Annotated in this window: 46 protein-coding genes (1 of these 46 running past the window's edge); 23 read left to right on the plus strand and 23 right to left on the minus strand. The window is 61.6% G+C overall.

Going from position 1 to position 57,671, the window contains the following annotated elements; translation table 11 throughout:
• Window positions 1-800 (plus strand): PQQ-binding-like beta-propeller repeat protein (locus VJ464_09470; protein ID HKQ05349.1); only part of this gene is annotated, 800 nt, incomplete at its 5' end.
• A 199-nt stretch (window positions 801-999) separates the two neighbouring features.
• Window positions 1,000-2,634: a tannase/feruloyl esterase family alpha/beta hydrolase gene (locus VJ464_09475; protein HKQ05350.1), complete on the plus strand. Its 1,635-nt coding sequence runs from the start codon at window positions 1,000-1,002 to the stop codon at window positions 2,632-2,634.
• Between the two features lie 28 nt (window positions 2,635-2,662).
• Here the strand turns inward: VJ464_09475 and VJ464_09480 are convergent, their stop codons facing one another.
• The 4 genes from VJ464_09480 to VJ464_09495 all read right to left on the minus strand — a co-directional run bounded on the left by VJ464_09480 (window position 2,663) and on the right by VJ464_09495 (window position 10,183).
• Window positions 2,663-5,848, minus strand: coding sequence for an efflux RND transporter permease subunit (locus VJ464_09480; protein ID HKQ05351.1), 3,186 nt, complete (start codon window positions 5,846-5,848; stop codon window positions 2,663-2,665).
• 27 nt (window positions 5,849-5,875) lie between these two features.
• Window positions 5,876-7,132: an efflux RND transporter periplasmic adaptor subunit gene (locus tag VJ464_09485; protein HKQ05352.1), complete on the minus strand. Its 1,257-nt coding sequence runs from the start codon at window positions 7,130-7,132 to the stop codon at window positions 5,876-5,878.
• A gap of 323 nt (window positions 7,133-7,455) precedes the next feature.
• The gene (locus tag VJ464_09490; GenBank protein HKQ05353.1) at window positions 7,456-8,373 is read right to left on the minus strand and encodes a GNAT family N-acetyltransferase; all 918 of its coding nucleotides are present in this window, start codon (window positions 8,371-8,373) and stop codon (window positions 7,456-7,458) included.
• A gap of 61 nt (window positions 8,374-8,434) precedes the next feature.
• On the minus strand, window positions 8,435-10,183 hold the full coding sequence (locus tag VJ464_09495) for a S8 family peptidase (protein HKQ05354.1): 1,749 nt from the start codon (window positions 10,181-10,183) through the stop codon (window positions 8,435-8,437).
• 708 nt (window positions 10,184-10,891) lie between these two features.
• On the opposite strand from VJ464_09495, the gene VJ464_09500 reads away from it, so the two are divergent.
• Together VJ464_09500 and VJ464_09505 are read left to right on the plus strand one after the other, a co-directional pair.
• Window positions 10,892-11,593: a dienelactone hydrolase family protein gene (locus VJ464_09500; GenBank protein HKQ05355.1), complete on the plus strand. Its 702-nt coding sequence runs from the start codon at window positions 10,892-10,894 to the stop codon at window positions 11,591-11,593.
• Entirely contained in the window at window positions 11,590-12,114 is a 525-nt protein-coding gene (locus VJ464_09505; GenBank protein HKQ05356.1) for an ester cyclase, read from the plus strand. The genes VJ464_09500 and VJ464_09505 overlap by 4 nt, the downstream gene beginning before the upstream one ends.
• A gap of 70 nt (window positions 12,115-12,184) precedes the next feature.
• Here the strand turns inward: VJ464_09505 and VJ464_09510 are convergent, their stop codons facing one another.
• On the minus strand, window positions 12,185-12,721 hold the full coding sequence (locus VJ464_09510; protein ID HKQ05357.1) for a Uma2 family endonuclease: 537 nt from the start codon (window positions 12,719-12,721) through the stop codon (window positions 12,185-12,187).
• Window positions 12,722-13,009: 288 nt separating this feature from the next.
• Here VJ464_09510 and VJ464_09515 point away from each other — a divergent pair, with 288 nt between their 5' ends.
• The 7 genes from VJ464_09515 to VJ464_09545 all read left to right on the plus strand — a co-directional run bounded on the left by VJ464_09515 (window position 13,010) and on the right by VJ464_09545 (window position 19,237).
• Window positions 13,010-13,204, plus strand: a complete 195-nt coding sequence (locus tag VJ464_09515; protein HKQ05358.1) for a hypothetical protein — start codon at window positions 13,010-13,012, stop codon at window positions 13,202-13,204.
• Window positions 13,201-14,181 (plus strand): quinolinate synthase NadA, encoded by a 981-nt coding sequence (gene nadA / locus VJ464_09520; protein HKQ05359.1) that lies wholly within the window; start codon window positions 13,201-13,203, stop codon window positions 14,179-14,181. Before VJ464_09515 ends, nadA begins: the two co-directional genes overlap by 4 nt.
• 253 nt (window positions 14,182-14,434) lie before the next feature.
• Window positions 14,435-15,130 carry a Spy/CpxP family protein refolding chaperone gene (locus VJ464_09525; GenBank protein ID HKQ05360.1) on the plus strand — a complete coding sequence of 232 codons (696 nt, stop codon included), beginning with the start codon at window positions 14,435-14,437 and terminating at the stop codon, window positions 15,128-15,130.
• Window positions 15,131-15,282: 152 nt separating this feature from the next.
• Window positions 15,283-15,477 (plus strand): hypothetical protein, encoded by a 195-nt coding sequence (locus VJ464_09530; GenBank protein HKQ05361.1) that lies wholly within the window; start codon window positions 15,283-15,285, stop codon window positions 15,475-15,477.
• 69 nt (window positions 15,478-15,546) lie between these two features.
• Window positions 15,547-17,547 (plus strand): ATP-binding cassette domain-containing protein, encoded by a 2,001-nt coding sequence (locus VJ464_09535; protein ID HKQ05362.1) that lies wholly within the window; start codon window positions 15,547-15,549, stop codon window positions 17,545-17,547.
• Between the two features lie 127 nt (window positions 17,548-17,674).
• Window positions 17,675-18,322: an endonuclease III gene (gene nth / locus VJ464_09540; protein HKQ05363.1), complete on the plus strand. Its 648-nt coding sequence runs from the start codon at window positions 17,675-17,677 to the stop codon at window positions 18,320-18,322.
• 192 nt (window positions 18,323-18,514) lie between these two features.
• Window positions 18,515-19,237 (plus strand): hypothetical protein, encoded by a 723-nt coding sequence (locus VJ464_09545; GenBank protein HKQ05364.1) that lies wholly within the window; start codon window positions 18,515-18,517, stop codon window positions 19,235-19,237.
• 30 nt (window positions 19,238-19,267) lie between these two features.
• On the opposite strand, the gene VJ464_09550 is transcribed toward VJ464_09545, so the two are convergent.
• The 3 genes from VJ464_09550 to VJ464_09560 form a co-directional block, all read right to left on the minus strand.
• Window positions 19,268-19,672: a RidA family protein gene (locus VJ464_09550; GenBank protein ID HKQ05365.1), complete on the minus strand. Its 405-nt coding sequence runs from the start codon at window positions 19,670-19,672 to the stop codon at window positions 19,268-19,270.
• A gap of 79 nt (window positions 19,673-19,751) precedes the next feature.
• A complete protein-coding gene (locus tag VJ464_09555) occupies window positions 19,752-19,958 on the minus strand; it encodes a cold shock domain-containing protein (GenBank protein HKQ05366.1) in 207 nt (68 codons plus the stop codon).
• A gap of 472 nt (window positions 19,959-20,430) precedes the next feature.
• The gene (locus VJ464_09560) at window positions 20,431-20,904 is read right to left on the minus strand and encodes a hypothetical protein (protein HKQ05367.1); all 474 of its coding nucleotides are present in this window, start codon (window positions 20,902-20,904) and stop codon (window positions 20,431-20,433) included.
• A 220-nt stretch (window positions 20,905-21,124) separates the two neighbouring features.
• On the opposite strand from VJ464_09560, the gene VJ464_09565 reads away from it, so the two are divergent.
• The 4 genes from VJ464_09565 (at window position 21,125) to VJ464_09580 (ending at window position 26,673) form a co-directional block, all read left to right on the plus strand.
• Window positions 21,125-24,409, plus strand: a complete 3,285-nt coding sequence (locus VJ464_09565; GenBank protein HKQ05368.1) for a TonB-dependent receptor — start codon at window positions 21,125-21,127, stop codon at window positions 24,407-24,409.
• A gap of 74 nt (window positions 24,410-24,483) precedes the next feature.
• On the plus strand, window positions 24,484-24,609 hold the full coding sequence (locus VJ464_09570) for a hypothetical protein (GenBank protein HKQ05369.1): 126 nt from the start codon (window positions 24,484-24,486) through the stop codon (window positions 24,607-24,609).
• Between the two features lie 71 nt (window positions 24,610-24,680).
• Window positions 24,681-25,439 carry an FAD-binding oxidoreductase gene (locus tag VJ464_09575; GenBank protein HKQ05370.1) on the plus strand — a complete coding sequence of 253 codons (759 nt, stop codon included), beginning with the start codon at window positions 24,681-24,683 and terminating at the stop codon, window positions 25,437-25,439.
• 472 nt (window positions 25,440-25,911) lie between these two features.
• Complete coding sequence (locus VJ464_09580; GenBank protein ID HKQ05371.1) at window positions 25,912-26,673, plus strand: peptidoglycan-binding protein; 762 nt, start codon at window positions 25,912-25,914, stop codon at window positions 26,671-26,673.
• Between the two features lie 30 nt (window positions 26,674-26,703).
• Here VJ464_09580 and VJ464_09585 read toward each other — a convergent pair whose 3' ends face one another.
• Window positions 26,704-30,045 carry a BTAD domain-containing putative transcriptional regulator gene (locus VJ464_09585; protein HKQ05372.1) on the minus strand — a complete coding sequence of 1,114 codons (3,342 nt, stop codon included), beginning with the start codon at window positions 30,043-30,045 and terminating at the stop codon, window positions 26,704-26,706.
• Between the two features lie 281 nt (window positions 30,046-30,326).
• Between VJ464_09585 and VJ464_09590 the strand changes: the two genes are divergently transcribed.
• Entirely contained in the window at window positions 30,327-30,611 is a 285-nt protein-coding gene (locus tag VJ464_09590; protein HKQ05373.1) for a hypothetical protein, read from the plus strand.
• A gap of 136 nt (window positions 30,612-30,747) precedes the next feature.
• On the opposite strand, the gene VJ464_09595 is transcribed toward VJ464_09590, so the two are convergent.
• The 3 genes from VJ464_09595 to VJ464_09605 form a co-directional block, all read right to left on the minus strand.
• On the minus strand, window positions 30,748-31,308 hold the full coding sequence (locus VJ464_09595; protein HKQ05374.1) for a DinB family protein: 561 nt from the start codon (window positions 31,306-31,308) through the stop codon (window positions 30,748-30,750).
• A gap of 54 nt (window positions 31,309-31,362) precedes the next feature.
• Window positions 31,363-32,292 carry a malate dehydrogenase gene (gene mdh, locus VJ464_09600; GenBank protein HKQ05375.1) on the minus strand — a complete coding sequence of 310 codons (930 nt, stop codon included), beginning with the start codon at window positions 32,290-32,292 and terminating at the stop codon, window positions 31,363-31,365.
• A gap of 271 nt (window positions 32,293-32,563) precedes the next feature.
• Window positions 32,564-34,366 carry an amino acid transporter gene (locus VJ464_09605; GenBank protein HKQ05376.1) on the minus strand — a complete coding sequence of 601 codons (1,803 nt, stop codon included), beginning with the start codon at window positions 34,364-34,366 and terminating at the stop codon, window positions 32,564-32,566.
• Window positions 34,367-34,724: 358 nt separating this feature from the next.
• Here VJ464_09605 and VJ464_09610 point away from each other — a divergent pair, with 358 nt between their 5' ends.
• Together VJ464_09610 and VJ464_09615 are read left to right on the plus strand one after the other, a co-directional pair.
• Window positions 34,725-36,380, plus strand: a complete 1,656-nt coding sequence (locus VJ464_09610) for an AarF/UbiB family protein (protein ID HKQ05377.1) — start codon at window positions 34,725-34,727, stop codon at window positions 36,378-36,380.
• 207 nt (window positions 36,381-36,587) lie between these two features.
• Window positions 36,588-38,528: a hypothetical protein gene (locus tag VJ464_09615; protein HKQ05378.1), complete on the plus strand. Its 1,941-nt coding sequence runs from the start codon at window positions 36,588-36,590 to the stop codon at window positions 38,526-38,528.
• Between the two features lie 11 nt (window positions 38,529-38,539).
• Here the strand turns inward: VJ464_09615 and VJ464_09620 are convergent, their stop codons facing one another.
• From VJ464_09620 to ppc, 4 genes are all read right to left on the minus strand, one after another.
• A complete protein-coding gene (locus VJ464_09620; protein ID HKQ05379.1) occupies window positions 38,540-40,192 on the minus strand; it encodes a tetratricopeptide repeat protein in 1,653 nt (550 codons plus the stop codon).
• Window positions 40,193-40,260: 68 nt separating this feature from the next.
• A complete protein-coding gene (pfp, locus tag VJ464_09625; GenBank protein ID HKQ05380.1) occupies window positions 40,261-41,505 on the minus strand; it encodes a diphosphate--fructose-6-phosphate 1-phosphotransferase in 1,245 nt (414 codons plus the stop codon).
• Window positions 41,506-41,626: 121 nt separating this feature from the next.
• Entirely contained in the window at window positions 41,627-42,865 is a 1,239-nt protein-coding gene (gene pfp / locus VJ464_09630; GenBank protein ID HKQ05381.1) for a diphosphate--fructose-6-phosphate 1-phosphotransferase, read from the minus strand.
• A 168-nt stretch (window positions 42,866-43,033) separates the two neighbouring features.
• Complete coding sequence (gene ppc / locus VJ464_09635) at window positions 43,034-45,811, minus strand: phosphoenolpyruvate carboxylase (GenBank protein HKQ05382.1); 2,778 nt, start codon at window positions 45,809-45,811, stop codon at window positions 43,034-43,036.
• Between the two features lie 167 nt (window positions 45,812-45,978).
• Between ppc and VJ464_09640 the strand changes: the two genes are divergently transcribed.
• Window positions 45,979-46,368: a lysozyme inhibitor LprI family protein gene (locus VJ464_09640; protein HKQ05383.1), complete on the plus strand. Its 390-nt coding sequence runs from the start codon at window positions 45,979-45,981 to the stop codon at window positions 46,366-46,368.
• A 21-nt stretch (window positions 46,369-46,389) separates the two neighbouring features.
• On the opposite strand, the gene VJ464_09645 is transcribed toward VJ464_09640, so the two are convergent.
• The 6 genes from VJ464_09645 to VJ464_09670 form a co-directional block, all read right to left on the minus strand.
• Window positions 46,390-47,052 (minus strand): YceH family protein, encoded by a 663-nt coding sequence (locus VJ464_09645; protein ID HKQ05384.1) that lies wholly within the window; start codon window positions 47,050-47,052, stop codon window positions 46,390-46,392.
• 37 nt (window positions 47,053-47,089) lie between these two features.
• Window positions 47,090-47,938, minus strand: coding sequence for a DUF3881 family protein (locus VJ464_09650; GenBank protein HKQ05385.1), 849 nt, complete (start codon window positions 47,936-47,938; stop codon window positions 47,090-47,092).
• Between the two features lie 220 nt (window positions 47,939-48,158).
• Complete coding sequence (locus tag VJ464_09655; protein ID HKQ05386.1) at window positions 48,159-49,265, minus strand: trypsin-like peptidase domain-containing protein; 1,107 nt, start codon at window positions 49,263-49,265, stop codon at window positions 48,159-48,161.
• Entirely contained in the window at window positions 49,258-49,476 is a 219-nt protein-coding gene (locus VJ464_09660) for a hypothetical protein (protein ID HKQ05387.1), read from the minus strand. The genes VJ464_09655 and VJ464_09660 overlap by 8 nt, the downstream gene beginning before the upstream one ends.
• A gap of 116 nt (window positions 49,477-49,592) precedes the next feature.
• Entirely contained in the window at window positions 49,593-50,057 is a 465-nt protein-coding gene (locus tag VJ464_09665) for a hypothetical protein (protein HKQ05388.1), read from the minus strand.
• 189 nt (window positions 50,058-50,246) lie between these two features.
• Window positions 50,247-51,794: an aspartyl protease family protein gene (locus VJ464_09670; protein ID HKQ05389.1), complete on the minus strand. Its 1,548-nt coding sequence runs from the start codon at window positions 51,792-51,794 to the stop codon at window positions 50,247-50,249.
• Between the two features lie 1,073 nt (window positions 51,795-52,867).
• On the opposite strand from VJ464_09670, the gene VJ464_09675 reads away from it, so the two are divergent.
• From VJ464_09675 to VJ464_09690, 4 genes are all read left to right on the plus strand, one after another.
• Window positions 52,868-54,226, plus strand: coding sequence for an MFS transporter (locus VJ464_09675; protein HKQ05390.1), 1,359 nt, complete (start codon window positions 52,868-52,870; stop codon window positions 54,224-54,226).
• A gap of 51 nt (window positions 54,227-54,277) precedes the next feature.
• Entirely contained in the window at window positions 54,278-54,439 is a 162-nt protein-coding gene (locus tag VJ464_09680) for a hypothetical protein (protein ID HKQ05391.1), read from the plus strand.
• A gap of 163 nt (window positions 54,440-54,602) precedes the next feature.
• On the plus strand, window positions 54,603-55,820 hold the full coding sequence (locus VJ464_09685) for a LeuA family protein (protein HKQ05392.1): 1,218 nt from the start codon (window positions 54,603-54,605) through the stop codon (window positions 55,818-55,820).
• 62 nt (window positions 55,821-55,882) lie between these two features.
• Entirely contained in the window at window positions 55,883-57,118 is a 1,236-nt protein-coding gene (locus tag VJ464_09690; protein HKQ05393.1) for a M20/M25/M40 family metallo-hydrolase, read from the plus strand.
• 17 nt (window positions 57,119-57,135) lie between these two features.
• Here VJ464_09690 and VJ464_09695 read toward each other — a convergent pair whose 3' ends face one another.
• Window positions 57,136-57,671, minus strand: the 3' portion of a protein-coding gene (locus VJ464_09695) for a hypothetical protein (protein HKQ05394.1). 19 nt of this gene lie beyond the right edge of the window; only the last 536 of its 555 coding nucleotides appear in the window; the start codon falls outside the window, past its right edge; the stop codon is at window positions 57,136-57,138.

Below are 57,671 nucleotides of genomic sequence, written 5' to 3' on the forward strand. Positions count from 1 at the left end.
TCTACACCAGCTCGATGGTCGTGCTCGACGTGCGCACCGGAAAACGGCAGTGGCATTATCAGCTGGTGCCGCACGACACGCATGACTGGGACGCCACGCAAGCCAGCCCGCTCTTTACGACGAAGGTCAATGGCAAGACGCGCAACCTCGTCGCCACCGGCGGCAAAGACGGCCTCCTGCATGTGCTCGACCGCGACACCCGCGAGCACCTTTACGAGACTGCCGTGACGACGCGCCAGAACACCGACGCGCCGCTCACCGTCGAAGGCACGCACGCCTGCCCCGGCGTCCTCGGCGGCATGCAGTGGAACGGCCCGGCGTTCAACCCGCAGACCAACATGCTCTACGTCCCGGCGGTCGATTGGTGCGGCACGTTCAAGAAGGGCGAAAACGTGCGGCACGTGGCCGGTCAAACCTACATGGGCGGCAGCTACGTCGAAGACCCTGTCGAGACGGCGCACGGCTGGCTGACCGCCATTGACGCCTCGACCGGCAAGGTGGCGTGGCAGTACCGCTCGCCGAAGCCGATGCTGGCGGCGGTGACGACGACCTCAACCGGCCTGGTCTTCGCGGGCGAGTTGACCGGCGACCTGCTGGCGCTCGATGCGCGGACGGGGAAAGTTCTTTATCGTTTCAACCTCGGCGGGCCGATGAATGGCGGATTGATCAGCTATGCGATCAACGGCAAGCAGTATGTGGCGGCGGTGACGGGCAGTGCCTCGGGATTTTGGAAGGCCGCGCCCGGCGCTTCGACGGTGGTGATCTTTGCTCTGCCCGATGGCAGGGATTTGGGGAGATAGTCAAAGCGTGTCTGAAGAGTCCCGTAGGAACGTGATGTTTATAGTTGCAGGCATGAAAAAGAAGCAAGCCCCGTAGAGGCGCAATGTTGACATACCGCTCCTCCGGAGCTTGCGGATCAAATTAACCGGTTGACTATAAACATCGCGCTCCTGACGGAGCTGCCCTTTCAGGCACCTTCTCATTACGTTGAGGATGAATATGAAAAGTACGCGTGTCTCACGACGGCAAGCCTTCTGGCGCACCTTGCCATTCCTGCTGCTCGCCGCTTGCAGCTTCAGCGCCAGGCCGGCGGCGGCGCAAACCTGCGAGCGCCTGTCTGATCTCAAGCTCGCCAACACGACGATCACCGCGGCGCAGTCCGTGGCCGCCGGGTCGTTCGGCGGCGGGGCGGCCTTCAAAGACTTGCCGGCCTTCTGCCGTGTGACCGGCGTCATCAAGCCGACGAGTGATTCGGAGATCAAGTTTGAAGTCTGGATGCCCGCCGCTGGCTGGAACGGCAGGTTTCAAGGCGTCGGCAATGGCGGCTTCGCCGGCTCGATCTCGCAGGCGGCGCTGGCCGGCCCGCTGATGCGTGGTTACGCGGTCGCTTCGACGGATACGGGACACAGCGGCGGCGATGCGAGCTGGGCGCTGGGACACCCGGAGAAGATCATCGACTACGGCCACCGCGGGGTTCATGAAATGACCGAGAAGGCCAAAGCCATCATCAGCGCCTTCTACGGTGCTGGCCCGAAACACTCGTACTTTGCCAGTTGCTCGAACGGCGGGCGACAGGCGCTGATGGAAGCCCAGCGCTACCCGAACGACTATGATGGCTTGATCGCCGGCGCCCCGGCCAATTACTTCACGCAGACGCTCACAGGCTTTGCCTGGAACATGCAAGCGATGCTGGTTGACCCGGCCAGCTACATCCCCGCGAGTAAATTGAAAGCCATCGAGGCGGCGGCGCTCACGGCCTGTGACGCGAGCGACGGGGTGACCGACGGCGTCATTGATGACCCCGTCGGCTGCCGCTTCGAGCCCGCGGTCTTGCTCTGCAAAGGGGCCGAGTCGGATGCCTGTCTGACGGAGAAGCAGGTCGCGGCGTTGAAGAAAATTTACAGCGGGCCGCGCAACTCGAAGGGCGAGCAGATTGTTCCAGGCTTCCTGCCCGGCGGCGAGACCGGGCCGGCCGGCTGGACAATCTGGGTTACCGGCGCGGCGCCGACTCGCGCGGCGCAGTTCTTCTTCGCCTCGCAGACCGCGCGCAACATGATCCACAACGACCCGGCCTGGGACATTAAATCGTTCAACATCGACCAGGACAGCAAGCTCGCGGACGACAAGCTGGCGCCGATCCTGAACGCCACCGATACCAATCTGAAAGCCTTCAAAGCCCGCGGCGGCAAGCTGATTCTCTATCACGGCTGGAGCGACGCGGCGCTGCCGCCGACCAACACGATTCATTATTTCCACGATGTCGTTGCGACGATGGGCCGGCGCGAGGTGGATTCGTTCATGCGGCTCTACATGGTGCCGGGCATGCAACATTGCGGCGGCGGCCCCGGCACCGACAGCTTCGGCGCGTTCGTCAACGCCGTGCCTGCGGACGCGCAACACGACCTGACGGTGGCCATCGAGCGATGGGTTGAAGCCGGCGTCGCCCCCAACCAGATCATCGCCGCAAAGCGGCAGAGCAATGACCCGAAAAGCGCCATCACGCGCACGCGCCCGCTCTGCCCTTACCCGCTCGTCGCCCGTTACAAGGGCAGCGGCAGCACAGACGACGCGGCCAACTTCGTCTGTGCGAAAGAGCAACTGATGGCCAGTCCCGCGAAAGGGACGATGAAGTAATCTTTTTCAAACGGCTCAGCAAAACAACTCAGCGAATCAGGAAGGTGAACAAGCGCGTCGCCGCTACCTTGACGCGCGACAATCGGGCGCGGGCGCTGCGAAAGACCTTACGCTCTTCCATCTCACCAAAAATCGAGTAAGCCACCGGCGTCACCAGCAACGTCAGCAGCAAACATAAGCTCTGCCCGCCGATGATCGTTACCGCAATCGCTGAACGCTGCGCCGAGCCTGCGCCGATGCCGATGGCTGTCGGGATCAAGCCCGCGACAATCGAAAACGTCGTCATCAGGATGGGCCGCAAGCGCACGTGATTCGCTCGCAGGATCGCCTCACGCAGCTCAACGCCTTCCGAGCGCAGCTTGTTGGTGTAATCCACTTGAAGGATGCCGTTCTTTTTGACGATGCCTAACAACAGCAAGACGCCGAGCGCGCTCCACAGGTTCAAGGTGCGCCCCGTCAGCCACAGCGAAAGGAGCGCGAACGGAATCGATAGCGGCAGGCTCAACATGATGGTGAACGGATGCAGGAAGCTCTCGAACTGCGCCGCCAGCACCATGTACATGAAGATGGATGCCAGCAGAAAAGCGATGATCAGGTTCGTCGTCGTCTCGTCCAACACCTTCACCGAGCCGAGAAAGCGGTACGAGAAACCCGGCGGCAGGCCGACGCCTTTGATGATCTCTGTGGTCGCGCGCGCCGCCTGGTCAAGCGGAAAGTCGGGCGCGTTGTTGGCGTTCACCGTCACCTGAAACTGGCGGTTGAAGCGTTCGATGCGCGACGGGCCGAGCCCTTTCTCAATCGTTGCGAGACTGTCTAAGCGAACCTGCCCGACCTTCGTCGAGGGAATCATCAAGCGCGCCAGCACCTCGCGGTCGCGCTGCTGTTCGGGCAGTAGCTGCATGGTCACGTCGTACTGTTCGTCGCCTTCTTTGTAGACTGAGATTTGATCTTCGCCCGAAATCATCAAGCGCACGGCGCTCGCCACGTCCGAGGCGCGCACCCCTAAGTCCGAGGCGCGCTGGCGGTCAATCTTCACCTGTAGCTCAGGGTTGTTGAGGCTCAAGGTCGGCTCGACGTCGAGCAGCCCAGGCACCTGGTGCATGCGGTCGGCGATCTGCTTCGACAGGTCGGCGGCTTTTTGAAAGTCGGGGCCGAGAATCAGCGCGCGAATCGGGAAGAAGGTCTCGCCGCCGCCGAGCGCCGACGGGATGACGACCTTGTAACGCAGGTTGCGGTACTCCGCGCAAATCTTGCGGAGCCTGGCCGCCACATCCAGGTTGGTCGCCTTGCGTTTGGACACATCAACCAGGCGCACGTAGATGTGATTGTGGCTCGACAGCCCTTCGTGGATGAACGGGTTGACGAACTCGACTTCGGGTATCTCGGCTTTGAAGCGGTCGCTGATCTCGACGGCCATCTTCGAGGTGCCTTCAATCGAAGTGCCTTCGGGCCAGTTCATCGAAACCGTCAACTCGCCCTGGTCATCGGGCGGAATCCAATCGCGCCCGACCATCGCATTGAGCGGGAAGGTCAAGGCGAAAGTCGCAAGCGCCACCGTGATGACGACCATGCGGTGATTGAGCGACCACACCAGCATGCGCCCGTAGACGCGGTCTACCCAGGCGAAGAAGCGTGAATCCTTCGAGGTGTGGCCAGGCGCTTCGGCTTCAGGGGACGCGGCTACGGTTTCGGCGGCGGCAACCGGCGCGTCGCTCGCGGCTTCATCGCGCTTGCCCTGCAAACGGCGCAGCATGCGCGAGCTGAGCATCGGCGTCAGCGTGAACGACACCAGCATCGACACCATAATCGAGAAGGCCATCGTCCAGCCGAACTGATTGACGTAGCGCCGCGCGTAGCCGTTCATAAAGGCGATGGGCACAAAGATGATGACCAGCGAGATGGTCGTCGCAATCACCGCCAGGGTAATCTCTTTGGTCGCCACGATGGCCGCCTCTTTCGGCTCAAAGCGTTTTTCTTCGATGTAGCGGACGATGTTTTCCAGCACGACGATGGCGTCATCAATCACGATGCCGACGGCCAGGGTCAGCGCCAGCAACGTCATGTTGTTCAGCGTGAAGTCCATCGCCTTGAGCAGCGTGAAGGTCGCAATGATCGAAGTCGGGATCGCCACCGCCGCAATCAACACCGAGCGGAAGCTACGGATGAAAAACAGCACGACCAGAGAGGCCAGCAACGAGCCGAACAGCAGATGCTCTTCGAGCGAAGCGACCGAGGCGTTGATGAATTCGGACTGGTCGCGGATGATGCGGATGGTGACGCCCGTGGGGAGTGACTTCTGAATGTCTGCGAGCTTGCGCTTAACGGCGCTGATGATCTTGACGGTGTTGGTGCCCGACTGGCGGCGCACGTCGAGGGTGACGGCCTGCTTGCCTTCGATCTGGTTCCAGGTGCGCGGCTCGGCAAAGCTGTCTTCGACGCGGCCCACGTCGTTCACCCGAATCGGCGCGCCGTCGACGTTGGCAACGATGACATCGCCGAACTGCGAGATGGCGTCAATGCGCCCGAGGGTGCGGATGCCCATCTCGGATTCGCCGCGGATAATGCGCCCGCCGGGAATCTCGATGTTCTCGTTCTGCACGGCGCGCTGCACCTGATTGATCGTCAGGCCGTGGGCGTTCAGCTTTTCAGCGTCGAGATAAAGCCGGATCTGCCGCTCGCGCGCGCCGGTGAGACTGACTTCGCCGACGCCGTCTACGGTTTCGAGCACGCGCTTGATCTGCTTGTCGGCAATTTCGCTGGTCTCGCGCAGGCTGCGGTCGCCGGCAACAACCAGTGAGATGACCGGATCGGCGTCGGGGTCGGCTTTTTGAATGATGGGCGGCAGGATGTTAGGCGGCAGTTGACGCAGCGCCCCTGCAACCTTTTCGCGGACGTCCTGCGCGGCGCTTTCGATCTCGCGTTCGAGAACGAACTTGCATTGAATGCGGGCGCTGCCTTCGGTCGCCGTCGAACTCAGCTCGTCGAGGCCGCTGATCGTGCTGACCGCTTCTTCAAGCGGCAAGACGACCTGCGTGGTGACCTCTTCGCTGGTCGCGCCGGGCAAGCGCATGTTGACGGTGACGGTCGCCGGGTCGGCTTTCGGGAACAGGTCAACCCCGAGGTCGCGGAACGAGAAGACGCCAAGCACGACCAGAAAGGTAATCAACATCACGGCGAAGACCGGACGCTTGACGCACAATTCAGCAAGTGACATCGTTCGACCCCATTTAAGACAGGCAGGCTACGGGACGATTTCGACGGTGGCGCCGTCTTTCAGCTCCTGGCCCTTCGCCGGCAGCGCAATCCGCTCGCCTTCGCTCAATCCCTCGGTGATCTCAACCTCATCGCCGGCGCGCTCGCCGAGCTTCACCTCTTTCTCTTTGAGCGTGTTGCCTTCGATGACGAAGAGCTTGTAAACGCCGTAGACGTACAGCAGCGCATCCTGCGGCACGAACAGCGAGTTGGCGACGTAGCTCGACGGGATCGTCGCCTTGACGAAGAAGCCCGGCTTCAGCGCGTTGTCGTGGTTCTCGATCAAGGCTTCGACTTCAAAGGCGCGCGTCTGTTGATCCACCGAAGGATTGATGCGGGTGATCTTCCCCTTGAAGGCGCGGTCGGCGTAGGCCTCGACGGTGACCGTCACCTCCTGGCCTTCGTGAACCCAGGCGGCCATCTTTTCGGGAACTTTCAAACGCACGCGCAGCGGGTCGATGTTGACGATGACCATCACCGGCGTCTGCACTTTCAGGTACTGGCCCTGTGTGACGCTACGCTCTTTGACCTGGCCGGCGAACGGCGCGCGGATCGTCGAATCGCTCAGCTTCTTCTGCGCCAAGCGCGTCGAGGCGCGCGAGCCTGCGAGCTGCGCACGCATATTCTCGACGCCCTGAACCGCCAGGTCGTAAGCGGCGCGCGCCGCGTTGTAGCGGGATTCGGCTTCGTCATAATTCTGGCGCGGCAGCACGCCCTGTTCATAGAGCGCCTTGGCGCGGCGGTATTTCTGTTCGGCGTCGGCCAGGTCGGCGGCAGCGCGCTTGACTTCAGCGGCGGCGCGCATATCTTTCAGATCGTCGTTCTCGTCGTTGATGCCGAGACGCGCCCGCGCCTGCCGCAAAGCGGCGCGTTGCTGTTCTAAAGCCAGCTCCAACTCGGCGGGCGCGACCTTGACGATGGGCTGGCCTGCGCCGACGCGGTCGCCGACGTCTGCGAGAACGCGCTCGACCCGGCCTTCGACTTCCGAGCTGACCGTGACCTCTTCATAAGCGAACAGCGAACCGACCGACTCGATATTGCGGCGAATCGGCTTCATCGCGATGGCGAGGGCGCGGACGCTGACCAGGCGCGCGGCGCTGGCGCTTTCGATGGTCTTGCCTGACGACGACTTTGAGCAGGCGGCGGAGGCGACGGCCGCCATCGTAATGAAGATGACGATCAGCGCGCGGCGGGCGCTGCCGCGGGGCAGTCGCGTAGCGGCGGTCTGAAATCCACGACCGGGCATAAGCTTCCTTTCCAAATGGCTGCGAGTGCTAAGAACCGAATCGGCAAAGATCATACATCAACCGGCCATAGATTGCGAAGCCTGCGCCTTCACCGCCAACCATTATATGTTTGCGCGGTTGCAGCCGCCTGGCCGAATGGCCTCAAAGCGTCTGCGCCGCGCACGTGGCGAGGGTTGTAGAGTCTCGCTATGCCACTAAATGACGGTCCGGGTTACGGGCGCTGATCGGCGCGGGCGAGGAAGGTTCTTAATGGGTAGTCGGATGCGGAGCAATCGGTTCATCTGCCGCTACTACAAATCAGCTTTGATTTCTCACGGCCTCATCAACACTTCTTGGTTCTGTCGCAGAATACCACCCCAAAACGCTCAATCGTCACATACCCGGCGTTTCTATAAAGCGACTGTTCCCAACCCTTGTTTTTGTCGGCAAGGAAGCAGACGTTGGCCGAGTCCTTGCGCAGGCGCTCGCTCACCTGGCTGAGGAATCTTACGCCGTACCCTTTGCGGCGCTCTTCGGGGCGTACCCACAGGCTCTCCAGATAAGCCACCTCGGGCGTTAACGTGATGACGTCGAGCTTCACGATCAGCCTGCCCCGCTCGACCCATACCCAGGTGCGACCGCGCCCGATGCGCCGCGCACAACGGCTTGTAAAGCCTGCGGCGTCCAGCGCCAGACTGTCGACGCCGATCTCCTCGATGCCACACTGATTATTTGCCCACACGACTTCATCCAGGTCACCGGGTGTGGCTGGGCGCACGTCGGGCAGAGGCGCAAGGGCGGGGTTGGCGGGCGCGCCGCGGAAGTCGAATAAGTTGTAGCAGTCCATCGCCTTGTGATTGTCAAGCGAGTCCGCGTAACACTCGACGAAACGTAACATCTGCGGCTCAGGAGCAAGCAGGAGGAAAGGATTTGCCGTCGCCTTCGCCAACTCGCTGAAGGACGCGATGGCCCCGTCGCTGCGGGCGTCGAGCACGGTGTTATGGCCGATCAAGGCGACGCCTTCGATCTGATTCCGAGCGCCGCGGTAGGCGTGAAAGTCGCCCCGGTTGTGCGGGCTGACCAATCCGTTATCCGTGATCATTCCGAGCAGCCCGAAGGTCTGTAGCGGGCGCTGGGCGAGGAAGCGGCGCACTTCCGGCTCGTCCCGCCCGGTCAGGCGCTGGGCGCAGGGTCGCGGGGCGGGCCGGCAGCAGCTCTTGGCGACTTCCATATAGGTTTGGGCTGGGGCTAACGTATGCACAGTTTCTCCTGTTACATTGGCGTCGGTTTCGGCAGCCGGGCACGTGACGGGCACGGCCGCGCTACTGCATACACGACGTATCATCGCCATTTACCATCACGAAAGCCTGGTAAGAGTTGCTCAGCAGAAAACCGTTGCTCAACAAAAAGCCATTGCTAAGCAGGAAGCCGTCGCTATAGATCGTGCCGTTGCTGAGCAGGAAGCCGTCCGGCAGCATCGTGCCGTTGCTGAGTAGGAAACCGTTGCTGAGGAAGATATTGCCATTGCCCAGCGGGTAGCCGTTGCTGGTCAGGATCGAATCGCCGACCGCACAGCCATTTGTCACCTGTGTGGCGTTCGACAGCAGGAATCCATTACTGAGCAGAAAGCCGTTGCTCAGCAAGAAGCCCTGCCCGTACATGAGCTGGTACCGGGTAATCAGCTCGGTGCCGGTCATGTAGCTGTAGTTGCCGATGATCCCCTGCGCCCAGGTGAAGGTCGAGCCGGCAATCGTCGTCTGTGGCACGGGCGGCGTCGCAACGGTCAGCAGCGGGTCGCCGAGCGGCGTCTGCGCCGTCAGGTCGGTACGCACCAGCTTGGCCAGTCTGACAGCCCCTTCGATGTTGAGCTCGCCGGCGCCCTGCTCAAGCATGTTGAAGCCGGCCAGCGGCTGTGCCGTGTACATGAGGATGGCTTTGACCAGGCTGGGCGTCAGCTTCGGGTTGGCTTGCAGCATCAGGGCGACCGCGCCGGTGACGCTCGGGGCGGACATCGAGGTGCCGCTCATGTACATCACCCGCTTATGCTCGTCGGTGAAGGCATGGGTATCGAGTTGCGGGTAGTGTACGACGATAGAGTTCGCCTTCGCCTCCGCCTGGACGACTTTGTTGCCGGGCGCGACGAGGTCCGGTTTGATCAGGTTGTCATAGTGGTTGACGCCGCTTGCGTCCGTCCAGTAGCCGCGCGTCGGCCCACGCGAGCTGAAGCTCGTCACCACGTCATCGGCGCGCGAGTCTGTGCCCATGCTGTTGGCGCAGCCGACCGTAATCGCCGAGGGCTCGATGCCGGGCGAGTGAATCGCGCCGTAGATCGCTTGCCCGTTTTCATCCTTACCATTGTTGCCGGCGGCGGCGACGACGACGATGCCGGCGTCAACCATCCGGCGGACGGCCCGGCAAATGGGATCGTCCTGGTAGGAGGCCACTGCCGGCGTCCCAAGGCTCATGTTGACGACGCGGATCCGATACTTTGTCTGGTTAATCAGCACCCAGTTGATGGCGTTCAGGACGCCTGAAACCGTCCCGACCCCATTCGAGTCAAGGACGCGCAGGTTAATCAGGTCGGCGCCGGGCGCGATGCCAGAGTAAGCGCCGTTAGAGAAGTTACCGACGCCCATCGCCAGCCCGGCCACGTGCGTGCCATGTCCGTAAGGGTCAGAATCTGTCACCGCTTCGCCGGTGAAATCAGCCGCGGCCTTTATCCCGCCGCCATCCGCCACCGTCTTGTGATCTCTGTATATGCCCGAATCGAGGATGGCGATGCCGATGCCTGTGCCGTTCAGCGTGTAGGTCTTGCCCTCCGACTTGAGCTGTGTGCGCACGGCGTCGGCGCCAGTGGTCGCCGTCAGGTGACCGAGCGCCTTCACATCGTTGTCGGCGGAAATGAACTGCACGTCATCGCTCTCAGCCAATCCTTGTAGCGCGCCGACAGGTAACTCGGCGGCCAGCATTTGAAGCTCGCTCAACTGGTTGTGGACGTGAACGCCATAGCGATTGAGCGACTGCGCGAGGCCAGGGCTTTGCGCATCTTTGACCTGCACGATGGTGCGCATGGAGTCTCCGTTGGCCGCGTGCGCCAGGACATCCTTCAGTTCATGCGACAGTTTGCTGTCCCGTGACCTGCCATGGTCGCCGCTGCCTGCCCCCTTCCCGCCTGGACCTGTGCCTGGTGAGCCGGCCTGATCTGCACGGGAGACGTAAGCGCCACCGAGTAGCTGCGACGCAATAAGAGCGAATAGAGCTAAGAATACGGTCGTTCGCGTAAGACGATTCTTTTTCATGAGCATTCGCTGACTGGACGGCATAGTTTCAGAACCCCCGGATGCGTAGGGCAATCAGCAAGCCATGAGGAAACATAATCGAAGAGTGCAAAACTGACGGTAGTTTTCCCTACTTAGGCCGGTTGAAGGCGCTTCTGCCTTCCATCATTCTGACAGCGCCAGTTCTGTCAAATTGATCGAAAGTCATCGCTCGCTGCGCCAGTTCTCAGGTGGTCAAATCCAAAGCCATCGTGTTTGGCGCTTTTAGCCTAGACAGTTCAAATCCGCACCCGGCAACCCGCTGCCACGTCGAGAGCGCCCGCGCGCCGATCAAACAACGGGAATTTCAGTCTAGGACAACTGCCAGAGATGCGCGCCGCCGTCGCTCGCTCGCATCGCGGCTAGGGAAACGGCTCCGGCTTTGGTATATTTCTGAGCCGGACGCGCAATCGCTTTAACCGGATTGTCGGTGGCAAAAACGTTTAGCGGAGGGGCAAGCTGATGATTACGATCCAGGCATTCGATGGCGGCGAGTTCGAAGCTTATCTGGCCGAGCCGGCGAGCGGCAAAGGGCCGGGCATCGTCTTGATCCAGGAGATTTTCGGAGTGAACGATGTCATGCGCGACATCGCCGATCACTATGCCGGGCTGGGCTTCGTCGTGATGTGCCCGGACCTCTTCTGGCGACAGCAGCCGGGCATTCAGTTGACCGATAAGACCGACGCCGAGTGGGCGCGCGCCTTCGAGCTTTATAAGGGACTGGACGAAGCCAAAGCCGTAGACGATGCGGCGGCGACGATGAAGGCGTTGCGCGCGCACACGGCCTGCACGGGGCATGTCGGGGCCGTCGGCTACTGTCTCGGCGGCAAGCTCACCTATCTGCTCGCCGTGCGCCACGACCCGGATTGCGCCGTCGGTTACTACGGCGTCGGCATCGAAAACGCGCTCGATGAAGCCAAGAACCTGCGCGGCCCGCTAACCCTGCACATCGCCGGCAAAGATCAGTTCTGCCCGCCCGAAGCGCAGGCAAAGATTCACGCGGCGCTCGATTCGCACCCGCTGGTGACGCTCTACGATTACCCCGAACAGGATCACGCTTTTGCCCGCGTCGGCGGTGCGCACTACGACCCTGCGTCAGCAGAACTGGCGAACCTGAGAACGCTCGAATCGTTCGTGCGCCGCCTGATCGGGAGACAGTCATGAGCGTGTCTTTATCTGACCTCTGGGACGAGCACCTCAAGCATGAATTCGCCACCCGCGACACCGAAGCGACGCTTCAGACGATGGTCGAAGATGCGTACGTCAACCATGTGCCGGTGATGACGGGCGGCGTCGGGCGCGAGCAGTTGCGCCAGTTTTACTCTGTGCGCTTTATCCCGCAGATGCCGCCCGACACGCGCACGACGTTGGTTTCGCGCACCGTCGGCGATGATCGCCTGGTCGAAGAGATGGTCTTCGAGTTCACGCATACGATCAAGATGGATTGGATGCTGCCGGGCATTGAGCCGACCGGCAAGAGCGTCCGTGTGCCGCTGGTCGCCATCGTCCATTTCCGCGACGATAAACTGGCGCACGAGCACATCTACTGGGATCAGGCATCGGTGCTGGCGCAGATCGGCCTGCTCGACACCGAACGGCTGCCGGTGGTCGGCGCTGAGTCGGCGGAGAAAGTGCTTGATCCGAGCCTGCCTTCTAACCGCCTGATGGATCGCGCTGACGTCTGATTCGAAGAAAGCGGTGGGACTGCGGGGATTTTGATTCTCTGCATGTTTGTGCTGAAGGTTCGGTCGCTGATTACCAAAGACCTTTCAGGCTCAACACAAAGCCTGGAAGGATGGTGTCGCCTGGCACCGCTTCTGGCTGCTGCAAACATTCGACGGAATGTCCGGGGCGATAGACATAAACCCGCTTGTCTTTTGGGTCAATCAGCCATCCCAACTGCGCGCCATTATCAAGGTATTCAGTCAGCTTGTCTTGCAACGCAGACAAGCTGTCGTCCGCCGAGCGCAACTCCAGCACAAAGTCAGGGCAGATGGGCGCGAAGCCTTCTTTTTCCTGGTCAGTAAGCGCATCCCAACGGTCGCGCCTGATCCACGCCGCATCAGGAGAGCGTTTGGCCCCGTTGGGCAGTTTAAAACCGGTTGACGAATCGAAGGTCAGCCCGCTGCCATCGCGTTTCGCCCATGCCGTGAGTTGATAATTGATGTCGGCATTGCGCCAGCCAGTGATCGAGCCTGTCGGCGGCATAATGATGAGTTCTCCCCCGGCGGTGAGTTCAAACCGCAAGTCTCGATTGTCCCGACACAATTGCAGAAACTGCTCATCGGTCAACTGTAGGGAATGCACGTCAACCGCGACGGGTAAGGCGTTGGGCGAGACTTGCTCGAAAACATCTGTCGTCATCGGGTGCTCATTCCTTCAAAGTCGTTAAACCTTTGCTCTATGATCTATGATTCCTGGCCAGCTTGCAATGATTTAGGAGCGACTAATGCGGCCTGCCAATGTTAAGCTGGCCAGGGAAAGTGGCTCGAAAACATTTCCGTCCCGCCTTGACAATCATCAATCTAAGCTATATAAATTTTATATAAGATTTATACGTTTGAGCGGATGAGAGAAGCGATGCAGAAGACGAGAGTGAGAACCTTTTCAGCGACCGAGCGCGATCTGGCGATGCTCGATGCCGTCGCCCGTTATCACGGCTTGAACAAGAGCGCGACGATTGCCAGCCTCGTGCGCAAGGAGTTTTGGAGAGTCTTCCCCGCCGGCACCGGCTCGATCAAGCCGGATCGCGGGGCCAAAGTGGAGGGCAAATGAGCACAGCATTCATCAATCTGCATTCGAGCGCCGCGGCGCAGGCCGATTATTCGGCGCTCATCCGGGAAATCCGCGAGCTGGCCCGGCAACGCAACGCCATCATTCTGGCGCACAACTACCAGGCCCCCGAAGTTCAGGACGTCGCCGATGTCACAGGCGACAGCCTGGGCCTCGCGCTCGAAGCACAGCAGACCGACGCCGAATTGATCGTTTTCTGCGGCGTTCACTTCATGGCGGAATCGGCGAAGATTCTCAACCCTGAAAAGAAAGTCCTGCTGCCGAACCTATCCGCCGGCTGCTCGCTTGCCGATTCGATCACCCCTGAAAGCCTTCAGGAGTGGAAAGACCGCTACCCCGGCCACACGGTTGTCACCTACGTGAATTCGACCGCCGAGGTCAAAGCCATGAGCGACATCTGTTGCACCTCGGCCAACGCGGTGTCGGTGATTCGCAGCCTGCAAACAGATAAAATCCTGTTCACGCCTGACCGCAATCTCGGCAACTGGGTCAAGCGACAGGTGCCCGAAAAAGATATCGTCGTCTACGACGGCGCTTGCCCGACGCACGACGTGCTGCGCGGCGCCAACGTCAGCCGCGTGCGCTCGGCCTTCCCCGATGCCGTCGTCATTGCCCATCCCGAATGCCGCGAAGACATCATCGCGCTGGCCGACGAAGTCTGCTCGACGACAGCGATGGTCGGGCGCATCGCCAACTACCCGAACACCAAGACCTTCATCGTCGCGACTGAAAGCGGCATCGTCCACCAGATGAAGAAGCGCTACCCCGACCGCGAGTTCGTCATGGCCGATGGCTGCATCGGTTGCCGCCTGCATTGCCCTTACATGAAGATGATCACGCTCGCCAACGTCAAGCGCTCGCTCGTCGAAGACAAGTTCGAGATCGCCGTCGAGCCGGACGTGATGGAAGGGGCGCGGCGCGCCCTTGAGCGCATGCTCGCCGTGCCGCGTGATAACTGAGACGCGGGGACACGGCGACGCGGCGACACGGCGAGGGAAAGCAACAGAGACTGACCGCTCATCTTTCCCCGCGTCGCCGCGTCGCCGTGTCGCCGCATCGCCCCTCGTCTTCTCTCCGCGTCGCCGTGTCGCCGCGTCCCCGCGTCACTCTTCCCGCGTCCCCGCGACTGCTCACTCTGTGCTAGAATAATTCAAACTTTCGCGCCGCCCGCGCGGTCTAAGGTTCTGGATAATTAGCAGGCCGAGGTTCGCAATGATAAAGAAGCTATCCATCGCCCCGATTTTACTGGTGATCGTCGCCGGGTTTGCCGCCTTAAGCGTCAGCGCGCAGGTGCGGCCGCGCGCGAATCCTCTACTGAGGGAGCCGCGCGGCGACAGCCCAGACGCCGGCGACCCGCAATTTGGCCGTCGCCGCCCCTTTCCGCCCGGCGGCGTTAATCGTCCGCCGCTCAACAATCCGCAAGCGAACCGCCAGCCGGGAGCCAATCAAGCGAGAAAGCAGCGGCTACAGCAGATGCTCATGCAGCGTCTCGACCTCAGGCCGGAACAGCGCATGCGGATGCAGGAGATTCGCCGCAGCCACGACGATGAAGTGATCAGCGCGGGCCGGCGTTTGCGGCAGGCGCGGGCCGCGCTTGACCGCGCCATCATGAGCGAGAGCTATAACGAAGACGCCGTGCGCCGCGCCACCGAAGAACTGGCCGCCGCGCAGGCTGACAAGATTCGTCTGGAATCGCGCATCCGCTCGCAGGTGCGCGGCGTGCTGACCAGCGAACAGGTGCTGGAATTCAACCGCCTTCAGCGCGAGCTGCGGCGCGAGATGCAACAGCAGAAGCGCGGCATGCAGCAGGATCGCACGGGGCCGGCAGAGCCATTAGTCCCGCCCTCGCGACCGCCGCTCGATGACGACGATTTTGATCTGCTCAGCCTGCTCACGTTCGAGAATTGATTCCTTCTCCATCCCTCTACAGGCGCGGCGAATGGCTGATCGATCAGTCATTGGCCGCGCCTTTTGATTTTCGCTGACTGGACAGAGCCGAATGGCGGCCATTAGAATTCAAGGCTGTACTTTTCACGAAATTCATATTTGAGGGAGGAAGGATGGAAGAGCAGGAGATTACCTACCACGCGGTCGAGAAAGACGGCGTTGTCACAGCGATCTGGGAGATGCAGGGCCGCAAGCACCTGCGCACGATTGACCCGCGCAGCGAAGAGGGCCGCCGCATCCTCGGCGCTTACACGATAGACGAGCACGAGCATGCGCACGCCGCCGAACAGAGCGAAGCGGTGCAGTAAGCCCGCATTCTTTATCGTCAGTCACTGGCGCTGACCGGTTGATGCGTTATCGATTGAGGGGCAGGCGCGTTGTCTGCCCCTCAACTATCCACCGTCTGCGCCGGGCCGCTGACCTGTACCCGCCCGACAAGCACCACTCACCGCACCGATCATCGAAAGGACGTGCCCGTGTCTATCGTGCTTGAGCAGATCACCAAGCGGTACGGCAACCAGTGGGTCGTCGATAACGTCGCGCTCGAAGTCGCCGACAAAGAGCTGTTCGTGCTGCTCGGCTCGTCGGGCAGCGGCAAGAGCACGATCCTGCGCATGATCGCCGGCCTGACGGACCCCACCAGCGGGCGCATTCTGCTGCATGGCCGCGACGTGACTCGCCTGACGCCGCAGAAGCGCGGCACCGGTTTCGTCTTTCAAAACTACTCGATCTTTCGCCACATGACGGTCGCCGAGAATATCGAGTTCGGCCTGAAGATTCGCAAGGCAGCAAAAGAGGAACGGGCGCGGCGGCGCGATGAGTTGCTTGAGTTAGTCGGGCTGGCGGGCCTCGGCAGCCGTTACGCGCACCAACTGTCGGGCGGTCAGCAACAGCGCGTCGCGCTGGCGCGGGCGCTCTGTTACGAGCCGGGCGTCTTGCTGCTGGACGAGCCGTTCGGCGCGCTCGATGTCAAGATTCGCGCCCAACTGCGGCGCAGCCTGAAAGAGATTCAGCGGCGGCTCGGCGTCGCGACCATCCTGGTGACACACGACCAAGAGGAAGCCTTCGAGCTGGCCGACCGCATCGGCGTGCTGGAGCATGGGCGGCTGCTGGAAGTCGGCGACGGCGAAGAGTTGTATGCCAGACCGCGCTCGCTCTTTGCGGCGACCTTTCTCGGCGCTGGCACGGTGTTGGTCGGGCGCGCCGAAGCGGGTCGCGCGCGCTTTGGCTCGCTGGCGCTGCCCATTCCCGAAGACACGCCCCACGAAGACGGGGCGCGCGTTCAGTTGCTCTTTCGTCCCGAGCAGGTCGCGCTGGCGGCCGACGCCCCGGCGGCTGAGCTGCCCTTGCTCGGCCGGGGCGAGATCATCGAGCAGAACTTCACAGGCCCGCTGCGCCGTGTGCGATTGCGCCTGCCGCGACTCGAAGCGGCACGCCAACTAGCGCCGCCCTTGCCGTTCGGCGAAGAAGGCATGTTGATCGATGCGGCGCTGCCGTCGGAAGTCGAGCTTGACGGCGAGCAGCTATGGGTAGCGCTGCGCGGCTGGACGATCCTCAAACAACCGGAGCCGCGCCTGCTGGTTTATGACATCGGGCAGGGCTCGGTCTCGCCATTACAGTTGACGCGCTTGCTGGCCGACAAGCTGCAAGCGGCCGCCACCGTGCTTACCGTTGCCGAAAATCTTGAGGCCGCTGAAAGCTTACGCTCGACACTCGGCGCGCGGCAGCAGAGCGCCGGGCTGACGGACGCAGCTTTACAGATTCGTTATGGAAACACGACCGAGCAGATCGCCGCGGCGCATGCCGAAGCGATTTACGAAATGCTGGTGATGTCGCCGCAGCCGCGCACCGGGCGATTGCGAGCGCGGGCGGCGCATCGGCAGTTACGCGAAGCGCGGGCGGCGCGACAACTGGGTGATGCGCTATTGACGGCGCTTGAGCGCACGGACGTGCCGGTGCTGGTCGTCAAAGGGGAGCGCGCGAAACTGGAGCGCCTGTTGATCTGCACGGCGGCGGGCGAGCCTGGCAAGAGCGACGTGAAGGCCGGCGGGCGGCTGGCGCGGCGGCTGGGCGCGCAGACGACGCTGCTCTTTGTGACAGGGGACACGGACGATGTCAACGCCTTGACGCGCCGCCATCTGAATCAGGGCGCGGCGACGCTGCGGGCGATGGACGTCCCCTGCGACGTGCGCGTGCGCATGGCCGGAACGCCGGTCGAAGGCATTCTCGCCGAAGCCGCGGCGGGCGACTATGACCTGATCGTCATCGGCTTTCACGGCCCACGCTCGCATGCCTTCTACAAATTCAACGACGTCATGCTCCGCGTGCTCGAACAGGCCGACCGCCCGGTGCTGGTCGTGCCGACCGATAGAATGTAAGAGTCATGAGTAAAGAAAGTGATGCGTGATGAGTTGAAAGTGATGAGACAGTCGTGATGTTCACTGTGACTCCTTCCTACGCATCACGCGTCACGCATCACGCATCACTTTCTTCGTGAGGTAGGAATTGACAAGCAGCGAAGAGAAGCAACGCACACGACAGATCATCGCGCGACTCAGGCGCGCCTATCCCGACGCGCATTGCAGTCTGAATTACAGTAACCCGCTTGAGCTGCTGGTCGCCACCATCCTGTCGGCGCAATGCACGGATGAGCGCGTCAACCTGGTCACTGCCGACCTCTTCAGGAAATACCGCAAGGCCGAAGATTACATCAACGTCGAGCCGGCGGAGCTGGAGCAAGACGTTCGCTCGACCGGCTTTTACCGCAACAAGGCGAAAGCCATTCAAGGCGCGTGTCGTTTGCTCATCGAGCGCCACAACGGGCGCGTGCCGGCGACCTTTGATGAGCTGCTTGAGCTGCCGGGCGTGGCGCGCAAGACGGCGAACGTCGTCATGGGCAACGCCTTCGGCACGGCGGCAGGCGTCGTCGTTGACACGCACGTCGGGCGTCTGTCGCAACGGCTCGGGCTGACGGCCAACGAGCAGCCGGAAAAGATCGAGCGCGATCTGATGGCGCTCGTGCCTCAGAAAGATTGGGTTGATTTCGCGCACCTGTTGATCTATCACGGGCGCGCGGTCTGCAAAGCGCGCAAGCCCGAATGCGCCAGTTGCACGCTCGAAGACCTCTGCCCGTCGTCGCTGCTCAAGACCTAGAGCGGTTTTCAAATAGATGTAGCGCAATCTGTTAGATTGCGCAGTGGCTCGCGCAAGCTGTCAGCTTGCGCTACTTGGCAAACGCAATCGAAATCCGCTATAGAAGCCTTCCGCAAACAACTTCGACACGGTGGTGCGGCTATGCGATAATGCCGCGCATGTGCTGAATCTCATCTCTCAGGAGAAATCCGAATGGCGAAGAAACAGACGCAGATCACCGTACGTGTGATTGCCAAGGATGGTAAGTTTCTGGGCGACGACATCGGCGGCTCGCTCATCACCATTTACAATGTACAGACCGGCGAGCTGCTGGCTAAGGGCTACACCAGAGGCGGCTCAGGCAATACCACAGAGATCATGCAGACGCCGCGATTGTGGAGCCAGGCGATTCCGACCGATGGCGCTTCTGATTACACCGCTCGCCTCGATCTCGATGAGCCGTGCCTGATCGAAGTCACCGCTTATGGCCCGCTCGGCGGCTTGCAATCAACTCATAAAGTATCGGCGACGCAGTGGGTGATTCCCGGCAAAGACATCACCGGCGGCGACGGCTTTTTGCTGGTGATGCCCGGACTGCTAGTGCAGGTCGTCGAGCCGATCACCCACTTGAATCTCGCCAGCCTGCCGGCGCAGATTAATTTTGCCGCCAACGTGACGATGATGTGCGGCTGCCCCATCAGCCCCGGCGGCGTCTGGGACAGCAAGGATTTTGAAGTCGGCGCGCAGATCAGAAAAGAGGGCCGCATCATCGATGAAATCAAGCTTGCCTACGCCGGCGAGGTCAGCCAGTTCAAGGGCAGCTATACACTCAAGCGCAAGGGCTACTACGAAGCCGATGTCTATGCGTACCAGCCCGGCACGGGCAACACCGGCACAGGCCGCGTGACCTTTTTCTACGAGCCGCCGGCGAAATAGCCGGGCGCTCGACCGGTCGGGCCTGACCGGTTAGCTTGACTCAGCGATGACCGCGTCAGCTTCGATCTCAACGAGCCAGTCGGGATCGATGAAGCGCACGACCTGCATCACGGTGTTTGCCGGGCGAATGTCTTTGAAGAACTCGCCGTGAACCGCTGCGACGGCTTGCCAATCTTCGATGCGCGTCAGCAGAATGCGCGTGCGCGTGACATCGGCCAGGCTGGCGCCGAGCTGTTCGAGCGCCGCCCGGACAATCTCGAAACAGCGACGCGCCTGCGCCGCCGCATCACCCGGGGCGACGGTTTTGCCGTCCGCGCCAATGGGCGCGGTGCCGGCAATGGCGATGACCTGGCCGGCGCGCACGCCGCGCGAGATGCCGATACGCGCCTCGTAAGGCGAGCCGGATGAGGCGCGCTGTCGCGGCAGGTGGTTCATGAATTCTCACTCCGCATCGCTGAACGAAGCAGCCCCGTTACGACCGAGCAGGACCATTGACGACGGTGAGCGCGGCACGCTAGAGCCTGCGGACGGTCTCTGCCTGCGGCCCCTTCGGGCCATCGATCATAGTGAACTCCACAACCTCTCCCTGCTTCAGCGTCTTGTAGCCATCCGACTGGATGGCTGAGTAGTGAACAAAAACGTCCGGGCTGCCCGGCTGCTCGATAAACCCATAGCCCTTGGTGTTGCTGAACCATTTGACCTTGCCTTGTGCTGTGACCATGGATGTGTCTCCTCCAAATGCGATTCAAGTTATAGCGCCTGCAATCTTTTCCAGCCCGTCCGGTGGCCGCCCGGAAGCGAAGATTGAACGCCCCGGCGCACAGACGCGTCCGGACTGCAACCGAAGCCGAATCGGTTATCCCCTTTGTGCCCGGAACGGCCAGTGGCCGCCCGCTCCCATGGTTAACGGTCGTGTTGAGAGGCGCGAAGGCGAGGGGCCAACGCCCGCCCGTCACGCTTGGCTCAAACAAAGAAAGCCGCGAAGCGACACCCGTTAATGACGAGTCTCGCTTGCGGCTTTGCTCTCACTGTTCTGAGTCTTTAGCCAAAAAGTGCAATTCGCTCAAGCAAATTTCACCCGAATCGGGCCGCATACTAACGCAACGCCCGGATGGAGTCAAGCGAAATGCTTTGAGATTACGGTTACTTCTAAGCCATCGCGGCATGCCCGCCGCGTCGGCCCCGGCAATCAATCAGTCGCCGGTGACCTTCAACATCATCAGCGCTTTGCAGGTGCCGCAATAGGCCGCGATGCCGCGCGTCTCTTTACGGACGGCCTTGGGGTTCAAGACCTCTGAGTGAATCGTCTGCGCCTCTGGCTTGTCGTTGTTCGCCCGCGTCACGATGAAGCCATCGCCATACTGGAAATGATTGTCCAGGCCGGTAGTGTTGTCCTTGAGGTTGACGAAATCGCAGCCGCAACAGATTTCAGTCACGCGTGAGAAAAATATGCCGCGCGCGCGGCGCGCGCTTGCGGATACGGCCACGAGGCGGCGCGGAAGGCGCGTATTCGCGCTGGCATATTCCTTGCTCAAATAGCTTTGCTCAAACACTACCGCGCCAGTGGGTAAGAAGTAAGGGTAGCTGTTCGGTTGAACAATAGGCATTAAACATGATGTGCGTCCCAAACTCATAAGAGTTACCACCCAGATACAGAACAGAATCATTCCGCAGAGGTAGAGCGCGCCGGCGCTGAACTGCCGTACCCGTGCGCGTCCGCCGCTCTACCTGAACATTGAAGGAGGTACGACGATGAATCTTCCGCAAAGAAGATTGACAGCGAATCGGAGAACAGTGCAGCGCGTCCTATCGCTGATGCTAGCGGTGCTGCTCTCTTCCCTCTCTGCGTTCCCAGTATTCGCGCAAACCGAAACCGGTCAGATTACAGTGAAAGTAACGGACCCGCAGGGCGCGGTCATCCCCGGCGCGACCGTGACCGTGCGCTCGGTTGACCGCGGCACCACGCTGCCGGCAGTGACGAGCAGTGAAGAAGGCACGGCGACGATCACTAACCTGCAACCCGGCCTTTATGAAGTCACCGTCACCACCGCGGGCTTCGCCAATTTCACACAGCAAGCGCAGGTGACCGTCGGCGCGCGCCTGTCCATCGAAGCCGCGATGTCGGCGACCGCCCGCGGCGAAGTCATCAATGTTGTCGCCGGCGAGGGCGGCGTCGAGGTCAACACCCAGACGCAAGAGCTGTCGGATGTCGTCTCGCAAGCACAGGTCACCGAGCTGCCGACGATTACCCGCAACCCTTATGACCTGGTCGGGCTATCGGGCAATGTTTCGGGGGCCGACCCGTCAGGTCGCGGCACCGGCTTTGCCATCAACGGCCAGCGGGCGTCGAGCACCAACATCCTGCTCGACGGCGGCGAGAACGTTGACCTGTTCAGCGCCACCGTCGGCCAGAGCGTGCCGCTCGACTCGGTGCAGGAGTTCCGCGTCATCACCAGCAACTTCTCGGCTGAATACGGGCGCGCTTCGGGCGGCATCGTCAACGTCGCCACGCGCGCCGGGACGAATGACTTCCACGGCTCGCTCTACGAGTTCAACCGCATCTCGGCGCTGGCCTCCAACAGCTTCGAGAACAACGCCCAGGGCATTCCGAAGGGCGTCTTCACGCGCAACCAGTTCGGCTACTCGGTCGGCGGTCGCGTCATCAGAGACAAGCTCTTCTTCTTCAGCTCGACCGAGTGGACACGCATCCGTTCGACCGGCGAAGTCATTAGCCTCGTGCCGACGCCGCAACTGCTCGCAGCTTCAGGCGCGGCGACGCAAGCCTTTTTTAACAACTTCCAACTGGTGACGCCGATCAATGGCACCATCTTCACGGCGGGTCAATTGGGCATTACGAGTCTGCCGGCGGGCCTGCCGGCCTTCGGCCAGGTGCGGCTGCCGCGGGCGGTTGATGTCGGCGGCGGCACGCCGGGCAACGACTGGCAGACCGTTGGGCGCTTCGACTACAACTGGAGCGAGCGCACACAGGTCTACTTCCGCGGCGCTTTCCAGCAGGGCGACAACCCTGCGGGCACCGTCAGCTTCAGCCCTTACCAGGGCTTCAACACCGGGTTTGATTACCGTAATCAGAACTACCTGACTTCGGTGACTCACTCTTTCTCGCCGACCCTGGTGTCGCAGACCAAGGTCATCTTCAACCGCCTGAACCAGAATCAAGGGCTGAACGCCGACCAGCCGCCGGTGCCGACGCTCTACTTCTTCAGCAACGCGGTGGGGACGATTGGCGGCTTCCCGATTCGCCTGCCGGGCTATCTGCCGACCAGTCCGGGCAGCGCCATTCCGTTCGGCGGCCCGCAGAACTTCTATCAGGCGTATGAAGACATGAACTGGACGCGCGGCAACCACACATGGCGGTTCGGCGGCCAGTACATTCACATTCGCGACAACCGAACTTTCGGCGCTTACGAGAATGCCGTGGCGACGCTCGGCACCAACTTCTCAAACGCGGTCTCCAACCTGCTTGCGGGCCGGCTGGCCGCTTTCCAGGTCGCCATTGATCCGCAGGGCGCTTTCCCCTGCTTCCGCAACCCGGCGACCGGCGCGACCATCGTGACGCCGGAATGCTCGATCACCACGCCGGTCACGAGTCCGAGCTTCAGCCGCAGCAACCGCTACCACGAGTGGGCGGCTTACGTGAACGATTCGTGGAAGGTGAAGAACAACCTGACGCTCAACCTCGGCCTGCGCTACGAATACTATGGCGTGCAGCATAACGCCGACCGCTCGCTCGACTCGAACTTCTATCTCGGCGACGGCTCCAACATCTTCGAGCGCATCCGCAATGGCCGTATCCAGCTGGCCAATGACTCGCCCGTCGGCGGGCTGTGGAAGCCCGATTACAATAACTTCGCGCCGCGCCTCGGCATCGCCTGGGACATCTTCGGCGACGGCTCGACCAGCCTGCGCGGCGGCTATGGCATGGCGTACGAACGGAACTTCGGCAACGTCACGTTCAACGTCATCCAGAACCCGCCGAATTATGCGACGGTGCAGATCACGCCGGCAGTCGTGCCGGGCGGCGTTCTGCCCATCAGCACCAGCAACTTCGGCGTGCTCGCAGGCTCTGGCATCACACGGCCCTTGCCGGCGACCAGCCTGCGCGCCGTTGACCCGGACATCGTCAACGCCTACGCGCATTTTTGGAGCGCCGCCCTGGAGCGCCGCGTCTTCAGCAACTCGGTCGCTTCGGTCGAATACAGCGGCTCGGCGGGGCGCGAGCTTTACTCGATTGCCAACATCAACCGCCGCGGCTTCGGCAACGTCTATCTCGGCGACACGCTGACGACCAGCGGCTTCGGCTCGGGGCGCTTAAACAATGCCGGCGCTTCCGACATCAACTTCCGCTCCAACGGCGGGCGCTCGAACTACAACGCGCTGATTCTCTCGTTCGATTCCAGCAACCTGCAAAAGTGGAATCTGCGACTGTCGGCGCGCTACACCTACTCGGTGTCGAAAGACAACCTCAGCACGACCTTCTCGGAATCGAGCAACAACTTCAACCTCGGTTTCCTCGACCCGTTCAACCCGGACGTTGATTATGGCTACGCCGACTTCGACGTGCGGCACCGCTTCGTGACCAGCTTTACCTGGGGCGTGCCGACGTTCGGGATAGACAGAGGCGCTTTCCACCACATCCTCGGCGGCTGGGAGCTGACCGGCATTTTCACGGCGCGCACCGGCTCGCCGTTCTCGGTCTTCGACTGCACGAACTCGATCTTTGCCGAATCACCGTGCATTCGCGTCCTGGCCAACGGGCCGGTCAACTTCCATCCGAGCATCAGCCGGGATGATGTTGGCGTCGTTGACCAGTCGAACCGTTACCGCTTCGTTGATCTGTCCGGGCTGACGCCGGGCGGGTTCGTCAACCCGATCACCGGCAGCAACGACCCCGGGCCGTTCCCGTCGAATATGACCCGGCGCAATGCCTTCCGCGGGCCGGGCCTGTGGAATTTCGACGGCGGTCTCTACAAGAACTTCAAACTCGGCGAGCGCGTCAATTTGCAGATGCGGCTTGAAGCCTACAACGTCTTCAACCACGCCAACGCCTTCGTGATCTACGGATTCCCGGAAAACGAAATCTCCAACGGCTACGTGCCGGCGTTCTTTGAAGGGCGACGCAACGTGCAGTTGGCCGCCAAGCTGATTTTCTAACTTCAGGTGAATGATCCTCCTAAGGAATAACCCATAAGCCTGACTAAGGGGAGCCACGCGGCTCCCCATTTTTTATGGCCGCGGCGCTGCACATTTCGCTTCCGGCGGGCGCGGCACGCGACGCCTGGCGCATCCGCGACATCATCCGGCAACTGCGCAACCCGCTGGCAAAGAACTGGGCCGGCGTCTCGACCCGCTGATCCGATGTGGCTAAACGCGGCGCGGCTGGTTACGATATGGATACGGGCGCATTGCACGGGAGGCCAGAGGAGTGGCGGCGAAGTTTGAAACGGCGACCATTGCCGAGCGCATCGATCTGACGCCGGAGCTGGCGATCTTTCGCATCGCGCCGGCCTCGAAGCTCGATTTTCTGCCCGGCCAGTTCGCCTCGCTCGGCGTCGAAGAGGCGGGCCGCATTCTCCAACGCCCGTACTCGATGGCCTCGGCGCCGCACGAGCCGCTGCTTGAATTCTTCGTCGAACTGGTGCCGGGCGGGCGGCTGACGCCGCGGCTCTGGGAGCTGCGCGCCGGCGATCACCTGCTGGTCGGCGACCAGGCGGCGGGCACCTTTTACCTCGACCGCAAGACCGGCCTGACGGCTCACCTGATGCTATGCACGGTCACCGGCATTGCGCCGTTCGTCAGCATGATTCGCACCCATCAATACGAGCTCGAGCGCGGCCTGCATGCCGAGATGCGCTTTGCGATGATCCACGGCGCGAGCTATCTGCGTGAGATAGATTACTATCGCGAAGAGATGGCGATGATCGCGCGGCAAGGCTGGTTCGACTATGTGCCGACAATCAGCCGGGCTCTTGAAAATCCCGACTGGCAGGGCGAAGCCGGGCGCATCGAAGACGTGACCCGCAAGCACGCCGACGCGCTGGGGTTCGATCACCGGCGGGCGATTGCTTACGCTTGCGGCCATCCGACGATGGTCGAAAACGCCCGCGCCATCCTCCAGCGCGCCCGCTTCCCGAAGATACAGATTCACACCGAAAAGTATTTCACGATCCGGTTGCCGCGTTGAGCGGCGGGCGTCATTCGATCTTTGAGCGCGCCCACATGAACGGTCGCCGCATTGTTGACTCAGCCGTGTGCAACGAATGTGCTTCCGCGCCGCCTCAGCGAACACGCCGTAGATTACTTGAATAAAAGATTCTTCAACGCCCGCTTCATTTAGCAATAAAGTAGCCGGCGGCGTGAGTTCTAGCACGCCGTTTGAATAAGTAATCGGCGTTTGGGTTAGTAACCGAACACTCACAAGCGTCCACAGCGCTCGCGCTCGCTTATAAAATTTTATTTAACCTGACGTGATGCCGCTAAGATGAATGTGAGGTTGAAGGGGCCTTGCGGCCCCTTTCGCTTTCTTAGGTGAGCGATCAACCTGCCAGCCGCCGCCGCAAGTCAAACCCGCCCGCGCCTGAAACGTTTCTTCCCGCCACGCATATCAAGTTAGACATCTTGAAGTATGACTGACTTCGCACAAAGGAGGAGGACGTATGGAAATCACCGAATTAATTCCCATCCCGAACGGAATCAATCAGGGGGTGAGTCCCGCGCACCAGCACACGATGCTGGCGCTGTTGGGCAGCCCGCGGGGCAGCTTTGCCGCAGACTGCCAGGAGGTGACGAACCCGACACTGGCCCGACTCATCGTCACTGAAGACCTCGGCCCATTCCGGGTGCATGGCCTGCGCCCCGCCGTCGAGACCTTACAAGCAATCTTCGCCGACATCAAGCGCGAGAACCCCGAAGTCTTTGCCGCGCTCGGTACCGCCGGGATGCTCTGCGCCCGCTTCGTCAGAGGCTCGCAGACCTCGATCAGCAATCACTCGTGGGGCACCGCTATAGACCTCAAGCTGAAGGGCCAGCTCGATGCCCGCGGCAACGGCAAGGTGCAGGCTGGCCTGGCGGCTATCGCGCCGATCTTTAACCGCCACGGCTATTTCTGGGGCGCCGGCTTCCCGACCGAAGACGGCATGCACTTCGAGGCGAGCGATGAAAAGATTCGCGAGTGGCATGCCGCAGGCATCTTCGGCGACCACCTGGCCGAGCCGCCAGAGCCGACCTTGAGTTTGGGCGACCGCGGCCCCGCGGTCAAAGCCTTACAGCAAGCGCTCAACGCAAAGGGCGCAAACCTCGAAGTGGATGGCGACTTCGGTCGCGGAACGCTTGCGGCGGTCATGGATTTTCAAGCCAGGAACGGCCTGTCGGTAGACGGGACGGTCGGGCCGCGAACCCTCAGGGCGCTGGGGCTGTGAGCCCGCGGCGGGCGCGGGCGGCGCGATGAATCACTTGATGAGCGCTTCGTAGCGGGCGAGGGTCGCCGGCAGCGGGTCTACGCCGAGCTCGCGGCGCAGCATGCGGCGCAGGCCATCGAACTGATCAATGGCGGCGGCGCGATTGCCGAGCGCCACATGCGCTTCCATCAGCGCGCAATGCACGTCTTCCTGATACGGGTCGCGCGATAGCAGCATCTGGCCGTAGCGCAATACCTGCTCGTGCCGCCCCTTGGCGTCATGGTAGACGATCAATTCTTTCAGCGCCTCGAAGTAGAGGTCGCGGTAATAGCTCTGTAGCTCTTCAACCCAGTTGTAATAGAGCTCTTCAAGAAAATCGCCGCGGTAGAGCTTGATGGCCTCGGCCAACAACTGCGCCGCGCCTTCGTCGTCGGCGTTGCGGCGCGCCTCGCGCGCGTCGTTGAGCAGGCGCTCGAACTCTTCGGCATCAACGCGGTACTGGTACTGCGGGTTGAGCAGGTAAGCGCCCTCGCGGTAGAGCACGAAATCCTTCTTGACCACCTGGCCGGTGTTGAGCGCCTTGCGCATGTGCGAGATGGTCGGGTGAAAGTTCTTGGCAATGGTTTCGGTGTCGGCGTCGCCCCAGAACATTTCGATGATCTGCTCTTTCGGGGCGCGATGGTTGCGCCGCGAGGCGATGTAACAAAGGATGTGCAGCGATTTGATCAGCCGCCAGGCGTCCTTCAAGGGCTCGGCAGGGTCGCGGGAGATTTCGACGGGGCCGAGCATGCGAATCACCAGATCGACATTCGGGCGCTCGATGAACAACTCGACCATCGAATCCTGCCGCCGGCCGGCGGGCGCGGCGCTCGCTTGCACGCCCTCTGCCGGCGATAAGCGCGAGGGCGCTGCCTCGGCGGCCTGCATCGGCGCGAGGCGCGCCAGATAGTCTACGGCGATGCCTGCGCGCAGCGCGGCTTCGATCAACGCCGGTGTCAATCGCGCCTCGCCCGCCAGCCAGTAAGCGTAATCGTAGCGGCGCGACAGCCCCAGGGCATGCTCCAGGTGCGCCAGCGCTTCTTCGGGCCGCCGCAACTCCCAGAGGGCGCGGGCGAGCGAAGTCTCGGCGCGGGCTTCGTTGTAATACAGCTTACTTTCAACCGCCAGCCGCGCGGCTTCCGTCAGTGCCGCTTCGGCCTCGTTCAGACGGCCCGCCGCCAGCTCAATGCGCCCGCGCGTGATCAAGGCGGTCGAGCGCTCGACATCTGACTCCGCGGCCCGCGCGCGAAAGTACTCGTCGGCCTCGCGCGCGGCCATGCGAACATCGCCCATGCGCAGGTAGAGCGTGGCGCGCTCATCGAGCAGCTCTTTGTCCGTCAGCGCCACCCCGGCGTCGCGGTAGGCGCGCACGGCCTCGTCATAAAAATCGAGCGCCCGCGGAAACTCGTTGCGCTCGCGGTAAAGGTTGCCAAAGGCTTCCAGGGTCTCGCCAGTCGCCGTCTTCAAATTGAATAGCTGGCAGCGCTCAAGCGCCCGCTCAAGGTGCGCTTCGGCTTCGTCCAGACGGCCCTGGACGATCTTCAGCCGCGCGATGTTGAGGTGGGCGATGGCCTCTTGCGGGAACGGCGCGGCCTCGGCTTTTGTGTCATGGCTTACGCTCGCCTCGCCCTCGATCATTTGTGAGAGCCAGCGCAGGGCTTCATGAAAGTCGCCTTCGAGCGAGTAAGGCAGGCCGAGGTTGTGCAGGGCGATGCGCGCGAAGCGGTCGTCGCCGGCCTTGCGAGCTTCGTCGAGCGCCGCCCGCCAGTTTTCGATAGCGCCGCCGCTGTCGTGCCGCGTCGTGAAGCTGCACAGGCCAATCGTGTTGAAGCAGCGGGCGCGCAATGCATGGTGATCGGGCGCAAGCGCGATGGCCTCGGTCGCCAGTTTGATGGCCTGGTCACAGTCGCCCGTGTGGCGTGCGATGTAGGCTTGACCGCGCAAGGCTTCGGCCTGCACGCTCGGATCAGCGGCGGCGCGGCCCATCTGCTCGGCCTGCGCGTAGAGCGCCGCGGCGCGCACCGAGTCGCTTTCGATCAAGGCGACATCGGCGCGGGGAATCAAGGCGCGCGGGTAAGCGTTCAGCGCGCTGTCGGTCAGCCCGTCAAAGGCGCGCTTGATCGTTTCGAAGCGCCCGGCGGCGACCAGTTCCCTGCCATGCGCCGCCAGCATGCCGGCGACATCTTCAGCCGAGCCGGCCTCGGTGAAGTGGTCGAGCGCAAAGCTCCACTGCTGGGCGCTGACAAAGTAAGCGGCGCAGGCTTTGTGCAGACGCTTGACCTCTTCGACACCCACCTCGTTCGCCAGCCAGCGCGTTAGAAAGCTGCGAAACAGCGGGTGCAGGCGATAAGATTCTTCGGCGCCGCTGCCATAGGCCTGGGCGATGAAGACGTTGCGCCGCGTCAGGTTGCGCAGCTCGGCGGTGCAATCCCCGATGTCGAGCGCCGCTTCGCAGATGGCCGGGTCAATGCGGTCGAGCAGCGACAAGCGGCCCAGCATCAGCCTGGTCTCAGGCGTTTCAAACTGCAAGACCTCTTCGGCAAAATAATCGAAGACTTCCATCTCCGACTGTTGCAAGGCGCTCTCGATCAAGGCGCGGTTGGCGCTACGGGCCGCGCCGAGCGCGTCTTCGGAATGGCCGAGCGATTGTTGAATCAGTTGCAGCGCCGTCACCCAGCCGTCGGTCTTTTCGTGAAAGCGGCTGACCATCTCCGCCGGCAACGTCCGCCCGAAAGTCTCGGCGAACAACTGCTCGACTTCAGGCGGCGTGAACAGCAAGTCCTGGCGGTTGAGAAAGCCGACGACGCCCTTGCTGCGCAGCCGCATGACTGAGAGGTTCGGCACCGAGCGCGTCGTAAAGATCAAGTGCAGCACGTCGGGCAGGTATTGCACCAGGCGGTCAACGGCGGCGGCAATCGGCTCGCTCGAATCAACGTGGTGATAATCGTCGAGTACCAGGATGGTCTTCTCTTCAAGCTGCTCGCTGACTTCGTTGATGAAGACGTCTACGAGCTGGTTGGCTTTCCGCGAGAGGTTTTCAGTCTCGCTGATCAGCCCCAGCGTGACGTGCCCGAAGGCCGGCTCGCGCTGGCGCAATCCATAGACGAGATAGCCGAAGAAGACCGCCAGATCAACGTCCGCCGGATCGATCTGATACCAGACGGCCGGCAGCTTGATTGAGTGGATGAAGTCGGTCACCAGCGTCGTCTTGCCGCAGCCGGCGTTGGCGCAGAGGATGGTCGCGGGCCGGTCGAGAAAATCGCGCATGCGCTCGATCAGCCGCGGGCGCGCCAGCACACGCGTCGTCAGACGCGGCGGCAACAGCTTGGTCTTAAGAAAGTATGCTGGCAGCATAACGATTGCGGATTGCGGATTGCGGATTGTGGATTCTCGATTGCTGAATCCGTTCTCCTGATTGCGCATCACGGGTCGTGAATTGATGCGGCCACTGCTGACCTTCTCAATCCGCAATCCGCAATCCGCAATCCGCAATCAGATGCTTTACTTCTGTTCTAACATCATCCGGCGAATTCGCACAAGCGCGCCGGGCGATCTCCCGGCGCCGCCAACGGCGACTGGTATGGTGATTGCGATTAAAGGTGGTGCAACAAATCTCAACTAGAGGAGGAAAGTCTATGGCAGATCAAAATGCCTCGAACCAGGGCGGCAACTTTCCGCTCGATGACCTTTGCTACGACCTGATCACGATCATCCACAAGAAGTCGAAAGCCCTGGAGGCTTACGACAAGTACATGCGCGACGCGCAGAATGACAACGAAATCCGGCAGTTGCTTGAGCAGATTCGCCAGCAGGACACCGAGCAGGTGCAACAGCTTCAGCAGCACCTCGGGCGCTTGCTCGGTCAGCAATCTGCCAACTCCAGCTCGCAGAGCGCCGGCCAGACGCGCGGCGGTCTGTAAGGCCACAAAGCGAGGGGACGCCAATGTCCCCTCGCTGCTCATTCGAGGAATGATAACCGAACGATAACCGGTTGCGGCGAACGAAAAGCAATCGAATGTAACTCGCGCGACACGCTGCCGGTCGGAGCGGTCCCGGCTATTTTCCCTTCATCATCTCCTGATTGAATTCCTGTGACTTGCCCTTGGGGACGCTGATCCACTGCCAGTCGCCCTGGTTCAATATGCGCGCCAGCAGAACAATCTGGCCGACATGATACGCGGTGTGCGCAACCGAGCGGCAGAGCGCCCGGTGGACCGTGTGCGGCTCGTCGCGAATCAACACCTGTCGCTCAAGGTCAGCATCAGTGAGCGCGGCCAGGGCCTCTTCGACGACTTGAAAGCCCTCGGCCCACATCTGCCCGACCGCCTGCCGGTCATAGGTCACGTCGGCAAATTCCGAGTCCCTGTCGCGCCACGGCTTTTCGCCGTCGCTCGTCAGAAAGTCGGTGAAGCGCGAGCGCAGGTTGCCGCTGATGTGGCGAACGATCATCGCGACCGAATTGTTATCCTTGCCGATCACGCGATTGAGCGCGTCGTCGGAAACCTGCGCCAGCGCTTTCTCGCCGATGCGGCGATAGCTCTGATATTCCTTCAAGAAGTTTTGAATCATAGCGTGCAGCCCTTCGAGACGCGGCGACACGGCGACGCGGCGATCCATTCCCTTCGGTCAACTCTACTCCTGCCTTCCCTTCTCCGCGCCGCCGCGTCGTCTTCATCTCCCCATTACATCAACCAGCTCCTGAACCGCCGCCGCCGAGCGATGCAAAGCGGCGCGCTCGTCGGTCAGCAGATTGATCTGGATGATCTCTTCGACGCCGCGCGCGCCGAGCTTCACCGGCACGCCGACGAACAAGCCGGTGATGCCGTACTCGCCTTCCAGGTAGACGGCGCACGGCAGAATTTTCTTTTTGTCTTTGAGAATCGCTTCGGTCATCTCGACTGCCGCCGCTGACGGCGCGTAATAAGCCGAGCCGGTCTTGAGCAGGCTGACGATCTCGGCGCCGCCTGAGGCGGTGCGCTTAACGATGGCGTCAATCTTGTCTTGCGGCAACAGCTCGGGCAGCGGAATGCCGGCGACCGTCGAGAAACGCGGCAGCGGCACCATCGTGTCGCCGTGGCCACCGAGCACAAAGGCAGTGACGTTTTCGACCGACACGTTCAACGCGTCGGCGATGAAGCAGCGCATGCGCGCCGAATCGAGTACCCCGGCCATGCCGATGACGCGCTCTTTCGGCAATCCCGAATGCTTCAAGGCCACATGGCACATGGCGTCAAGCGGGTTTGAAACGACAATCAGGATGGGATTGCGAGAGTACTTCATGATCTCGTCGGTGACCGAGCCGACGATGCCGGCGTTGGTCTTGAGCAGGTCGTCGCGGCTCATGCCGGGCTTGCGCGCCAGCCCCGAAGTGATGATGACGACGTCGGAGTCGGCAGTCTCCTTGTAGCCGTTGGTGCCGATGAGTCGCGCATCATAGCCTTCGATGGGCGCGGTCTCGGCGAGGTCTAACGCCTTGCCTTGCGGCATGCCTTCGATGATGTCAACCAGCACGACATCGCCAAGCTCTTTATCAACCAATCGCTGTGCGGCGGTCGCGCCGACATTGCCCGCGCCGACCACCGTGATCTTTTTTCTAGCCATAGTTCCTCCCTGTATGTCTGCATGATTGCAAAGCGCAATTCTATCGCATCAGTGGTCGGTTGTCAGGCAGAGTAAGCGGGAAGTAGGAGGCAGTCATCAGTCCCGTAGGGACGCCATGTTTATAGTCACCGGAGATAAGAAAGAACCAAGCTCCGTAGGAGCGAAATGTCAACATTTCGCTCCTACGGAGCTTGAAGAACAAGCCGACTCGATTACTATAAACATCGCGCTCCTGACGGAGCTTGGCAAACTGCCTCCGGCCTCCTGCCCGCTAGCCGCTGACGTGGATGGCCGGGCGGCGCTCGGGATCATCTTCGGCCTGGCGCAGCACCTCGCGGGTAACCGGCGCGGTGTCGCCTTCGCCAAAAAAGATGTATTTGAGCATGTAGACCAGCGGGTTGCCTTCCGTCCATGCGAAGTAGGCGTGCGGCAGCTTGCCTGTGCGGTCGCGCAGGTCGAGCAGGAAGGCGGCGATGGCATTCGGCACCGTCGAGCTTTCGGCGCGCAGCACGCGGTAGCCATCCACGTTGACGCCCTTAACCTTCATGACATCGGCAAACTCCGAGGCATCGCACACCTTGATTTCGAGAAAGACCACCGGGTCTTCTTTCGGGATGTGGTTGTCGGCGCGCTGCTCGACCTCTTTCTCGTGGTACTCGTCAACGTCACCGCGCTGGCAGCGATTGGCAATGAGGCGAATCTCGCCCTGGCTGATCTCTTCGATGAACTGCTTTGCCTTGTCGTCCATCTCGATGTGTTTGACGCGCAGCTCGGTCGAGCGATAGATGCGCGACACGAACGAGGTGGCGACGATGAAGAGGATGAAGAACGACGCGATCTTGATGCCTTCGGGACGCTCGATGACGTTCAGCACCGTCGTGTAGGCGAAGACCAGCGCGATCAGCAGGAAGGCATAACGAATCACGCCGCGCCGCCAGACCGACAGGGTGACGGCGATGGCCCCCGAACTCATCAACACCAGCACGCCGGTCGCATAAGCGCCGCCTTGCGCGTTAACGTCGGCCTTGAAGATCACCGTGACGGCAAAGGCAATCGCCGTGTAGACCAGCACCAGCGGGCGCGTCGCCCGCGCCCAGTCGGGCGCCATGCCATAGCGCGGCAGGTAGCGCGGCACGATGTTCAACAGTCCCGCCATCGCCGATGCTCCGGCGAACCACAGGATCAGGATCGTGCTCAGGTCATAAACCGTGCCGAAGAGGTTGCCGAGATAATGGTGCGCGATGTAGGCCAGCGCCCGCCCGTTGGCCTGCCCGCCCTCTTCAAATTCCTGCGCAGGGATCAGCAGCGTCGTTGCGAAGCTGCTGGCGATCAGCATCACGCTCATGATGAAGGCGGCGGTGCGCAGCAGCTTGCGGGTGTTGCGAATGCGGCCTTCGGGCTGGGCTTCGGTATCCGACGGCTCGCCCTTGACCAGTGGCATCACGGCGACGCCGGTCTCGAATCCCGAAAGTCCGAGCGCCAGTTTCGGAAAGACGAGCATGGCCGCGCCGATCATGCCGAGCGGGCTGGCATAGCTGCGGAACAGCGCCGCTTTCCAATCCGACAACAGTTGCGGATGGGCCAACACCTGAGACAGCCCGTAGCCGATGACAACGCCATTCAGTAACAGGTAAACCACCACCAGAATGACGGCGACGCCGATGGCTTCCTTGAAGCCTTTGAGAAAGATGGTGCCCAGCAAGGTAATCAGCACCAGGGTCACGGCGATGGGATGCTTGAGGCCCATCGGCGTGAAGGGATTTTCGATGACGTGGGCGGTGGCGTCGGCGGCGGATAGCGTCATCGTGATGATGAAGTCAGTCGCCACAAAGCCGAGCAGCACGAGCACGAAAAGTTTGCCCTGCCAGCCGGGCAGCAGGTCTGCGAGCATCGAGATCGAGCCTTCGCCATGCGGGCTCTCCCTGGAGACGCGGTTATAAATCGGCAGCGCCCCAAGCAAGGTCAATAGCACCAGTACCAGCGTGGCGATGGGCGAGAGCGCGCCGGCGGCCAGGAAGGCGATGCCGGGCTGGTAGCCGAGCGTCGAAAAATAATCGACGCCGGTCAAACACATCACCTGCCACCAGGGATGGCGATGCTCTGTGGAATGCGCTTGCGGGCCTTCAGGCCCTTTCGGCTTGCCCTTGAGCAGCCAGCGCTTGAATCTTTTTTCGCTCATTGCGTGCCTGAGTTCTTGGGAGGCACTCAGCGTCACAGGGAGTGAGCTCGGGTCGGTACTTCACTACTAAATAAAGCAAATCACGCCGCCGCCATGCAAGGCGAACATGCCCTCGTTGGCGGCGGGATGTGAGGGCGGCGGTTTTCCAGGGCGCTCGCAAACTGGTATGGTATAAGGAAGCCAACCGGCGCGCTGTGGCCGCGCCTGCAACCTGCAAGGCTGATAATCATCTTTTGCAATCGTGGGGAGGGTGATGGGAATCTCGCTGAAGCCTCAGCACCTGAAGCGGTACAAAGACATCGCATGGCTGCTCATCAAGTACGGGCGATCCGACCTGGTCAAGACCGCCGGACTTGACGAAGCCATTCTCGAAGAAGACCAGAAGGTTTCCGACGACGCGCCGCGCGAGGCCAAAGAGCTGGCCGATGATCTTGAGCAGCGCGGGCCAACCTTCATCAAGCTCGGGCAACTGCTCTCGACGCGCCCGGATATGCTGCCGCTGCCTTACATCGAGGCGCTGGCGCGCCTGCAAGACAAAGTCGAGCCGTTCGCTTATGAAGAGGTCGAGCGCATCGTTAACGCCGAGCTGGGCGTGCGCCTTTCGAAAGCCTTCGCCGAGTTCGACCGCGAGCCGATGGCGGCGGCCTCGCTCGGGCAGGTGCATCGCGCACGCATGCGCGATGGCCGCCGGGTCGCCGTCAAAGTACAGCGCCCGAATATCCGCGAGCAGATTGCCGAAGACCTGGAAGCCTTCGAAGAGATCGCCGAGTTTATGGACGGCTTTACCGACATAGGCCGAAGGTACGAGTTCAATAAGATGCTCGGCGAGTTCCGCAGGAGCCTGCTGCGCGAGCTTGACTATCGCCAGGAAGCGCAGAACCTGATAACGCTCGGCGCCAACCTGCGCGAGTTCGAGCGTATCGTCGTGCCGCAGCCGATAAACGATTACACGACCTCGCGCGTGCTGACGATGGATTACGTCGCCGGCAAGAATATTCTTTCACTCAGCCCGCTCGCCTTGCTCGACATCAACGGCGAGGCGCTGGCCGAAGACCTGTTTCGCGCTTACCTGAAACAGATCCTCGTTGACGGCTTCTTCCACGCCGATCCGCACCCCGGCAATGTCTTTCTGGCCGACGACGGGCGCATCGCCTTGCTCGACCTCGGCATGGTGGCGCACGTAACGCCGCGCTTGCAGGAACGGCTGCTGCAAATGCTGCTGGCGATCAGCGAAGGCCGCAGCGACGACGCCGCGCGCTTCGCCATTCAGATTGGCGAGAAGACAGAGGCTTTCAACAGCACGGGGTTTTCGGCGCGCGTCGCAGAGTTTGTTTCCGTCTACCAGCAGGCCGAGCTTCAGCGCATCGAAGCGGGCCGCATCGTTTTGCAGATCACGCAGATCGCCGGCGAATGCGGCATCCGTCTGCCGTCCGACCTGACGATGCTCGGCAAGACCCTGCTCAATCTCGATCAAGTCGGCTGGACGCTCGACCCGGACTTTGATCCCAACGCCTCGCTCCGCCGCAACGCCGCGGAGATTCTCAGGCACCGTGTGATGAAGAGTTTTTCGCCGGGCAACCTCTTCAGCAGCGTGCTTGAGGTGCAAGACCTGGTGCAGACGCTGCCGCGCCGGATGAATCGCATCCTTGAGCATGTCGCCAACAACGATCTTGAGGTGAGAGTCCAGGCGATTGACGAGACCAAGCTGATGGCGGGCTTTCAAAAAGTCGCCAACCGCATCACGATGGGGCTGGTGCTGGCGGCGTTGATTGTTGGGGCGGCCATGCTGATGCAGGTTCCGACATCTTTTCAGATATTCGGCTACCCCGGCCTGGCGATCATCTTCTTTCTGGCGGCGGCAGCGGGCGGCATCCTGCTGGTGCTCAACATCCTCTTCAAAGACGAGTGACGCCGCCGCAGTCGAAAAAACTTTCTTGACATCAAAAAGTAGCTCGAATATCATCGCAGCCATCTTTAAGTATACGGAAGAGGGGAAGCAGAAGAACCTGCCATCGGCTTCCATCTTCAGACCGTCGAGATGGTAAAAGCTTCTACGCTGAACTTCTCCCTCGTCGCTAAAGCGAACAGGTCGAATTCCTTCCTCAGGAGGTCAGCGATGGAAATCGAGAACAACCTTGATCAAATATCCACCAACAAGCCTGGGCTCCTGCAAGCCTGGCTCGTCAGCCGGCTAGTCGTTTTAGGGCTCGCCTTTGCTGTGTCGGCACAGACATTGATCCTTCCCGTGGCGGCTCAAAACGCAGGTGGCGCGCAGAAGGCTTCGTCGGCGAGACCACAAGAAGCTGAAAAACCTCCAAGCAATGGCCAGCCAAAAACGCCTGATAAAAAGTCGCCTCCCAAGCCTGTGGCCGAGAGTCGCCTGACTGGGTTAGAGCGCAAGTGGGCGCAGCAAGCCAGAACATTACTAGACGGCGTGTTGGCGACGGCGTATCGCGTCGAGCCTATCGAATGGCGCTGCCTGGTTGAAGTCGAAGCGGGAACGTTGCTGTGGCCAGACGACAAAGAGCGGGCCACCTCTATCTTCAAGAGTGCTATCGCAGCAATGCGCGAGCAGTTAAAGAAGGAGGGGGCACCGAAGGCGACCGGTGGCGAGTCGGAATCAAGGGCGCAAAGGTTCTGGTTCTTTATCGTGCGGCGAATCGCCGCGCTCAAGCCGGACCTCCTTCGGGAGTTGGTTGGCTCGGCGGACGGCGCAGGCAACCCGCTCAAGGCCGGCATCAAAGAAGAGTGGACACCAGAGGCGCGAGCGTTGATCAGTTTGGCTTACGACCGCATGGAAAGCGACCCGAAGTTCGCCGCGCAGCTTGCCGAAAAGTCTATGTCGCTGGGTTATGTAGATTGGACCGGCTTTCTCGAAGACCTCAGCAAGCGTGACGAGGGCGAAGCTGAACGGCTGGCGATGCTTCTGCTACAGCGGCTGCGCGACAGTTCTGCTAGCCCCCTTGAGATGCGGAACCTGGGGCGGTTTATTCTTGCGCCGGAGCGTTCCGCGGCACTGCAAAACGAGTTTTTCCGTTCGCTAGCTGTCCGCATCCGCCGCGACCTTCAGCCGGATGTGCCTTTGCAAGGGTTGACGGATGATCTACGGACGGCCCGTGAAATGGGCCAGCTCGCTACCCTCCGTTTCCCACAATGGGCGCCGGAGTTTGGTGAACTTGCCTCGGCGCTTGAAATGATGTTCACGGCGCAGTCCCGGCCAATCCCAGGCCCCCCTCAGAAAAGGATGATTGACGTGTCTTCTTTGCTCCCGTCCGAGGCCGGGGAGACACAGAGCATCGCCGATGAGCTGCCGCGTGTCACGACGATCAATGATGACCGACAACGAGATAAAGAATATCAACGCCTGGCGAGGCAGGCGGCGGCCAAAGAGAATATTCCGCTCGCCGAGGATATCCTCTCCAAAATCAATGATGTGGCCATCCGCAGAGAGGCCACGCTGACGGCTTATAGTCCGCTGGTCAGGAAGGCAATCAGCCAATCGAATTGGCCAGAAGCACAGAGGCTGGCTGCAAGAATCCTGGACCCGCTGGGCCGCACCCTGGTGTTTGATCGCATCGCTCAGGCCATGCTGCAAGCGCACCAGGAGAAGGCGCAGATTAAAGACATTTACCTGACAGCTCTGGCGCGGCTGGATAGGGAAGATGTCAGCGAACAGGCGGCCAGAGCGTTTCTGTTCATTTCACGGCCCCTTTACCCGCTCGAAGCAGAGCGCAGCACGTTAGCCATCCAGTCGGCGATTGCCATACTGAATCAGCTTTTTCTGAAGACAGGAACGATTGAAGAGTCTTCACTGACCTCTGCTGCGTCAAGTTGGATCCGCTTACCAAACTACTCCGTCAACTCCGCCGAGTTGCTTGATCTGACCGATTTGCTGCAAGCGGTGTTTAGGGAGATGGCGCGACGCGATAGCGATGCGGCGCTATCAATGGCTTACCGGCTGTCTGACTGGGGGCTATATTCGCTAGCGCGGCTGGCGATCAGCCGGGAACTGATCGAGAGGCGTAGCATGCCCCTGCCGCGTCGAGCAGGGGCATGATTCTATTCGCCTCACAAATCCTGAAGCCGCAGTTTGGTGTCGGCATTTTTCCACGCCGCATCAAGCTCGGCTTGCACGAAGGCGGCGGCTGACTGCTTGCCCTGCCCTTTCAGGCTTTCCACAAGCCCGAACAGCGCCCGCCCGCTGCGCGGATTCCTTTCCAGCTCGGCGCGAAAGACCGGCTCGGCTGCGGCGTAGTCGCCGCTTAAGAGCAGCGCCCCGCCCAGGGTTTCGCGCGTCGGCAGTTGCCAATCCGCCGGCTCGTCATACCTCAATGCGTCTTCGGCTTCGACTGCCCGCTTCAACAGATCAATCGCCGTCTTCTTGTCGCCCTTGAGCCATGCAATCTTGCCGGCAAGCAACGACTCGGCGACTTTAAACACCGTCGGCGCGGTGTTAAACCCGTAAGGCGAGTCGGCAGGGATCGTCTTCGTCGCCGCAATGAACAGCCTCTGCTCACTTTCGGCGTCACTGGCTTTGCCCGCGGCGACGTAAGCCAGGCCGCGCGCAAAGTGCCACATCGCGCCGGTCACCTTCAGCTTCTTGTCGGGCTCAGGCGACGCCAGCACCTCGTCCCACTTGCGAAAGCGCGCCAGCACAATCGTCGGCGTCGGCAAGAAGCTGTCGAGCATCGGCAGCATCACTTCGCCCATCGGCCCGCTCAGATACGGCTTCAAGTGCGCTTCGAGCTGAGCCGCGGCGCGCTGCGCATCCGTGAAGCGCCCCTGTAAGCAGTTGGCGATGGTCAGAAAGTGGAGGTTGTGCGAGTAGTACATCATCGAGTAGACGTTCTGCGCCCCCGCCACCTTGATATAGTCGCGGTCGGCCTCTGCGCCATAGACATTGGCGCGCGCCGCCGCTTCATAGTTGCCTGTGCGAATGTCAATGTGCGCCGGCATGTGGACGAGGTGACCGGCGGCCGGCGTCATCACTTTCAAACGCTGCGCGCTCGGCAGCGCCCACTCGGGGTGCGGCGACGCTTCGACGGCATGGATGTAGAGATGATTAGCGCCGATGTGGTCGGGGTTACGTTTCAGAATGGCTTCGAGGACGGCGACCAGCTCAAGCGTGCTTTCGGCGGGCTTGCCGTCGGCGCTCCAATACTGCCACGGGCTGAGCAGCATGATGCTCTCGGCATAAAATGTCCCGGCGTCGGGGTCGTCGGGATAGCGCCGCGCCACTTCGCTCATGGCGTTCTTGTAATCCAGATTCAGCTTCTTCAAATCGGCCTTCGGGTCGTTTGAATAGCGCCTGGCCAACGCCTGGATGTAAGCGCGCTCCGGCTCGCTCACCTTGGCGGCAAGCGGCAAGGCTTTCTGAATCGCTTCATACGCCCGCTTCTCGCGAGCCGGGTCTACGTCCATATTGATGTTCGGCCCCAGCGCCAGCGCCACGCCCCAGTAGGCCATCGCGCAGTCGGGGTCGAGCGTGGCGGCCTGCTGGAACGAGCGCACCGCCTCTTCATGGTTGAAGGCGTAGACCAGCCGCAAGCCTTGATCGAAGAAGCGCTGCGCTTCGGGGTTGCGCGTTGTGACCGGGTGGCGCAATTCACCGTAGCCTTCCATCAAGGTTACGGGCCGGGGCGCGGCCTCGTGTCCGGTGTGCTGCGCAATTGCCGGGGTGGATAACAGCAGGAAAGAAAGAGCGACCACAATTCGTTTCATCAAAGTCCTCCAGCTTATAGTAGAAAGACTGTTACGAACGCCCTGGGCTAACGGATTGTCTGGTTGTATCAGTGCGCGAACTTGCCGAAGCGGGCGCGGAACTCATCCTCTGACAGGTTCGCGGTTTCGGCCAGCTTCTTGAGCCATACGGCGTCAGTGAAATCTTTGGGGCCGAGGCGAACCATGTAATCGCGCGCCACCTGATAGCTTTCCGTGTCAACGTCAACGGCGCGACGGCGACCGCGGCCCGTCTCGGCATCGATCAGCTCGGCGAACGGCACCGCGTGCGCCTCGCCACCTTGCAGCGTCATCATCGCCCCGGAGCCGCCCTGCTTCAAGTAGCTCACCGCGGCGTAGCCGAGATCGCGCGCATACTCGGCGTCATAAGGAATGGGCGAGGCGCAGCGCAGCTCGTAGCCGATGGTCTTGTCAACAATCGTCACCTTGAAGCCGCGCTGTTCGAGCCGCGATTGCACTTCGGATTTCACCATGTGGCCGAGATCGATTTCGGTGACGCGGATGTTGCCCTGCTCGTCACGGTCTACGTCCTGAAGCTCGACGTTCTCTTCGGGGCTCAGGTGCTCGGCCAGCGCTTCGGCCATCAAGACGACGCCGAAGTCACGCCCCGAAGCGCGGCGCTTGATGATTGCGCCTTCGATGATGTCGCAGATGTCGTCGAGTTTGATCGTCTCTTTGCGAAATTCTTCGGGGATGATCGTGCAGGTGGCGCTGGCGGCTTTGCCGATGGCCAGCGTCAGATGGCCTGTGGGGCGACCCATGGTCACGCCGAAGTACCAGCGCACGGTGGTGCGCGCGTCTTCCATCAAATTCTTGACCAGCGCGACGCCGACGTGGCGCGCCGTCTCGTGGCCGAGCGTCGGCACAGGCAGCGGCATCCACACGTCGTTATCTATACTCTTGGGAACCAGCACGACGTTGATCGCGCCGCCGCTTTCCTGTTCGATGGCGACGGCGCTGCGAATCATGTCATCGCCGCCAATACAGACCAGCGCGTCAATGCCGATCTTGTTGAACGCCGCGATGGCATTTTCCAGGCTGCGGCGGTCGCGCGTGATGTCTGTGCGCGAGGTGCCGAGCAGCGAGCCGCCGTCGCGGTGCAGGCGCGAGACTTCGTCCGCCGTCAATTCATGCTGCTCGTCTGTGAAGCGCTCGGCGAGCCATTCAAAGCCGTCGTGAAAGCCGATGGGCGTGCAGCCATTATTGATCGCCTCGATGGCGACCGCGGCGATGACGCCGTTGGTGCCCGGCGCCGGCCCGCCGCCTACAATAATGCCGATTTTCTTGATTGCCATAACCTTTCCAATTGCGGATTGCGGATTGCGGAATCTGGAACGGGGATTATCTTCAGAGCTTGATGTCATCGGATAAAACTCGGGAATGAGTTCGATAATCCGCAATCCGCAATCCGCAATCTCAGTTGCCGAACCGGGCGCGCAGCTCGGCGGTCGTCATGCTGGCCGCGAGCGCCAGCTTCTCTAGCCACACCGCATTCTGAAAGTCCTGCGCCGTCAGCCGGATCATGTATTCGCGGGCGACGCGATAGCCTTCGCTTGCCGGGTCAACCAGGCGCACGCGCGTCTTGCCGGTCTCCGGCTCGCGAATGTCAGCGAAGGCCAGCGGCACTAGCCGCCCGCCCTGTATGCTGACCATCGCGCCCGACCCGCCGGCCAGCAAATAGCGGATGGCGCTATAGCCGAGGTCGCGGCAGTAAGCGGCGTCGTAAGGGATGGGGTCGGCGCAGCGCAGCTCGTAGCCGATGTTTTTATTGGTGATCGTCAAACGAATGCCGCGCGCCAGAAAGCGGCCCTGCACTTCAGCCTTGACCATGCGGCCCAGATCAATTTCGGCAAAACGGATGTGGCCGTGCTCGTCGCGCTCGGCGTCCTGTAACCCGGACAGCTCTTGCGGGTCGAGCTTCTCGATCAAGCCCTCGGCCAGTATGGCGACGCCGTAGGGCTGGTTCATCGCCCGCCGCTTGATGATCGAGCCTTCGACGATGTCGCAGATGTCGGCAAACGGCACGGTCGCGCTCGCGAACTCTTCGCCGATGATCGTCAGCGTCGCGCCCGACGCTTTGCCGATGCCGAGCGCCAGGTGGCCGGCCTTGCGCCCCATTGCCACGACCAGATACCAGCGCTTGGTCGAGCGCGCGTCTTCCATCAGGTTGCGCACCAGTTCGACGCCGACGTGCCGCGCCGTCTGGTAGCCGAAAGTCGGGATGTGTGCGGGCAGCGGCAAATCGTTGTCAATCGTCTTCGGCACATGGACCGTGTGAATCTGGTGGCCCGACTTTTCGTAGACGTAGCTCGACGACAGCGCCGTGTCGTCGCCGCCGATGGTGACCAGGTGCGTGACGCCGGCAGCCATCAACGTCTTGATGACCGACGAGATGGCCTGATCCGATCTGGTCGGGTTGTCGCGAGCCGTGCCGAGCACCGAGCCGCCGTCGAGATGAATGCGCGATACGTCTTCGATTCTTAGAGGGCGAATCTTCGAAGCATCTTCGCGGATGAGATGTTTGAAGCCTTCCTGCACGCCGACGACGTCGAAGCCTTCGTTGATGGCTTCGATGGCGGCAGCCGAGATGACCGCGTTGATGCCCGGCGCGGGGCCGCCGCCGACCAGGATCGCTAACTTGCGAGGCGCTGACATGCCCTTGATCTCCCTTGATGATTCCGGTGCCCGAATTAAAAAGATTGATTCTAGGGCGGCAACCGGAGAGTGACAAGTGACGAGTGACAAATGACAAGACGATGTGGCTCCGCGCCCGACATGACCTGGCCAGCGCGGTTCTTCTTGTCACTTGTCACTTGTCACTTGTCACCCGGTATTGCGCAGGCCGGCGGCGATGCCGTTGATCGTCGCGGCGAGCGCATAATTCAGCCCGTCGCTCGCTTCGCCGCTGCGCTTGCGGCGCAACAGGTCAACTTGAATCAGGCTCATCGGGTCAACGTAAGGGTTGCGCAGGCGAATCGAGCGCGCCAGCACCGTGTTCTTTTCAAGCAGCTCGGATTGCCGGCGAATGCGCAAGACGATGTGGTGCGTGCGCTCGAATTCTTCGACAATCATTTGAAAGATGCGCTCGCCGAGGTCACGGTCTTCGACCAGATCGGCGTACAAGCGGGCGATGGTCAGATCGGCTTTGGCCATGCCGATCTCGATGTTGCGAATCAGATCACCGAACATCGGGAAGTCATCCATCATGGTTTCCAGCAATCGCGCTTCGCCCGCGCCGCGCGCCGCAAAGCGCTCCATCGCATAGCCGACGCCGAACCATGCGGGCAGTACGTGGCGGCTCTGCATCCAGCCGAAGACCCAGGGGATGGCGCGCAGGTCTTCGATACCGCGCCGCGTGCTGCGCCGCGCCGGGCGCGAGCCGATCTTTACTTCATCGAACTCCAGCACCGGCGTCGCCTGCTCGAAGTAGGTCATCACCTCTTCGTTTTCAGCAATCCGCTCGCGGTAGAAGGCGAACGCGTCGCGGCTCATCTCTTCCATCGCCGCTTCCCATTCGCTTTCATCCGCGGCAGCGCTGCCGGGCCGCGCCAGGGCTTCGAGCGCCGCCGCAATCATCAGCTCAAGATTGCGCTCGGCGAGCACGGCGTCCGAATACTTCCAGTTGAGCACTTCGCCCTGTTCGGTAATTCTCAGCGCCCCATCAAAAGCGCCGACCGGCTGCGCAACGATGGCGCGGTGCGTCGGCCCGCCGCCGCGCCCGACGGTGCCGCCGCGACCATGAAAGAGCCGCAGCTTGACCTTGCACTCGCGGGCCACGGCGTGCAGGGCGCGGTGGGCTTTGTAAATCTCCCACGTGCTGGTCAGCATGCCGCCGTCTTTGTTCGAGTCCGAATAGCCGAGCATCACCTCCTGATGCTGGCCCCACGAATCGAGCAGCCGCGCGTAATCGGCGTTCGTCCACAGCGCCCGGCAGACCTCGGGGCAATGGCGCAGGTCTTCGATAGATTCAAACAGCGGCACAGGCATCAGGCCCGGATCATCGCCCGCGGCGGCGACGCCAACGCCCGCCAGCTCGGCCAGCCAGACAACCGACAAGACATCTTCGACCGCCCGCGCGCCGCTGATGACATAGCTCTGAATCGCCTGCGGCGGATAGGCGCGCTTTAACGCCGCGACGCGCCGCAGCATATCGATCAGCGCGGCGGTCTCTTCGGCAGGCGCGGCGGGCAATGTCGCATTCGCCGTCTGCTGAATCTCAGCGCCGCGCGACAGCTCGGCGACCGCCTGCGCGTGAACCCGCGCGTGCTGACGGATGTCGAGCGTGTGCAAGTGAAAGCCAAAGGTCTGCGCTTGACGAATCAATGGGTCGAGCAGTTGCTCGGCCAGCCGCTCGCCTTTATTCGCGGCCAAACTGTTACGCATCAAGCAGAGGTCGCCGCAGAATTCGCCGACGGCTCGGTAAGCGTCCGCGTGTTGCGGGTGATCGCGCGCGTGCAACAAACGATGCAGCACGAAGACCAGGAAGCGGCGATAGATTTCGTCTTTGGCGCGCAGCGGCGCGCTCGGGTCATCGGGGGCCATGCGCGCCGCGTAGTCTTCGAGCGCGGCGATCATCTCAGCCGATACCGCCGTCTGCATATCGGAAGGACTGAGCTGGCGAATCAGCTCGCGGGCGGCATTGATGTAATGGTCGAGAATGACGCGGCGCGCCATCTCTAGCGCCGCCGTTGTGGCATCGGGGGTGACGAAAGGGTTGCCGTCGCGGTCGCCGCCGATCCACGAGCCGAACTCGATCATCATCGGCAGCTCGCGCGACTTCACTTCGACGCCATAAGTCGAGTTCAGCGCGTCGCTGATCTCGTCGTAAAGTTTCGGCAACGTCGCAATCAACACCGACGGGTAGTAATCGAGCCCCATCTTGATCTCGTCGGGCACGGTCGGCTTGCGGCGGCGGACTTCGTCCGACTCCCACATCGCCGTGATGTCCGCGGCGATGGCTTCCTGAGCAATCAGCGCCTCGGCGTAAGGCAAGGGCAGTTGATCCAGGCGCTCAAGCTCGGCGGTGATGTGCTGGCGTTTGAAAAGGACCGTGCGGCGCGCGACTTCTGTCGGGTGAGCGGTGAAGACAGGGATGACGCGAATGCGGCGCAACAGGTCGAGCGCGTCGTCAACGGTCAGGCCGGCATCGCGCATGCGCGCAAACGTGCCGCGCATCGAGCCGGGCTGCGGCGGGCGGTCAATCAGGATTTCAGCGGCGCGGCGACGGCGCTTGCGGTGATTGGTCTCGGCCAGGTTGGTCAACTCGAAGTAGGTGGCAAAGGCTTTCGTTAACTGGTGCGCCTGTTCGACGCTCATCTCGGCGACGAACTGCCGCGCCTGCTCCATCAACTGATAAGCGTCCGCCGGACGATTGGCCTGCGCCTGCGACTCGCGATGCTCGATGGCCAGCAAGCGCAAGCGTTCGACGTGATCGAATAGCGCCTGGCCGGCCTGCTCTTTCAAGACGTCGCCGAGCAAGCGTCCGAGCGAGCGCACGTCGCGGCGCAGCGGCGCTTCTTTCAGCCGCGGGTCGTCGCTCATCATTTCGTTGAGCCGCGCCGTTTGATCTTCAGGTGCCCAGAGGGCCTCTTTCATCGCCATCGTGTGAGCCTCCGCCCGCTGCAAAAAAACAGAATCGCATACCGCCCATGCTTTTTCCACAACCCGCGAGCCCTGTGCGCCGCGCAACGATCAGCCTGCTTGACGATGAGAGAGGCAAAGGCTAGGCTGACCGAGGCGCTGCCGCCGACATCAGAGGAGATGAAAAGATGACGAAGATTGTTTTTGCTGCCGCAGTGGTTTTATGCCTGCTGGTCGCGCTGGGCGGCGCGGCACAGGCGCAGGCGAAGAAAGACCCATGCGACAACGCCCAGACGCAGGTCGAGATAAACGACTGTCAGGCCCGCGAGTACAAGAAAGCCGATACCGCCCTGAATGCCGTTTACAAACAGTTGATGACCAAGCTGGAGGATGAAGGCGAGCGCGCGGCTCTGAAAGCGGCGCAGGTGGCATGGATCAAGTTCCGCGACTCTGACTGCGAGTTTGAAGCCTACCAGAACAAGGGCGGAACGATTTATCCGCTGATCTACGACGGCTGTTTAACGACGCTGACGCAACAGCGCACCAAGCAGTTGCGCGAGTTGCTCAAAGATCGTTGATGGCGGCTGGCCCTGCCGGCTTCATTCGAACTGGCGTTTGAATTCGAGGAACTGCTGTTGCAGATCGGCGAGCTGCTGGCGCAACGTCTCGACATCGCTTTCGAGCTGCGCGAGGCGCTGGTTTTCGGCGCGCACTTCAAGCACGGCGGCTTCTGCGCGCGGCGCGGCGGGCGCTTCTTCGACATGAACTTCGCCGGCCAGCAGGTGAGCGTAGCGCGATTCCTTGGTGCCCGGCTGGCGTGGCAGCTTGACGATTAACGGCGGCTCGGAGGTCATTAATGATTCGAGCGTCATCTCGACTTCGGCCAGCTCGGCGAATTCATACATGCGGCCCGTGCGGCCTTTGATCTCACCGATGGTCTGCGGCCCGCGCAGCATCAAGACCGCCAGCACGGCGGTCTCCTGCTCAGCGAGATTGTACTTCTCTGACAGCCTGTGCTCGTACTTCGGCACGCGCGCGCCGGCGGCGGTGACTAGCCAGACGAGCTGCTTTTCGCGTAAGGATTCCAGGGCGCGGGCGACCGTGCGCTCGTCATAAGAGACGACCGGCTCGCGGCCCGTCAGTTGATTGCAGGCGTTGACCAGCGCATTCAGTGTCAGCGGATAATACTCCGGCGTCGCCATCTGCTTTTCGACCAGCGAGCCGACGACTCGCACCTCAATCGCATCCATCAAAGCATCCATACAGCCTCACTGTCGCAATGTGCTGAAGATTACAAAATCAATTGGCGCGGCGCAGGCGGCCCCAGAAATCGCCGGTCAGGTAATCGGGGTCAACACCTTCGTAGCGCGCCTCCAAATCGGCCTCGGCCAGCACATGACCTTGCAGCCAGATGTTGGCGCTGAAGGCCGCGCCGATCTTCAACTGGCCGCGCAGGACATCGCCATTGACGATCACTTCCAGGCGGATCGTGCCGGCGTCAATGTGAACCCAGAACAACTCCGCGCCGGTCGCCGGGTTGCGCAAGCCGCGCCACGCCAGCACTCGCCCGTTGATCACGTAATCGTTCTCGCAAGCCTGCGCGACCAGGCCCTCGATCTCTGTGGCCTTCAGGAAGCGTTGCGGCGGTTTCTGTGGGCTCGGTTTGTCCGGATAGTTCGTGACGTAGGCGCTATAGGCGAGGCCGGCAATCGCGATGTGCAAGTGCGAGGCGCGCCACTCAAGGGCCGATATTTCCGTCAGGTTCTGTAACTCAAAGACGACATCGGGGCCGCCATACAACGTGCCTTCGATGATGGCTTCGCCGTCCTCGTCGTACTCGATCAACTCCCAGGGCGTCAGGGCGCGCGGGTAGCGGCTGCGGAAAGCCGGGCGGCAGTCGGCAAAGTAAGATTCATCGCCTTGCTCGAACAGCACGGCCCAGACTTCCAGGCCGTCGCCGAGCTTCCAACAGCGCCCGTGCAGGATCGCTTTGCCGCGTGTCGCCCGCGAGCGCGCCCCGGCGGCATCGACGTATTCGATGAGCGAATTGTAAGACGCCTCGTCCGTCACCTGGACACCAACCGAGGCGAACAGCTCGGTCATCACAGAACTCTCGCCGGCCTCCGCCGGGCTCGCTTGATTCTTCATAAGCAGTTGCCAGTTGCTAGTTGCCAGTTGCCAGTGCGTCGCCAAGCTCCGTTAGGAGCGCAATGTATATAGTCATCGAGTCGGTTTGACCGGCAAGTCCCGTAGGAGCGCGATGTTGACATTGCGCTCCTACGGAGCTTCGTCTTTATTGGAACGTCCCGACTATAAACATCGCGTCCCTACGGGACTTGGTATCTGACAACTGGCAACTGATAACTGGCTACTTGCTTTTCGTTTCTTCGCCGATCTCGGCGTTCAGCGTGTACTCGTGCCCGTCGCGCAGGATTTGAATCGCGATCTTCGCGCCGGGCATTTTGCCGGCGATGATGCGATTGAACTGCACGTAAGTAGTGATGGGCTGGCGGTCAACGGCGGTGATCAAATCGTCTTTGCGCAGGCCGGCGCGGGCGGCGGGCGTGCCGCGCTCGGCGCGAACCACCAGCACGCCGCGCGTCTCGACGGGCAGCTTCATCAAGCCGCGAATGTCGTTATCAATGTCACGCGTCACGAGGCCGAGGAAGCCGCGGGTCACGCGCCCGCGCTCGATCAACTGCGGCAAGATGGCCTTCAGTGTGTTGATGGGAATCGAAAAGCTCAGGCCCTGCGTGCGCTCCAGCACCAGGGTGTTGATGCCGACGACGCGGCCCTGCGCATTGACCAGCGGCCCGCCCGAATTGCCGGGGTTGATCGCCGCATCGGTTTGCAGAAAATCATCGAACTGGCCGCCGAAGCCCGTGCGCCCTTTGGCGCTCAGAATGCCGAGCGTCACCGTGTGATCCAGTCCGAGCGGGTTGCCGATGGCGATCACCCATTCGCCGACTTTCAGGCCATCGCTATCGCCGAGATCGGCCACCGGCAGCGGCTTGTCGGGCGACTGAATTTCCAGCACAGCGATGTCGGTCGCTTCGTCATAGCCTTTGATCGAGGCGGGAAACTGCCGCCCATCATGGAGCGTGACCGTCACGTTGTTGACCAGCTTGGTCGCCGCTTCCGGGCTGCGGGTCGTGCTGTTGCGCCGCCCTTCTTCGGCGTTGATCAAGTGAAAGTTGGTGGCAATCAATCCCTTCGGATCAATGATGAAGCCGCTGCCGATGTTCTCGCCGCCTTCGGCAAGCGAGCGCACGTTGACGACCACGTCGTTGACGCGCTCGGCGATGCCGGTCACGTCAAGCACCAGCATCGCCGGGCGCTGGGTATCGGCCGAAGCCGGGCGCGGCACCGTTTGTGCGGCCGTCTTTTCCTGGCGGGCGACGTTGGTGATCGGCGCGGCCAGCACCGGCGCGACCAGCACGAAAGTCATAGAGAGGGCGCGTAGAAGTTTAATCATTGCTCTGTCCTGAATGGGAATTTTTCTTGCTCGCGGCATCGGGCGCGGGCGCGCGTGAGCGCATGCCGCGAATGTTGCGCGCCGGCCCATAATTCGGGCGCTGACCGGAGCGCACCATCTCGGCGAACAGGTCCACGTCATAGTCGCAGTCGCGCGACATCTCTTCGCGGATGGCATGCAGTTCTTCCAGAAATCTCGGCTTGCGATACATAACAACAGTGACAAGTGACAAGTGACAAGTGACAAGTGAAACAGTGCAAGCCGGAGCCAGCCCGCAATCGGCGTGACATCGTCTTGTCACTTGTTACTTGTCACTTGTCACCCCCGTTAGAATTCCGCGTTAATCAAAAACTCTGGCGTCACGATCATGGGCACAAAGAAACCCGCCAGGGTATTGAACAGGTTGATGCGCGCTTGCTTGTGAACATTGGCGATATGGCCGAAGTCCCAGGTCACCAGCAGGTCGGCTTTGTTCACCGATGCCACCGCGACGTGCAGCGCGTTGCTCAGATACTTGCGGTGAAAGATGCCGCGCTCGATGTAGCCTTCGGCCAGGATGGCGGCCTCTTCGCTAATCCCGTACTGCGGCATGGGGCGAATCAAGTTCAAGTAAGCGGCGCGGCGCGGCTCGTCCATGCGCTCCAGCTCGCGCACCACGAGCGGCGACACATGCGGCTCGTAATCGCGCAGCTCATGCTCCCACCAGCGAATCGTCAAGTCGCGCCGGAACGGCTCGCCATTATCGAGATAAGCACCGACCACAGACGTTTCGATGTAGAGCGTCTTCTTCATATCGCAGGAGTTATTCTAGCACAGCGGTAAACCAGGAGGCAGGAAGCAGGAGGCAGGAAGCAGGAGGCAGGAATAAAGCCGTGAAGGCAGCAAGGTATGTGATCTTCGCATCATAGCCTGCTGCCTTCTGCATTTGTACGGATGTCTTGACTGCTTCCTGCTTCCTGCCTACTGCCTCCTGACTTCTGCCTACTGCTTGATGATGGCGGTCGTGTGCGGCTGGAAGCGCACACTGGTGCGCGGGAAGTCAATGGTCACCAGAAAGTGGCGCAGAAAGTCACCGCCGAGGATGCCGCTCTGCTCGAAGCCGCTGGTCTCGTTGATGGCGTCGAAGTCGAGGACCAGGGCGCGCAGGTTGTTCTGCTTGAGGTCGGCGACGCGACAGTTACGCAGGAAGAGCAACTCGACGTCGTTGGTGATGCCGGCAGCGCCGATGACGCTAATGCGCTGGCCCTGGATGATGCGGTCGCGCATCTTCAGCCGTTCGACCGCGGCCATCGAGACGGCGGTCGAGCTGGCGCCCGAATCGAGTATGGCGTTGACCGTGTTGGTGCCGTCGAATTCGGTCTCTACACTGATCAAGCCGTTCTGCGTCATGCGGAACGGGATCGTCGTCGTGCCGGGCGTATCCACGACGGGCACGGGCCGCTCGGTGTTGCGATCCAGGATCAGGCGGCCTTCTTTATAATCCAGGCCGGTGATGAACCGCGACAGGATCGACAGGCCGATGAAGCCATCGGCGCGCTCGTCTGCCGGGCGTTGCTCGACGCCATGAAAGGGCCGGATGAAACATGGCACCATTCGGACTTTGACGTCGTTCAGTTGCAGCGCGCCGATCAGGCCATAGACGATGGAGAACTTACCATCGCCGCCGATGCCCTGCGACTTGCCGCCGCGCGCGATCTCGGAGACCCCCAGCCGCTTCGCTGAGTCCTTCGAGATCACCGTGAAGCCCGAGCCGGTATCGATGACGAACAGCGCATCGTGCCCGTTGACCTTGACGCGGATGTAAGGCCGGCGGTCCGAGCCCAGACGGAACGCGACTTCCGACAGCGGCGGGCCGCTGACCTGATGCACCTGCAAGCCTGAGAGGCGGCGATAGAAGCGGATCAATCCCTGTATGCGGTCGCGGCGGTCGGTATCGCTTGCGGGCGCAAGGTCCAGGAACATCGTGTAGGCATCGGCGGCCTCTTTGAAATCTTCGGCGCGCGACGAGGCGCGCGCATAGGTCATCACGTAATCCGGCTCATCCGCATCGAGGCGGTGCGCATACAGCGCCTTGGCACGCGCCTCGTTGACACGGCCTTCGTAATAATCCAGCTCGGCGGCAGTGCCATAGGCAAGCGCTTCACGGCTATCGAGGCGTATGGCATCGGCAAGCTCGGGCACCGCGGCATGCAGAAAGCCCGAATGCAGCAGCGCCGCGCCGGCCAGCGCGTGCGCCCGCGCATTGGTCATGTCTATTTTCAGCGCCGCGGTTGCGTAGTCAAAGCAGCGCGCATAGTGTTGCAGCTTCAGGTAGGCGAAGGCGGCGCCGAGGTGTGCCTGAAGGTCTTGCGCGTCGTGGTCAATCAGATTGGCGTAGGTGTTGGCGGCGGCCTCGAAGTCGCCCTTGCGCAGCGCCTTGCGCGCATCGCGCATCGCCTCTTCTCTAATGCCCTGAGCTTTTTGATCGGCGACATCGGCCCGCACGATGGGCATCAGCACCAGCGTCGCGAGCAAACCGTAAAGAAGCAAACTTCTCGTTCTGCGTTTACGCCTTCCGGCTGCCTGTGGCTGAGCGCAAGCTGTCGCCGCAAAGCCACTGGGAACGCGGAACCAAGAAGCAAGAACTGATGGTCGAGCGCTCTCGATACCTTTGACCTTCATGACTAATTCTCCCGGTCGTTGTGTACCACAAGAGCTGGTCGAATCCGTTGCGGGCACCGTGCAAAGGACTCGTCAAAGAGTGTCGTAACCACTGGCGTTGAGCCTGACGCCGCGCGCCCGTCTTCGCTAAAGATGACGGGTCTTTCTCATCAGCGCCAGCCGCCTGCCTGTCGGCGGATTGTGGCCAGAAAAATACTATGCTGCTTGCGGGGTGAAGTCAATCACGCTTTCAAGCGCGGCGTTGGTCGCCCATAAAAGTGCTAGGCTCGAACGGTGTCCCTGCCGTTCGAGCCTGAAGGCCATCCCGGGCGGGATGACACTTACCATTCGGGATGATTGTGGGTCGCGGCAATCATACGCCTATAAAATGCAATTTTCAATACCAAACACTCACGGGTTGCGCCCCCAGTTATTCAGCGCGGTTTTTTGCCGGCGGCGACCAGGTCACGCCGTTTTTGATTCGACAAAGAGCGGCGCAGGCAGAAGTTTTTATCGCCAAAAAGCCGAAAAATCGAAGAAAGTAATTGACATGAAAAGCCGAGTGCGGTTATGCTCAGGCATCCTCGAGGCCAGTGTTGTTATTCAACCGGCCTGGCGAGGAAAGGGAAGACGGTAAGTTGATGAAACACACGTATTCACAAATAACGGCTGAATGGGTCGGCGTTACGGGCGCCAGGGCGCTCGCACTTTGCCCTGACCGTCTGCGAAGCATTCGCCCGACCGCGCCGTTTATCAGCATGCCGCAGACCCCGGTCACAGATCCATAAGAGTTTTAAGCGTCAAAAGCGAACGCCGCCAGCGTCCAATTGACGCTGGCGGCTTTTGATTTTTATGGACGTTTTTTTCGGCGCGATCAAGGTCAACCGCTCACTCGACAGTCGTTTGAACGACGTGCCCGCGACCTGTCACAGAGGCTTTCCCAGGAAAGCTCGGAGGCCAGTATGCATTCGGTGACTTATAGAGAATTGCTCGGCAGAAACCATAACTTCCGCAGGCTCTGGATGGGCCAGGTCATCAGCGAGCTGGGTACATGGTTTTCCTTCATCGCCGAACTCGGCCTGGTGCGGCTGATATCGGGCTCGACCTGGGCGACGACCGCCCTGCTGGTGGCGCGGCTGCTGCCGTTCTTGCTGGTTGCGCCGGTCGCAGGGGTCTTCGTTGACCGCTATTCGCGCAAGCAGATTCTGATCGTTACAGACCTGCTGCGCGCCCTGGTGGCGCTGCTCTACGTCGCGGCGGGAGCGTTGCGCTCGGCGGAGCTGGTGATTATCGGCAGCGCGCTGATGGCGTCGCTATCGATGTTCTTTGAGGGCGCAAAGAATGCCGCCATCCCGAACCTGACGAGCGGACGTGAACTGCTGACAGCGAACGTCCTGATGTTCTCGCTGCGCTTCTTGCAGTTCACCCTCGGGTCGGCGTTGGGCGGCGTGACGGCGGCGCAGTTCGGTTACAACGTGGCATTCGTTGTCAACTCGCTGTCGTTTGTGGCGTCAGCCATCTGCATCGCGGCGATACCGGCTGCGGCCATGCGCAAAGCGGCGGTCGCGCCGGTGGCATCGGAAGCGGTGGCCGCCACCTCTGTTGAAGCAGCGGCGAGCGAGCCCATCGCCGGTAGCGAGCAGCCGGTAGCCGCCGGGCGCAAGCCTTTCCTGACCGAGTTGCGCGAAGGCTTGCGCTACATCCGCGCGACGCCGTTTGTGCGCGCCGTGATCCTGGTGAACATCGGCTGGGGGACGGGCGGCGGCATGAACAGCCTCCTCTTTGACCAGATCGGCGGTCATGTCTTCAGCGGCGGTGACCGCGGCGACTGGAACGTGGCGATGCTGTTTACGGCGGGCGGCGCCGGGGTCTTCTTCGGGATGCTGCTATCGCGGCGCATCGCCGCCTGGGTGAGCGACGAACAGCGCGCCGGTCACTTCATCGGTTGGGCGTTGCTGCTGCACGGCGTCTTGTTCGCGATGGGCGGCTGGATGCCGACGCTGCTGCTGATGTCGCTGGCGATTGCCGCCAGCCGCCTGGTGCTGGGCGCAGAGTTCGGCGTTCAGGAGACGATGATGATGCGAGTGATCCCGGACGATTATCGCGGTCGGGTGTTCACCACCGACCGCTCGCTTGAGCTGGCAACGATGGCCATCTCGACCATCGTCGCCGGCTGGCTGCTGACGCACTTCAGCCCGCGCGTGATGATGGTGGCGTCGGGGCTGTTGTCGGCGAGCCCGGGACTCTTCTGGTTATTGGCCATGTGGGCCGCGCGCTTCCGTGTGCCGGCGCGCGCGGTGCGCGAAAGTTACGGCGACTAGCCGCCTTCTCCGAGGAGCGTGGTGAGTCGCCGATGGAAAGGAGACGCAGCGATGAACATTCTCGCTTTGATACTGTTGGCGGCGCTCAGTTGCGGCATCGTCGCAGTGTCGCTGCGCCTCCACGCGGGTCTCGCGCGCCAGCGCGGCCTGCGCTCGGAGAGCCCAACCGATTGGGCGATGCGCAGCGGCGCGACGCAGCCGCTTGAATGGTAACCGACCGCCGCGGGCGTAGCGACGCACCCTCTGTGAGCTTCGCTACGCTCGCGGCGTTTTCGATAACCCGCCATCTTCCACACACTTCCTGCGGTCATGCGATTCTGCGCTTCCTTGACTCTCTATTCGCCGGTTTGCTCTAATCCTCAAGGGAAGTCGCCGTATGAATAAAGACGAATTGATTTATGATTGGAACGTCGTCGGACGTAAAGAGGCCGCGTCGCGCCGCGTCGAGTTGAATGACGAATCGTTGCGCGATGGCTTGCAGTCGCCTTCAGTGATTGACCCGCCCATCGAGCAGAAGATCAACTTGCTCCACCTGATGGATTCGCTCGGCATTCATAGCGCAGACATCGGGCTGCCGGGAGCCGGGCCGCGCGCCGTCGCCGACGTGACGCGGCTCGCTGAAGAGATCGTCGCCTGTAAGCTCGACATCCAGCCGAACTGTGCCGCCCGCACAGTGCTGGCCGACATCATCCCCATCGTCGAAATCTCGCAGGAGGTCGGCATTCCTATCGAAGCCTGCACCTTTATCGGCTCCAGCCCGATTCGCCAGTACGCCGAAGGCTGGTCGCTTGAGATGATGCTGACGGCGACCGAAGAGGCGGTGAAGTTCGCAACCTCGCACGGGCTGCCGGTGATGTACGTGACTGAAGACACGACGCGGGCGCATCCCGACACGGTGCGCGCGCTCTACCGCACAGCCATTGAAGCGGGGGCGCGGCGCATCTGCGTCTGCGACACCGTCGGCCACGCTACGCCCGAAGGCGTGCGTGCCTTGATCGCTTACGTCAAAGAGATCATTCACGACGTAGGGCCGGACTTAGAGATCAAGGTGGACTGGCACGGCCACCAGGATCGCGGCCTCGGCGTCATCAACACGATTGCCGCGTTTGAAGCGGGCGCCGACCGCTTGCATGGCACAGCGCTCGGCATCGGCGAGCGCGTCGGCAATGCGCCGATGGATCAATTGCTGGTCAATCTCAAGCTGATGGGCTACATCGATAACGACCTGACGAACCTGGCGCGTTACTGCGAAGCGGCGAGCGCGGCCACAGGCGTGCCGATCCCTGTCAGCTACCCTGTCGTCGGCCGCGACGCTTTCCGCACGGCGACCGGTGTGCATGCGGCGGCGGTCATCAAAGCGTTTCGCAAAGGCGACGACTGGCTTGCCGACGCCGTCTATTCGGGCGTGCCGGCGCGCGTCTTTGGGCGCGAGCAGGAGATCGAAATCGGCCCGATGAGCGGCAAATCGAATGTCATCTTCTGGCTCGAACGCCACGGCATCGAGCCGACCGCGGAGCGCGTCGAGCGCCTCTTTAATCGCGCCAAACTGAGCGCCTCGGTGCTGACCACCGACGAAATTATGCAGAGCGTTTGATTATTGTTAAGCTAGAAGCTCGCGGCAATTCAATCTGATGGGGTAAGCACCGGCCATTCATCATGCAATCATCGTTTAATCCGCAATCCGCAATCCGCAATCCGCAATCGCGGGCTCTGCTCTACGCGCCGCAGGTGCGCCAGGCCTTCGCTTTCATCGAGGCCACCGACAGCGAAACCCACGACGAGATGATGCGCATCTGCGAGATTCCTGCGCCGCCGTTCAAAGAGCATGCCCGCGCCGCTTACCTCAAGCGCCGCTTTGAAGAGATCGGCCTCAAGCGTGTGCGCACGGACGCCGAAGGCAATGTGATCGCCGAGCGGCCGGGCCGCAGCGCCGCGCCGGCCATCGTCATCGCCGCGCACCTGGACACGGTCTTCCCCGAAGGCACAGACGTGCGCGTGCGCCGCGACGGCGTACGCTACTACGCGCCGGGCATCAGCGATAACACATCGGGCGTCATCAGCTTGATCGCGCTGGCGCGGGCGCTCGAAGCGGCGCAGGTCGCCACCACCGGCACCATCTATTTCGTCGGCACCGTCGGCGAAGAAGGCGAAGGCAACCTGCGCGGCGTGCGTCACCTGTTCACGGCGGGCGACTTTCGCGCCGGCCTCGACGCGTTCATCTCGATTGATGGGCCGGGGGTCGAGCGCATCACGACGCGGGCGCTCGGCTCGCGCCGCTATCGCGTGACGGTCACAGGGCCGGGCGGCCATTCGTGGGGCGACTTCGGCATCGTCAACCCTGTGCATGCGCTGGGCCGCGCGATTGCCCGCTTTGCCGCCTACCCGGCACCGCTCGCGCCGCGCACCTCGTTCAATGTCGGCATCATCGAAGGCGGCAACTCGGTCAATTCGATTCCGCAGCGCGCCAGCATGATCGTTGACATGCGCTCGGTGTCGAGCGAAGAGATCGATAAGCTCGAAGTTTATTTGCGGCGCGTCGTCGAGCTGGGCTTGCGTGAAGAGAATGCGCAGCGGGCAATGAGCGGCACGACGCTGGCCGTCGAGCTTGAGCAGATTGGCGACCGCCCTTCGGGCGAAACGCCGGTGAGCGCGCCCATCGTCCAGGCAGCGATTGGCTGCTCGCGCGCTTTAGGCATCGAGCCGCGCCTCGACTGTTCTTCGACCGACTCGAACATCCCCATCTCGATGGGCCTGCCGGCCATCACGGTCGGCGCCGGCGGCCTGTCGAGCAACTGCCACACACTCGGCGAATGGTACGAGCCGACGGGCCGCGAGCTTGGCTTAAAGCGGCTGCTGCTGCTCACCGTCACGCTCGCCGGGCTGGTGAATTAACTGACCTGACTGGATGATCAAGGCTGTGACGACGTCGGCGGCTTATGCGGCGGTTGCTGGGCAGAGGGCTGCGGCGGTGGCGGCTCCTGTGACTTCGGCGTTTGCGCGGCATTGATGTAGGCGAGAATCTCTTTGCGCACTTCCGCGTAAGGCTTGTCTATCGGGTGGTTGTTGGCGTCGCGCCAGCCCCTGACGATGTCGTTGACAATCAGGAACTGGCCATATTGAAAATTGAGCGTGCGGAAGAGGCTGTCTTCCGGCTCCAGAAAGACGAGCATCTCCTGTTCGTTGGTGTAATTGTCTTCGGCGCAGCGCACAATCGAGAGCGCCAGGACGTTCAGCTCTTTCAGCGTGAAGTCGCCTTCGATGACATCGACCGGTTGCAGCAACGCCACCTGATTGTACGAGCCGCGATAGTTCGCCTTCGTGGTTTTGCGAACCCGGACGCGCCCGATCCATGTGGCGTTGCGCGTCAGCTCGTCGGCGGGCATAAGGCGTAGACAGTTGCGCGATTGCGCGAATCCTGGGAGCACCAGCAGGGACAGCGCGATAA

The sequence above is a fragment of the Blastocatellia bacterium genome, from assembly GCA_035275065.1.
In the GTDB taxonomy this organism is placed as follows: Bacteria; Acidobacteriota; Blastocatellia; order UBA7656; family UBA7656; genus DATENM01.

Bases quoted from the DNA above. Each gene is read 5' to 3' on its own strand.
- VJ464_09475 (HKQ05350.1), top strand. From the start codon at position 1,000: ATGAAAAGTACGCGTGTCTCACGACGGCAAGCCTTCTGGCGCACCTTG.
- VJ464_09480 (HKQ05351.1), bottom strand. From the start codon at position 5,848: ATGTCACTTGCTGAATTGTGCGTCAAGCGTCCGGTCTTCGCCGTGATG.
- VJ464_09485 (HKQ05352.1), bottom strand. From the start codon at position 7,132: ATGCCCGGTCGTGGATTTCAGACCGCCGCTACGCGACTGCCCCGCGGC.
- VJ464_09495 (HKQ05354.1), bottom strand. From the start codon at position 10,183: ATGCGCACCATCGTGCAGGTCAAAGATGCGCAAAGCCCTGGCCTCGCG.
- VJ464_09500 (HKQ05355.1), top strand. From the start codon at position 10,892: ATGATTACGATCCAGGCATTCGATGGCGGCGAGTTCGAAGCTTATCTG.
- VJ464_09505 (HKQ05356.1), top strand. From the start codon at position 11,590: ATGAGCGTGTCTTTATCTGACCTCTGGGACGAGCACCTCAAGCATGAA.
- VJ464_09515 (HKQ05358.1), top strand. From the start codon at position 13,010: ATGCAGAAGACGAGAGTGAGAACCTTTTCAGCGACCGAGCGCGATCTG.
- nadA (HKQ05359.1), top strand. From the start codon at position 13,201: ATGAGCACAGCATTCATCAATCTGCATTCGAGCGCCGCGGCGCAGGCC.
- VJ464_09525 (HKQ05360.1), top strand. From the start codon at position 14,435: ATGATAAAGAAGCTATCCATCGCCCCGATTTTACTGGTGATCGTCGCC.
- VJ464_09530 (HKQ05361.1), top strand. From the start codon at position 15,283: ATGGAAGAGCAGGAGATTACCTACCACGCGGTCGAGAAAGACGGCGTT.
- VJ464_09545 (HKQ05364.1), top strand. From the start codon at position 18,515: ATGGCGAAGAAACAGACGCAGATCACCGTACGTGTGATTGCCAAGGAT.
- VJ464_09550 (HKQ05365.1), bottom strand. From the start codon at position 19,672: ATGAACCACCTGCCGCGACAGCGCGCCTCATCCGGCTCGCCTTACGAG.
- VJ464_09555 (HKQ05366.1), bottom strand. From the start codon at position 19,958: ATGGTCACAGCACAAGGCAAGGTCAAATGGTTCAGCAACACCAAGGGC.
- VJ464_09560 (HKQ05367.1), bottom strand. From the start codon at position 20,904: ATGATTCTGTTCTGTATCTGGGTGGTAACTCTTATGAGTTTGGGACGC.
- VJ464_09570 (HKQ05369.1), top strand. From the start codon at position 24,484: ATGGCCGCGGCGCTGCACATTTCGCTTCCGGCGGGCGCGGCACGCGAC.
- VJ464_09580 (HKQ05371.1), top strand. From the start codon at position 25,912: ATGGAAATCACCGAATTAATTCCCATCCCGAACGGAATCAATCAGGGG.
- VJ464_09585 (HKQ05372.1), bottom strand. From the start codon at position 30,045: ATGCTGCCAGCATACTTTCTTAAGACCAAGCTGTTGCCGCCGCGTCTG.
- VJ464_09590 (HKQ05373.1), top strand. From the start codon at position 30,327: ATGGCAGATCAAAATGCCTCGAACCAGGGCGGCAACTTTCCGCTCGAT.
- VJ464_09595 (HKQ05374.1), bottom strand. From the start codon at position 31,308: ATGGATCGCCGCGTCGCCGTGTCGCCGCGTCTCGAAGGGCTGCACGCT.
- mdh (HKQ05375.1), bottom strand. From the start codon at position 32,292: ATGGCTAGAAAAAAGATCACGGTGGTCGGCGCGGGCAATGTCGGCGCG.
- VJ464_09605 (HKQ05376.1), bottom strand. From the start codon at position 34,366: ATGTGTTTGACCGGCGTCGATTATTTTTCGACGCTCGGCTACCAGCCC.
- VJ464_09610 (HKQ05377.1), top strand. From the start codon at position 34,725: ATGGGAATCTCGCTGAAGCCTCAGCACCTGAAGCGGTACAAAGACATC.
- VJ464_09615 (HKQ05378.1), top strand. From the start codon at position 36,588: ATGGAAATCGAGAACAACCTTGATCAAATATCCACCAACAAGCCTGGG.
- VJ464_09620 (HKQ05379.1), bottom strand. From the start codon at position 40,192: ATGAAACGAATTGTGGTCGCTCTTTCTTTCCTGCTGTTATCCACCCCG.
- pfp (HKQ05380.1), bottom strand. From the start codon at position 41,505: ATGGCAATCAAGAAAATCGGCATTATTGTAGGCGGCGGGCCGGCGCCG.
- pfp (HKQ05381.1), bottom strand. From the start codon at position 42,865: ATGTCAGCGCCTCGCAAGTTAGCGATCCTGGTCGGCGGCGGCCCCGCG.
- ppc (HKQ05382.1), bottom strand. From the start codon at position 45,811: ATGGCGATGAAAGAGGCCCTCTGGGCACCTGAAGATCAAACGGCGCGG.
- VJ464_09640 (HKQ05383.1), top strand. From the start codon at position 45,979: ATGACGAAGATTGTTTTTGCTGCCGCAGTGGTTTTATGCCTGCTGGTC.
- VJ464_09645 (HKQ05384.1), bottom strand. From the start codon at position 47,052: ATGGATGCTTTGATGGATGCGATTGAGGTGCGAGTCGTCGGCTCGCTG.
- VJ464_09650 (HKQ05385.1), bottom strand. From the start codon at position 47,938: ATGAAGAATCAAGCGAGCCCGGCGGAGGCCGGCGAGAGTTCTGTGATG.
- VJ464_09655 (HKQ05386.1), bottom strand. From the start codon at position 49,265: ATGATTAAACTTCTACGCGCCCTCTCTATGACTTTCGTGCTGGTCGCG.
- VJ464_09660 (HKQ05387.1), bottom strand. From the start codon at position 49,476: ATGTATCGCAAGCCGAGATTTCTGGAAGAACTGCATGCCATCCGCGAA.
- VJ464_09665 (HKQ05388.1), bottom strand. From the start codon at position 50,057: ATGAAGAAGACGCTCTACATCGAAACGTCTGTGGTCGGTGCTTATCTC.
- VJ464_09675 (HKQ05390.1), top strand. From the start codon at position 52,868: ATGCATTCGGTGACTTATAGAGAATTGCTCGGCAGAAACCATAACTTC.
- VJ464_09680 (HKQ05391.1), top strand. From the start codon at position 54,278: ATGAACATTCTCGCTTTGATACTGTTGGCGGCGCTCAGTTGCGGCATC.
- VJ464_09685 (HKQ05392.1), top strand. From the start codon at position 54,603: ATGAATAAAGACGAATTGATTTATGATTGGAACGTCGTCGGACGTAAA.
- VJ464_09690 (HKQ05393.1), top strand. From the start codon at position 55,883: ATGCAATCATCGTTTAATCCGCAATCCGCAATCCGCAATCCGCAATCG.